The following is a 57,671-nucleotide window of genomic DNA, read 5'->3' on the forward strand; positions in this document are numbered from 1 at the left end:
CCGAAAGGTGTTGAGCTGAAAGAAAATACGCGAGCATCGCTCGCCTTCTACTGGCGCGAGACGGGTCAACAGGTCCGGATTCGCGGAACGGTTCGCGAGGGCGACGACGCACTTCGACGCCGAGACTTCGTCGAACGCTCCGTCACCGCGCGAGCGGTGGCGACGGCAAGTAAGCAGAGCGAGGTGCTCGAAGACTTAGGGGCGTACGACGCGTCGGTGGCCGCTGCGGAAGCAAGAATCAGCGACGACCCAGGGTTCGTGTCGAAGGACTGGCGTGCGTGGTGCCTCGAGCCGGAGTCTGTCGAGTTCTGGCAGGCAGACTCCGGGCGTCGGCATCAGCGGTGGTTGTACCGGCGCGGCTCGGACCGAGCATGGACACGAGCAGTGCTGTGGCCCTAAGCGACAGCTGGGTCGAGCTCAGCTGGCGCTGATTTCCGGTGAAACGAGGTTGACGACAATCGACTGTCCGCCCAGCTTGGCGTGGATTTCGGGATGTTCGAACCCCGAGGACAACAGGTAGCTGCCGAGCATCGTGAGCAACTCGTCCAGATCCGTCGTGGGGTCGGAGGAATGTGTGCTCGAGGGTGAGGCCTGATTTGCGATGAGTTCGGTGTGGGTGAGTCGACCGGCCACTCGAACGGCGGCTACGCCCATCGCGTCGCGACGTACGACGGTACGACTCCGAGTTTCGAGCGTCCTCGATGATTCGCGTGTTGAAGCTGGCACTGAAAGGTCCTCTCCGCTGCTGTGTGCGGCCGTGGTTCGGGCAGGAAGCGGAAACGTGAATGCATCGGATTGTTTGGGTGCGGTCGACAGAAAATCCGCTGTGGCGGTGGGACTGGTGGAACCGTTACCCGTGGAAAGGTTGCTCCCAGAACCATTGCTTGCAGAACCATTGCTTGCAGAACCATTGCTTGCAGAACCATTACTTGCAGAACCATTACTTGCGGAACTATTGGCTCTCGATCCGTTGCCGGAACCGTTGGGGCCCGCTATTCCGTGAGAATTCTTGTCTTCCATTGTTTCGCTCCTGATGCCCGTAAACAGACCGCCGGTTTGCTTAATCGACGCAAACATACCAGGAGTTGGTTTACGGTCACACCCCTTGTGGAGTTCGGCGTTGAATGCGCAGCCACATTGCGAAGCCCCACAGGACGAAGAATGCATAGACCAGATAGAGGATCGCCGAAGGGTAATAGCCGGCTCGGAAAAGAAGGGGAACACCAACGGCATCGACGCCGATCCAGATGAGCCAGAATTCGGTCCAGCCGCGCGCCATGCCGTATGTCGCGAGGATGGAGCCGGTGAAGATCCAGGCCTCCGCCCACGCTCCGTACGAGCCGAGGAGGTCGAAGATCCAGGCGAAAGCGATTGTGCCGCTGGTCATGACGGCGATCATGGCGACGCGCTCGCGAGTTGTCGCCCAATGGGGCAGGACTGCGCGACCGGAGTCGCGTGCCCCGCGTCGCCACTGAGTCCACCCGTAGACGCTGACGGTGATGAACAACAACTGACGGCCGGCCTGGCCGTAGAGATTGAGCTCTTGCGGCGTGTGGAAAAGTGCGCCCATGAACACCGTGAACAACAAGGCATTTCCGGCTATACCGACGGGCCACGCCCATACCGAGCGTCGCGCGCCCGCGATCGCGGAGCCGATTCCGAACGCGTTTCCGATGATCTCTCGCCAGAGAATCGTGGCGCTGCCGATGTGCAGTTCGGCGTCGAACAGCGCCTCGATCAGGCTCATCAGTCCGCAGCAGCGACGAGGGGTTCGAGCGTCAGATCCGGGAGTTCCTTCTGGATGTACTGCAGGCGCCACTTGTCACTGACCAGGGCGAGCAGAACACCGTCGGAACGGGTGAAGACCTCCACACCTCGTTGACGGTTCAGTTCGACCTCGGACGCGGCGTCGGTACGGCGAGCCAATGCGTAGCCGAGCGGTTCCATCTTGGCCTCGACGTTGAACTCGGCCTTCATGCGTGCTGCGACGACCTCGAACTGCATCGGGCCGACGGCCGCCATGACGGGGGAGGCGTCGCCGCGGATGTCGTTGCGGAGAATCTGGACGACGCCCTCGGAATCGAGTTGGTCGACAGCACGGCGGAACTGCTTGTACTTGCCGGCGCTTTCGGCGCGCAGGATCGAGAAGTGTTCCGGCGCGAACGACGGGATCGGCGGGAACTCCACCTTCTTCTCGGTGTACAGCGTGTGGCCGGGTGCGAGTGCGGTGGCGTTGACGAGGCCGACGACGTCGCCGGGGAACGCGGATTCGACGGTGGAACGTTCACGTCCGAATACCGTCTGGGCGTACTTGGTCGTGAAGGGCTTGCCGGTTTGGGCGTGTGTGACAACCATGCCGCGCTCGAACACGCCGGAGACGATGCGCATGAACGCCAGACGGTCGCGGTGCGCGGTGTCCATACCGGCCTGGACCTTGAAGACGACCGCACTGAACGGATCGGTGACCTCGCGCGGCTTGCCGCTGAGGTCTTCGCGCCCACGCGGCGGCGGCGCCAATTCGACGAGGGTGTCGAGGATCTGGCGGACGCCGAAGTTGAGCATCGCGGACGCGAAGATCACCGGGGAAGTCTGACCGGCGAGGAACATCTCCTGATCGTGGTCCTGGCCGGTAGCGGAGAGCAGTTCACTCTCCTCGGCCGCGGTCTCCCACTCGGAGCCTTCCTTGGCGAGCGCCGCGTCGGCGTCCATGACCTCTTCGGGGGCGATCTTCGCGCCGCCTGCGGTGCGGGTGAAGCGGACGTACTCGCGAGCCTCACCGTCTTCACCGCGCCGCAGCAGTCCGCGGAAGTCGCCGGCGATGCCGACCGGCCAGTACAGGGGGGTGGGCGTGAGGCCGATCCGTTCGCTGATCTCGTCGAGCAGTTCGAGAGGAGTCTGACCGGGACGGTCCCACTTGTTGATGACGGTGATGACCGGAATGCCGCGGTGACGACACACCTGAAACAGCTTGAGCGTCTGCGGTTCGAGGCCCTTGGCAGCGTCGATGAGCATGACCGCCGCGTCGACGGCGGTCAGGACGCGGTACGTGTCCTCGGAGAAGTCGGAGTGACCGGGGGTGTCGACGAGGTTGATGACGTTGATCTGCTCGTCCGGGGTCTCGGACGAGTGGTAGTTGAACTGCAGTGCGGTGGAACTGACGGAAATGCCGCGGGCCTTCTCCATCTCCATCCAGTCCGAGACCGTCGACTTGCGGCCTGCCTTGCCGTGGACGGCTCCTGCCTCCGAGATCTTCTTCGCGTGCAGTGCCAGCGCTTCGGTCAGCGTCGACTTTCCGGCGTCGGGATGCGAGATGACGGCGAAGGTGCGGCGACGCTCTGCCTCTGCGGACAGGCCCTTGGTCGTCGTCGTGACCGCGACCGACCCGCTCTCGGTTGAATCGGGGCCTTCGGTGTCGGACTGGACAGTCGAGTCGGAAGGGACGGTCGAGTCGGACGGGGTAGTCAACGAAGAACCTCTCGAAGTGGGCGTCGGTGCCGGCGACGTGCCGGTGCGCGGACAGGTGGAGAGTGCGGCAGCACAACAGAGAAAGGATACTCGCAGACCACGATGCAATAGCCACTGCGGCGTAACACTCGGCGAACGATCGCTGATTATCCATGTATGTGTGTGTTCGAACACACAGCCATTTGTGTCCTGCGAAGAGTTGCACTGATCGAAGAGTGACACTGACCGAGGAGTTGCGTTGAGCAAGTTCACCGAAGAGATGTATGCGACCGCCGCAGTCACCGACCGCGGCCTGGTGACGGGAGAGCCGGACAACGCTTTCCGTCAGACCTGGGGCGACATCCACCAGGAGGCTCGGCGCATGGCCGGCGGCCTGGCCGAGGTCGGTATCGATCGCGGCGTCGCGATCGGCATTCTCGCCGGACAGCCCGTCGACATCGCACCTGCCTGCCAGGCGACGTGGATGCGCGGTGCGTCGGTGACGATGCTGCATCAGCCGACCCCCCGAACGGATCTGGGCGTCTGGGCTCAGGACACCGAGACTGTGATCGACATGATCTCCGCGAAAGCCGTCATTCTGGGTGCGCCCTTCGACGCGGCCAAGCCGCTCCTCGAAGAGCGTGGCATCACCGTCGTGACGGTGGACGAGCTTCGCAGCGGAACGTCGATCGATCCCGTGGAGACGGCCGAATCGGATATCGCACTCCAGCAGTTGACGTCCGGTTCCACCGGTTCGCCCAAGGCCGTGCAGATCACGCACGAGAACTTCTACACAAATGCCTACGCCATGATCAACCGCATCAAGTTCTCCATCGAAGACGACGTGATGGTGAGCTGGCTTCCGCTCTTCCACGACATGGGCATGGTCGGTTTTCTCACGGTTCCGATGCAGGTGGGCGCAGAGGTCATCAGCATCACGCCGATGGATTTCCTGCGTACCCCGGTGCTGTGGGCCGAACTGATGGGCAAGTACGGCGGAACCGTCACCGCCGCACCGAACTTCGCGTACTCGCTCTTGGCTCGTCGACTCGCACAGGCGGAAGACGGGGCAGTCGACCTGTCCAGCGTCCGATACATGTGGAACGGCGCCGAGCCGGTGGATCCCGAAACGATGGATGCACTCGCCGAGGCAGGTGCGCGTTTCGGTTTGAACCCGACTGCGCTGGCGCCCGTGTACGGAATGGCGGAAACCACGCTCGCCGTGTCGATTCCGGATCCCGATCAAGGTCAGGTCCTCGACTACGTCGATCCAGACTTTCTCGAATCGATGTCTCGAGCGGTGCCGTCCAATCGCCCCAACGCTCGTGCCCTCGCCACACTCGGCAAGATGGTGCCTGACCTCGAGGGACGCATCGTCGACCGTGACGGTCAGGTGCTTCCGGCCCGCGGTGTCGGAATCATCGAGGTTCGCGGCAAGGCAGTCACTCCCGGGTACGTCACGGTCGACGGACACAAGCCGGCCCAGGACGCCGACGGTTGGCTCGACACCGGTGACGTCGGGTACTTCACCGAGGAAGGACTGGTCGTGGTGTGCGGGCGTGTCAAGGACGTCATCATCATGGGCGGCCGGAACGTGTACCCCACAGACATCGAACGGGCGGCCGGAACCGTTGCCGGTGTGCGTCCCGGAAACGCCGTCGCGATTCGTCTCGACGCCGGCCAGAAGCGTGAGAGCTTTGCAGTCGCCGTCGAGACCAACGCTTTCGAAGATCCGGAAGAGGTCAAGCGTATCGAACGCGAAGTGGTCCACGCCGTGGTTGCCGACGTCGGTGTCCGACCTCGCGCCGTTGCGGTCCTGGGTCCCGGCAGTATCCCGAAGACGTCGTCGGGGAAGCTCCGCCGCGCGAATTCGGCTGCACTGCTGGGTAACTGACCGTCAGTGCAGGCGGTTCTGTGCGGCTTCCAACCCGAGTTCGAGCAGTAGCTCCACTGCATCCGCAGCCTCTTCGCATACGAGATCGAGTTCTTTTCGCTCCGTGGACGAGAACGGCTTGAGAACGTAGTCCGCCGGGTCCATGCGGCCCGGCGGACGACCGATCCCGACGCGCGTGCGCAGGTAGTCCTTGGTGGTCAACGAACTCGAAATGGACCGCAGGCCGTTGTGGCCGCCTTCGCCGCCGCCGAGTTTGAGTCTGATCGTCCCGAAATCGAGATCCAGTTCGTCGTGGACGACGATGATGTTCGCGGCGTCGACCGAGAAGAACCGTGCGAGACCGGCGACAGCGCCACCCGAGAGATTCATGTACGAGCGTGGTTTTCCGAGAATCACGCGCCGGCCGGCGAGGCGACCTTCGACGATTTCGGCACCACTCTTCTTGTGTACGTTGAACTTTCCGCCCATGCGCCCGGCAAGGGTGCCGGCGACCATGAAGCCGACGTTGTGCCGGGTCTTCTCGTACTGGGGGCCGGGATTACCCAGGCCGATGACGAGGGCGGTATCTGTGCTCAACGGACGCTACTTTCTGGCTTGATTTTTCCTGCTACGCACGAACGGCGCGTCACTCCGAATCGGAATGACGCGCCGCGCGCAGTGAGTTCTGTTGGAACCGAGAGGATCAGGCCTCTTCTGCAGCCTCGTCGGCGGCGGGAGCTTCTGCGCCCTCTTCGAGGTCTGCCTCGGTGGGTGCAGCAACGACGTTGACGATCAGGGTGTCGGCGTCAGCCTGCAGGGTCGAGCCCTTGGGCAGTTCGAGCTGGCTGGCCAGGATCTGGGTTCCGATCTCGAGACCCTCGACCGAAACCTCGATCTGCTCGGGGATGTGAAGCGCGTCGGCCTCGATGGAGATCGTGGATGCGTCCTGCGCGACCATCGTGCCTGCAGCAGCATCGCCGACGACGATGACGTTCACGTCGATCGTGACCTTCTCGCCCTTCTTGATGACGAGGAGGTCGGCGTGCTCGATGTAGTTGCGGATGGGGTGCACGACGACCGACTTGGTCAGTGCAACCTGCTCCGTGCCCTCGATGTCGAGGGTGAGGATGGCGTTGGTGCCGTGTGCACGGAGGATGGCGGCGAAGTCGCGAGCCGGCACATTGAGGTGGCGGGGATCTTCACCGTGGCCGTACAGAACCGTGGGGACCTGGCCGTCACGACGTGCGCGGCGAGCTGCGCCCTTGCCGAATTCGGTGCGGACGACGGCGACGAGGTTGTTTTCTTCAGACATGATGAAACGGCTCCTACAACTCACGGGGTTCGTGCTCGGTCTACTGACGTGTGGTTTTGCCTGCGGCAAGGCGGACAGGCGCGCACACGGCCAGGAGCGAAACGCTCGAGCTGAGCCGTAGCCGCGTCGATCACGGTAAACCTGCAACGTGTGGAACTGCTGCGATTCACCCTCGCCGAGACAACTTTGGATACGTTACCGGAGTTTGCTCCCGGCCGCTAATCGCAGGTGGTGGGGACCTGGCCGTGTGGACGTGGTTCGCGTCACATCGAAAGCGGTAGCCTGACGGAGTGACCACCGTGGGGAACGCTCCCGAAGGCAGTCGGCTCGGTGCCGTCGTGCCGGGTACCGACCTGTCGCAGCATGCTCGCCTACTCAGTCGGGTGCACGACGCAGTTCTCTCCGGCCAGGAACCACCGGCGCAGCCGCGGACCGTCGTGGCGCGGTCGTGGTCGAGGGTGGCCGCCGGCGGGCTCACGCCGGATCACTGCGGTGCGTCTACTGTTGCCGATTTCTCCGAGTTGGAGGCGAGGCGTTCGCGTACCGCGCTGCGAAGCGTTCTGCCCGAACTGCGAACCACGCTCACCGAGGTCGCCGAGGACGCGGGCTTCATCGTGGTCGTTGCCGACGCCGACGGTGTCCTGCTCTGGCGCGAAGGGGCGAAGACCGTCAAACGTGCGGCGGACGCTCTCGGGTTCGCGGAAGGCGCACGCTGGTCGGAGCAGTCGGTGGGGACCAACGCGATAGGTACCGCGCTGATCGAAGACTCTGCGGTGCAACTCTTCTCGGCCGAGCACTATGCGCCCACGCATCACAATTGGTCGTGTACCGGCTCGCCCGTGCACGACCCACGGACGGGCGAGATCCTGGGCGTGGTGGACATCAGTGGATCCGCAGCTTCGGTTCATCCCACCACCGTCGCGCTGGTGCGCACCGCGGTTCGCCTCGCGGAGGCGACGCTGTGGCGCGAGCACGCAGCTTCGCTCGAGCGCCTGCGCTCGCGCGCGGCGCCGTTGTTCGCGGCAGGCACAGGTCCGGCATTGGTGGTCGACGAGTTCGGCTGGGTAGCCGGCGCCAGCGGGATTGCCGCGCCCGACCGTGTGGCAGCACCCAGTGCGGGAAAGCCCGTCATCGTGCCAGGTCTGGGGATGTGTCTGCCTGAGCCGCTGGGAGACGGCTGGCTGTTGCGCACCGGCGTCGGCGGGCCGTTGATCGAGCTGGAGCTGGCCCTCGGAGCATCGCCGCAGGTGACGGTGCGTGGTGACGCCAACTGGACGCGCGCGCTTTCGCCGCGTCACGCTCAGATCTTGCGGGCACTGGCAGCCGTCGGTTCGGCAGGTGTGGATGCCGCAGGCCTGAGCGAAGTGCTCTTCGGTGATCGCGAGCATGTCGTGGCAGTGCGCGCCGAGGTGTCCAGACTGAGGAAACACCTCGGCGCAGTCCTGCAGACTCAGCCGTACCGCTTTGCCGAGGGCGTGCGAGTTGTGGTGATCTAGCGCGCCGCGCTGATTCCGGCACGACGTCCGAAGAAGCTGCCGTCGCCGAGACTTGTCCCGCTGGCGTAACCGCCCGCACAGACACCGGACGTGCAGCGACCCGCTGCGAACAGTCCGGGGATCGGCGCACCCGAGACGTGCAGAACCTCGGAATCGACGGTGGTCTTCAATCCTCCCAGCGTGAATCCGCCTGTGCGGCCACGGAGATCGATTGCCGCGAACGGGCCGACGATCGGCTTCACCCACTCGGACTTCTTGCCGAGCACCGGATCCGAACCTTCAGCCGCGTGCCGGTTGTAGAGGTCGACGGTGGATTGCAGCGATCCGGCGGGCAATCCCATCTCGCCTTCGAGTTCCTCGACGGTCTCCGCCACCCAGCTCGGCTGCGCCCGCAACTGTGCACTGGACGATTCGGCATTCATGCCTTCCTCGTACGCAGCTTCGTCGATCACGAGGAATGCCTGGTTGTCCTGCTGGAACAGCGTTGCCTGGCCGATGCGGCCGGGGTAGGTGTCCTCGGGGATGTATCGCTGACCGCGGCCGTTGACAAGAATGCCGCGCACCATCAACTGCGGGTCGCAGAAGAACGCGACCTCGGTGGCGTCCATGTGTGCGGTGTCGGCGCCGAGTGCCTGACCGATCTGGATTGCGCGGCCGTCGTGCGCCTCGATGGAGGCCGCCGGGTGGCCGAAGATACGCGGTGCGTTCGAGCGCACCATCTCGTTGTTGTACGCGAAGCTGCCCATCGCCAGCACGACGCCCTTGCGTGCGCGAATCGCGACGTCTTTGCCGTAACGCTTGGCGACGACGCCGACAACCCGATCGCCGTCTACCACCAGAGTTTGGACGCGCAGATCGTATTCTGCTCGGACACCGAGCTTTTCGGCCGTCTCGACGAGTGGCTTCATCAGCATGTAGCCGCCGCCCTTCTCGCCGGTGTTCTTCTCGGACATCTGCGGAACGTGTCCGCGGGGCGCGGGATCGACGAGGGTGTTGAACGGCGCGGCGTTCTCGCCTCCCGAGTACATCAGGCCGTCGTCGTACGGCGGTTCCCAGCCGGGCTGACCCCAGAACGATTCCTTGAACGGGACCCCGGCGTCGACGAGCCAGTTGTAGTGATCGACGCTGCCCTCGCAGTACGCGTCGATCTTCGTATCGCCGGTTCCGGGGCCGAGCGCTGCCTTCATGAACGTCTTCATGTTCTCGACCGAGTCCTCGAACCCGCACGCCTTCTGCAACGGCGTTCCACCGCCCAGGTAGATGAATCCACCAGCCAGTGACGCGGCTCCGCCCCAACCGCCCGTCCGCTCCAGGACGAGCACCTCGGCGCCGGCACGAGCTGCTTCGATCGCAGCGGTGACGCCGGCGATGCCGTATCCCGCGACGACGACGTCGGCCTCGTAGTCCCAGGTGGTGATGTCGGCAGCGGAGATCGGTCTGACGGTGGGGTCGGCCATGCGAATAGTCCTCTCGGAAGGCGAAACTGCTGATCACCCCACAGTTGCAGTTTCGACTTCCGCAGATCAGGCATGGTCCCGGTCAACGGGAGGTTTGTAATCCCCTGACCGCGCCCAGAAATGTGTCCAGGTCGGCTTCGTCGACGAAGTAGTGCGGCGATGCGCGAACCACGGCATCGAGCCCGCGGGCATCCATGTCGAGGAGGGTGGACCCGCGACCACTGACGGTGACGGTGATGTTCTGTGCTGCAAGCTGATCCCGCACCAAGTGCTCGGGGATACCGTCGACGGTGAAGGAAACGATGCCGCTCAGATGGGTTCCTCGATCGCGGACTTCGACTCCGGAAATCGCTGCCAGACCTTCCCTCAGCGTGACTGCTCGGGATTCGATCTGCTCCCACGCCGTGTCGGTGCCGATCGAGAGCAGATAGTCGGCGGCGACGCCGAGACCCAGGCGCGCAGCGACACTCGTTTCCCAGAGCTCGAATCGTGTTGCGTCCGGTGCGGGTACGAAGCTGTTCTCGCCGGTCCATTCCGCTCCGTGCAGGTCCATCGCAGCGGGTTCGAGTGCATCGACGAGTCCGGGGCGAACGTACAGGAATCCGGTTCCGCGTGGCCCGCGGAGCCACTTGCGGCCGGTTGCGCTGAGGGCGTCGACGCCGAGTTCGGTGACGTCGATGGGCAATTGGCCGACGGACTGGCATGCGTCGAGCAGAACGAGCGAGCCGTGGGCCCTCGCGAGTTCGACGACCTCGCGGACGGGGTTGATCAGGCCGCCGTTGGTGGGGACGTGGACGACGGAGACGACGCGAACACGATCGTCGAGCATGTTCTCGAGTGCGTCGAGGTCGATGCGTCCGTACTGATCGCTCGGGATGATCTCGACGTGGGCACCGGTCGAACGCGCCCGCCCCAGTGCAGCGATGGCGTTGCTCGCGTATTCGACTCCGCTGATGAGAATTCGATCACCGGGTCCGAGCGGAACGGCAGCGAGGAAGTCGTTCCACGCGCGGGTCGCGCTGTCCGTCAAAGCGATATCGGTTGCCTGAGCACCGATGACCCGGGCCAGCGAATGGGGAACAGCAGCGAGGGCGCCGCTCTGACGAGCAGCTGCGACGTATCCGCCGACGTCGGCTTCACGTCGCAGGTGCTCGATCATCGTGGCCGGCACCGGCTCGGGCGGGAGCGAGGATCCCGCGCTGTCGAGGAACACCTTGTCAAGGCATCCGGGGGTGTCGCGGCGGATCGTGTCGAGATCGAACATGGCACCTTCCGTTCATGTCGGTGTGGTTCAAACTACCTGTGAACGAAGCTGTCCCGATGGAGCGAAGACTGGGCACGGCCGATGCCGTGGTGATCGGCCTCGGCGCGATGATCGGCGCCGGAGTCTTCGTGGTGTTCGCGCCCGCTGCCGCAGTAGCCGGTACCGGGTTGCTTGTGGGCCTGGCGATTGCAGCGTTCATCGCCTACTGCAACGCGACGTCGTCGGCGCAGCTTGCGGCCAGATACCCCACTTCAGGTGGGACCTACGTCTACGGACGTGAGCAGCTCGGACCCTGGTGGGGGTTTGCCGCCGGCTGGTCGTTCGTGATCGGGAAGACCGCGAGCTGCGCGGCAATGGCTCTGACTTTCGCGACGTATGTTGCGCCTACGGCCTGGCGTGTCCCCGTCGCGGTATTGGTGGTGGCAGCGCTGGTTGCAGTCAACTACCGCGGAGTCACGCGGACGGCGCACATGGCCAGGGTGATCGTCGCCGTGTCGACGACGGCGCTGTGTGTAGCGCTGGTGGTTGCCGTCGTCGGTCCTGGTGCGGTGCGCGAGTTCCCGGATCTCGCATTCGGGTCGTGGTACGGAATTCTGCAATCGGCGGGACTGCTGTTCTTTGCCTTCGCCGGGTACGCCAGGATCGCGACGCTGGGGGAGGAAGTGCGTGATCCGCGTCGAACGATTCCGCGGGCGATCCTGATCGCACTCACCGTCGCCGTCATCCTCTATGCGCTGGTGGCGGTGGTGCTGTTGGTGACGCTGGGACCTGATCGGCTGGCGAATTCGGCGCGACCACTGGCAGATGCGGTGGGCGCAGTCGGTTGGAGTTGGGCCGTTCCGGTAGTGGTGATCGGTGCCGCGGCGGCGTCGGCGGGGGCGCTGCTGGCTCTGGTCGCCGGCGTGAGTCGTACGGCGATGGCGATGGCCCGCGAGCGCGATCTGCCAGTGGCCCTCGCTGCAGTCCATCCACGGTTCGGGGTCCCTCACCATGCGGAACTTGTGGTCGGTGCCGTTGTGATCGCCTTGGTCTCGACAACCGATCTTCGTGGGGTGATCGGCTTTTCGTCGTTCGGAGTGCTGCTCTACTACTTCGTCGCGAACGTGAGTGCGTACAGCCAACGCGGTGTGGACCGGATGTATCCGAAGTGGCTGCAAGCGGTTGGCGCGGCTGGTTGTGTCGTTCTAGTGGTCACACTTCCGTGGATCGCGGTTGTTTCCGGCGCAGGTGTGGTTCTGGCCGGTTGTGGGTACCGGTGGATACGACTGAAGAAATTCAACGACACGTAACACCACAAAGGGTGCATCTCGGACGTTGGCGTTCTATCGTCGGTAGCGACCGCGAAGACCGCCCGAAGGGGAAGTCGAATGGTGACAGCAGCGTTGACAGCAGCACAGACCACGCAGGTGGATTCACGTCCTGCGGCCGAGGCCTACGTCGGTGGTGTGTGCTTCAAACAGGGGCCACCCCGTTTGGTCGGAGCTGAGCTCGAGTGGCTGACCAGCCAGGTTCCCGGTGGGGAGCGGCCGTCAGCGGCGACTCTGGCAAAGGCACTCGGGCGACACGCACCCACCAGTATCGACCCGGATTCACCAGCGGTTCCGCTTCCTCGTGGCAGCCTCGTCACCGTAGAACCTGGCGGACAGATCGAACTCTCGTCAGCGCCGCGGACGTCCGCCCGAGAACTGTGTGACTGTCTCGACGAAGACCGTCGTACTCTCGAAACACTCCTCGCGTCGTACTCCATCGAAATCAGTTCTGCCGCGGCCGACGTCGCCCGCCCACCTTCCCGGATTCTCCGGTTGCCACGTTATTGCGCAATGGAATCCCGCTTCGCCGGGATAGGACCGTATGGCACCTTGATGATGTGCAATACAGCAGCAGTGCAGGTCAGTGTCGATGCCGGCGGCAGCCCGGAGTCCATTGCCCAGCGTTGGCGGCTCCTCGGGGACATGGGGCCGGCGCTCATCGCTGCGTTTGCGTGTTCTCCACGCTTGCAAGGGGTTCCGAGAGGGGATTGGGCGTCCCAACGCATGCGGACGTGGCTCGAACTCGATTCCTGGCGAACGGTCGCAGTCCCGGAAGTGCAGGACTACGCCGGCTGGGCGCTCGATGTTCCGCTGATGTGTGTGCGAAACGAAGGCGACGATTGGACGGCTCCGCGGGGTGCCACTTTCGGGGACTGGATAGACGGCGCTTTGGATGCCGAGATCGGACGCCGACCCGTCTGGGCGGACTTGGACTATCACCTGTCCACGCTGTTCCCGCCGGTTCGCGCTGTCGGCCATCTGGAGGTTCGCTACATCGATGCGCAGCCGGGAGATCTGTGGCGAGTACCGGTAGCAGCGATCGACGCGTTGCTGTCCGGGCCTGCCGTGATGCGTGAGGCGAGTGATGCCGCAGCGTCGACGGCCGGGAGATGGCGGGATGCGGCAGAGTACGGTTTGGACGACGTCGAACTGCGTTCGGCGGCAACCTCTCTGATGTCGCTTGCCGCGTCGTACGCGCCGGAGCCGCAGTTTGTCCGTCTTCTCGATGCCGCAGCCGAACGGTGTTGTCGCGCAATTGTGCCCGGTGAGAGCGACACATGACGGGGGAGATCACCAAGGAAGCGGTCGAGGCCGTACTTCTGCGAGCGCGTGAACGGTCGACGCTGCTCACCGACTGCGTCGACGATACCGAATTGGTCGCTCAGCATTCTCCGTTGATGAGTCCACTCGTGTGGGACCTGGCGCATATCGGCAATCAAGAGGAACTCTGGCTGGTGCGAGATGTCGGTGGCCGCGATCCGGTGCGTAGCGACATAGACGAGCTGTACGACGCGTTCAAGCATTCGAGATCGTCGAGACCCACACTTCCCCTGCTCAACCCGGCCGAGGCGCGCGAATACGTACGTACGGTTCGCGGGAAGGTCTGGGATGTGCTCGAAGCCAGCACCTTCGGACGCACAGAACTCGACATGGACGGTTTTGCCTTCGGGATGATCGCGCAGCACGAGCAGCAACACGCCGAAACCATGCTCGCAACACACCAATTGCGTTCGGGACCCACGGCACTCGTTGCCACACCCGCTCCGCAAGCGGCCCGCATGCCGGAACTCGACGAGGTCACGATCCCCGCCGGCCCCTTCGTCATGGGGACCGACGACGAACCGTGGGCACTCGACAACGAGCGCACTGCGCATCAGGTCTATCTCACCGACTTCGCGATCGACAGATTCCCGGTCACCAATGGGCAGTTCGTCGAATTCATCGAGGACGGCGGCTATTCCCGACCGGAACTGTGGTCCCGTGACGGTTGGCGGCATCGCGTCGACGCGAAGCTCCGTGCACCACTGTTCTGGGAACGCGACAGTTCGGGTTGGTGGCACGAGACTTTCGGCATCGAGGCTCCGGTCCCACCGGACAAGCCCGTCGTGCATGTGAGCTTCTACGAAGCCGAGGCCTACGCGTGCTGGGCAGGCAAACGGCTTCCCACCGAGGCGGAATGGGAAAAGGCCGCGCGGTGGGATCCGGAATCCGGAAGATCGCGACGATTCCCGTGGGGGGACGTGTCCGCAGACGAGAAACTTGCCAATCTCGGTCAGCGCCATCTCGGTCCCGCCGGCGTCGGCTCGTACCCGGCGGGTGCATCGGCAGCAGGTGTCGAGCAGTTGATCGGTGACGTGTGGGAGTGGACGTCTTCGGGTTTCCATCCGTATCCGGGTTTCCGGGCCTTCCCCTACCGGGAGTACTCGGAGGTGTTCTTCGGCGGCGACTACAAAGTGTTGCGAGGGGGATCGTTCGGGACCGACAGCGTTGCCTGCCGGGGGACGTTCCGCAACTGGGACCACCCGATCAGGCGCCAGATCTTCTCGGGTTTTCGCTGCGCCAGAACGATTTCGGGTAGATCCTGACATGTGTCGGCACCTCGGGTATCTCGGGCCGCCGCGTTCGGTTCGTGAACTCCTCCACGACGGCGAGAACTCACTGATGCGACAGTCGTGGGCACCTCGCGAGATGCGTGGCGGCGGGACCGTCAATGCCGACGGATTCGGCGCGGTGTGGTGGAACGGTGGAAGGCAGGGACGGTACCGCAGTATCTCGCCGATCTGGTCGGACCCGACAGTCGACGAGACGTTGTCCCACATCGTTTCCGGATCCGTTCTCGCCGCCGTACGTTCCGCGACGGAGGGGATGGCCGTCGAGATCGGTGCCTGCGCACCGTTCGTCGACGGAACCTACGCTTTCAGCCACAACGGAGCGGTATCCGGTTGGCCTGGCTCACTCTCCGACTTGGCAGCAGAAGTTCCGGCCATCGAATTGCTGAAGATGCCCGCGCCGACGGATGCTGCCTTGTTGTGGACAGTGCTTCGGCATCGGTTGAAGTCGAAGCCCGCGGAAGCCGCCGTGACGAGCCTCGTTCACGATGTGGCTGCGGCGGCACCGGATTCACGATTGAACCTCCTGTTCGGCGACGGGCAGGAACTGTGGGCCACGGCGTGGGGCCACACGTTGTACACACGGGTCGACGAGTCGCGGGCACTGATCGTTTCCGAACCGTCCGATCGTTCACCGGACTGGGAGCAGGTGCCGGACCGGCACATCGTCTGCGCGCGTCCCGGCCATTTGATCATCACCCCGATACCGATGGGAGAACAATGAAAACCCCTACGCTCGAGGTTTATCTGACACCGGCCGAATCGGTCGACGCATTGCGAGCCGAGGCCAGGGAGGGCTTGACCGCTACGCCGAAGTGGCTCTCGCCCAAATGGTTCTACGACGCGCGTGGAAGTGAACTCTTCGAGGAGATCACGGCCTTACCCGAGTATTACCCCACCCGTACCGAACGCGGCCTGCTCGCTCGGTACGCCGACGAGATCGCGGCGTTGACCGAACCCGAGATCCTGATCGAACTGGGTTCAGGTTCCTCTGAGAAGACGCGGTTGCTCCTCGACGCGATGACGGCTCGCGGAACTCTGCGAACGTATGTACCGCAGGATGTTTCGGTGACGGCCCTCGAAGGTGCGGCGCAGCAAGTCGGTGCCGAGTTTCCCGTAATCGACGTGGTCGGGGTGGTCAGTGACTTCACCGGTTCGCTGCATCATCTACCCGGGGGTGGACGGCGCGCAGTCGCTTTTCTCGGTGGAACTCTCGGCAATCTCGTTCCGGCAGAACGCGCCGAGTTCCTCTCGGGCATTGCAGCGGTGCTCGATCCCGGTGAGAACCTGATCCTGGGCGTGGGATTGGTGATCGATCCCGCAGTCCTCGTGCCCGCCTACGACGACGCTGCCGGTGTGACTGCTCAGTTCAATCTCAATGTTCTCTCGGTCCTGAACAAGCAACTGGGAGCGAACTTTCCCTTGGAGGACTTCCGTCACGTCGCGCTCTGGGATGCCGAGAACGAGTGGATCGAGATGCGCCTGGAAGCACTTCGTGAAGTCTCGGTGCATATCGACGACCTGGATCTGGAGATCACCTTCGCAGCGGGCGAGCAGCTGCGCACCGAGATCTCGGCGAAGTTCACCGAGGAGGGGATTGCCGCGGAACTCGCGTCCGCGGGCTTCGGGGTACGGAAGGTGTGGACAGATCAGGATCAGCGCTTCGCGCTGTTGTGCGCGCAGCGGGCGTGAAGTGGGCGCTTGTCAGAGGATGCTGTCTCCTCCTAGAAGTGTCTCAAAAGTTCTGTAGGCGGCAATATTTGAGAAGTGTCGAGAGTAGAGATCTGCGGTGCCAGTATGGACAGCGTCCGACACCGGCGCAAGATCCACGAGATGCGCGAGTTTTACATAGGACTGGTCATCGCTCGCGCCGAGCGGATACTCCCGCTCGCCGGCCTTGCGCTCGAATTTTGACTGCGCCTCAGCGGGGTCGCCAGCCCAGGTGAGATAACAGTCCTCTCGGTAGAAGCACCCGACCCCGTCATTCTTCCCCAACTCGAATATCGCTATGCCGAAGTACGGTTGATCTCGTGTCGGATGCTGAGTCATGCGATTGAACGTAGTGACATCGGAGCGCAAAAGGTATCGGTGAATACCCCGGGATTTCGCAAAAACTTGTCGGTGGGCGCCCGTAGAATCGCTCATATGTTCGAATCGAAGACTTCCGCGGACGCGCTGTTTCGGCAGCATGCGGAAATCGCGCGCGCCCACTTCCTCGAGATCGACGCGGTCACTGCGCTGTACTTGGACCGTTGTGAGGAGGATGCCGCGGTTGGAGTCAATGAGGCTTTTCGGGGTCAATTCGCGCACGTGGAGATCGCGTCGATACTGAGCATTACGGAGTACGCCGCGCAGAAAATGATTGCACTGGGATGTGACCTGCGCTGGCGACTTCCGCGGGTGGCGGCCGCTTTTGCTTGCGGTGACATCGATCTGGCCAAAGCGATGGCACTGTCCGAAGCTCTCGCCAACGTCTCCGAGCACGCGCTCGATGACATCGAGCGACTCCTCGTGGACGGTGCCTGCCGTGTAACCGGTAACAAGTTGAAGGCGCGCGCACGAGGTCTCATTGCTCGGCACGACCCTGATGGGGTGCGTGCCAGGCGAGTTCGTGCGGAGGCGGATCGGGACGTTCGGACGTGCGCGTCGCACGACGGTATGTCGACTCTGGACGGAATGCTTCCAGCGGTCGGCGCTCAGACTTTGGCCACCAGGCTCCGTGCGATGTCGATGCAGGTCTGTGGTTCCGATCCGAGAACTTTCGGGCAACGGCGTGCCGATGCACTGATCGCATTGGCGGAAGGAAAGACGTCGTTGGATTGTCAGTGCGACGGCGATTGCACCCGTAGGGATGATACGAAGACCTCCGCGCTCCCGATTGCGACAATTCTTGTGGGTGTCAACGCTTCCACCCTGCTCGGATTCGACGACCTGCCAGGCTATTTGCAGGGGTACGGCCACATCGATGCCGACCTTGCGCGCGCGATCGCCGCGGACGCCACGTGGCAGAGAGTCCTCACCCTTGCACCGTCCGAGGTGCAACATTGTTCGACTGCGGGGGCAGTCGGACCGGTGCTCGGCGTGGGTCGGTCGATGCGCTCACCGGAGATATTGCCCGCTGCGGCAAGGGATAATCGCTCGAGAAGGAACAGTGGTTCGCGGCGCGGTGAATCCACGTACCAGCCGTCCGCGGCGTTGGCGACGATTGTTAGGACGCGAGACGGTACGTGCCGCTTTCCGAATTGTGTTGTGCGTTCTGATAGTTGCGATATCGATCACACGGTGCCGTTCGATCACGGCAACCCCGCTCAGGGAGGGCCCACTGCAGAACGGAACTTGGCCTGTCTGTGTCGAAAACATCACCGACTGAAGACGTTTGGCAGGTGGACAGTGAAGCAAATCGGAGGTGGTCTTCTGGAGTGGAAAGATCCGTCAGGACGACGAACGGTTACCGCGCCCGTAGGCCCATTCTGTGACCCCGAACTGAGGTTGCCCGACGCGGCGAGACTGCATTTGACGGACGACGATGCGCTGGAACGACGTTTCGGACTTCGGGACAGGGGAGTGGAAGCGGATCTCGAATACCTCCTGGACTGGAGTGTGCCCGGCTGGCGGAAGGCACGACCTGCATCAAGACGTAACGCATCCCCACTGGCGAACGCTTTGCCGGAGTTTGCCGACTTCTGAAGGGGTTTCGTTTCTCCTGTGGCCTGCGGGTATAGCGAGAGGGCCCGAAAAATGGTGTTTGTCTGTTTATAGTGAGGCGCAGAACGGTTTCCGACCCGAGGAGAACGCGTGCGTCATCCGAAGCTCGCCGCATTGACCGTGGCCCTGACTGCAGTACTGGTGATGCCGGTAACGCAGAGCGTGGCTCAACCATTCCCCTTCGACCCCGGCAGTTTCGGCAACGGAAGCACCGGATCGTTGGGGAGCGACGACCCGGACATACCCATCGAGGACACCCTCCCGCAGTTGTCGGTCACCACACTGGTCGACGGACTCGACCACCCCTGGGACGTAGTGGCGGCCCCGGACGGTGCAATCCTGACCGGACAACGATCCGGCGGATTCTTCGTTCGCCGAGGCGACAACACGACAGGTCCAGTCGCTGCTGACCTTTCGGATCTCTACGCGCAGTCCGAAACCGGGCTCATGGGCATCGCGCTTGCTCGCGACTTCGCTCAGTCGCGCACCCTGTACACCTGCCAAGGATTCAGTGCTGGGGGAGTCACGGACGTTCGAGTGATCGCGTGGACCGTCGACGCCGGATGGACCGCACTCACGCGAACCGGAACTGTATTGCCAGGAATCCCGGTCTCGTCCGGGCGTCACGGGGGTTGCCGAATTCTTGCGGCGCAGGACGGAACGCTGTTCGTCGGGACGGGTGACACCGCGACGCCGAGCGTCCCCCAGGATCCGAATTCGCTGGGCGGCAAGGTCTTGCACATCAACGCCGACGGAACTCCGGCGGCGGGGAATCCGAATGCTTCCAGCCCGGTCTACACGCTCGGGCACCGCAACGTCCAAGGCTTGGCCGTGCAACCCGGAACCGGCCGGGTGTACTCGGTTGAACAGGGCACAAGCGTCGACGACGAAGTCAACCTGCTTACCCCCGGCGGAAATTACGGCTACCGCCCGGATCGGCTTCCCGGAACGTACGACGAATCCGTGCCGATGACCGATCCCGTGCGAGTGCCGGGAGCAATTGCGGCGGTGTGGCGTTCGGGTAGCTCGACGTTGGCTACCGCCAGCGCTGCCTTCACCGGTGGAGCTGCATGGGGTGCCTGGGACGGTGCGCTCGTAATGGGTGGCCTCAAGAGCAAGGAACTGATCTTCCTCCGCCTGAGTGCCGATGGACGCTCGGTCGACGCGCAGACCTTCGGGTTGGAGAACCAGTTCGGTCGCTTGCGGTCGGTGACCCCGACGCCCGACGGCTCGCTCCTGGTGACCACCGACAACGGCGCCGGCGACAAGGTGCTGCGGGTGACGCCCACGCCCTGATCTTCAGTACCAGGCGATGACCCGGCACGGACCACCGGAACCACCCGCATGCGTCGGCGCTCCCACCATCACCGTGGCGCCGACGGCCGGAAGTGCGGACAGATTTGCGAGGGCTTCGACTGCGTACTTTCCTGAGCCCAAAGCGCTTCGGTGAGCCCCGTGGGTGGTGCTTCGGCCCGCGTCGATGCTGAGGGTGTCCGAGCCCACGGCGACGATGTTGCGCTCGCGGACGAGAAAGTCGATCGCCTCGGGGTTGAATCCCGGTGTGTGTTGCACGCCGAGTGCATCTCGATTCGTGAAGGCGCCACCGGCACCGGCCCGGGTATCCCAACCCGAGTTCATCGCAACCAGGCTGCGGGGAGCGATGGTCCCGTGGAGGGACTCCCAATCGAGGATGTCCTGGCGGGTGAGCAGTGTGTCGGGGTCGACGGAGGCTCGGGCACTGATGTCGACGACCGCAATCGGCACGACGAGGTCGGCGACGGGAATCTTCTCGACGGTGATTCCGTCCGCACTGGCGTGTGCGGGAGCGTCGATGTGAGTACCAGTGTGTTCTTCGAGGCGGAGTTCGTTGAGGTAGAAGTTTCCACCTGACCCGGCGGAGCCGAGCGAGCCCAGAGATCCGGCGGCGTCGGCGATCTTCGCCAGGTTCCTCATCTCGAACGAGCGCGCGCCCGGCCACACCGGGAACTCCGGCGTCAGTACGTGGGTCAGATCGACGATGGTCCGACCCGATGGCGTTGCCGACGCAGTGGGCTGTACAGCGCCGGCCATGACGGTCGCGCCGAGGGCACCGGTGCCCAGCGCCGCGAACATCGATCGACGGCTGATCTTCCTGCCCTCGCGTCCGATCGATTCGTAGACCTCCGACAAGACCTTCGGTGAGCACATCAGAAACTCCAGATCACTGGGATCAACACCGTTGCAACTATCAGGAACCACAACAACATCGGGAGTCCGAGCTTCCAGTAGTCGCCGAACTTGTAACCACCAGGGCCCATCACCATCATGTTCGCGGGAGTGGCTACAGGCGTCAGGAAGGAGGCCGCGGCAGCGACGGTGACCGTCATCAGAAGGGGCAGCACCGAGATGTCGAGTTCGATGGCGACCGAGATCGCGATCGGCGTGATGATCAACGCGGTTGCAGTGTTGCTGATCAGCTGGCCCAGAGTCGCCGTCACGACGAAGAGTCCAGCGACGACGACATACGGGCTTGCCCCACCGACGACGTCGACAAACGCATGCGCGAGCTTTTCGGCCGCGCCGGTCTGCTGGATTGCGGTCGACAGCGGGATCATTCCGCCGACGAGAATCAACGTGGTCCACGAGATGGACCGATGCGCCTGCTCGACGCTGATGACTCGTAGCAGCACCATCGCACATGCCGCGAGGAGTCCGGCTATCGCGGACGGCACCAATCCGAACGTCAGCATCACTACCATCGCCGCAACGACGACGAGAGCGATGACCGCGCGGGTTCCCAACGGGGCTGCCTGCTTACGGATCTGGGCAGGTGCGTCGACCACGAGGACGTTCGGATCGACGGAGGTGTGGGTGTCGAGATCGTCCCAGCTTCCTTGCAGGAGAAGCGTGTCACCGGCCGCCAACTTGACGCCCTTGGGGCCGCAGTCCTCACCGGCGCGCTGGACTGCGAGTATCACCAGATCTCCACTGTCGGTCACCATGCCCGGAAAAGCCCTGTCGCCGATCATTTCCGAGCGCGGCGGGATGATCACTTCGACCACGCCGTCGTGCTTGGTGATCAAGGGCTCTGCGGACGGCGAATCCTTTCCCATGAGCTGATACTGCTTCGCGAGGGTCTTGGCATGCCGGCTCAGGTCAGGCGACATCGACGTCCCCGCACGATGGGGGAGGACGTGAGGACCGAGAAGTACGGCGATCGCAATCGTTCCCAATACGAGCGGCGCACCGACCAAGGTGAAACTGAAGAACCCGAAAGCACCGGCCCCGGATTCCTCGGCGGCTTCGGAAACGATGATGTTGACCGGTGTTCCGGTCAAGGTGAGCATCGATCCGGCATGGGCGGCAAATGCCAACGGCAGAAGCAGTTGTGACGTCGATTTACCGAGACGTACCGCCAAGACGACCACCATCGGTACCAACGCGGCCACGGCCCCGTTGACGCTGATCAATGCGGTCAACGCGGCAACCAGCAACATGATCGCACTCACGAGACGGACTCGGGATTCGCCGACTTTCGCCAGCAGTTTTTCGCCCGCCCACGTGGTGACACCGGTGGCGTCGAGGGCTTCGCTGACGACAAAAAGCGCGGCGATGAACACCACCGTCGGATCGCCGAATCCGGCGAGCGCCTGCTCCATCGTGATCACACCGGTGGCGTACAGCGCCAGGGCAGTGCCGATCGCGATGATGCCGACCGGGATTCGGCCGATCACGAACAGCGCCACGACCAGTGCAAGCACGACGAAAGTGATGGTGATGTCATTCACGATTCGTAAAGGTACCTGCTCATACAGAACGGCCCCGTCTCGCAAGTGAGACGGGGCCGTGGGACGGACGCGAGGAGAATTAGTTGGAGGCGGCGATGCGGGCCTTCTCGAGAGCGGCCAGCGTGCGAAGAACCGTGGCCTTCTGCTTGTTCAGATCGCTCAGTCGTGCGCGAGCCGGCAACCCTTGTGCGAGTTCGGCGACCTTGATCTGCTCGTCGATCGAACCGAGCTGATCGAGAAGCCCTAGGACGCGCGTCTGGAGCGTGTCGATGTCCACGGTGTCGGTCTTGACCGGAGCGGCAACACGCGTCGCTGTGCCCGTGCTGGCGGGGCGGGAAGCGCGTGCGGGTGACGTGTCGGCGACAACCGTTGCGGCGCGGGGCCGAATTGCCTTGCGAACAGCGGCCGCATCGGGAAGGACGTCCATGCGGATCTCGTTCAGGACTCGGCGTGCCTCGCGTGCGTTGACGCGGTACTCGCGCTCTTCGTCGTCGTCGGACTGCAGCGTGCCGCCGAGCGGGCGCAGACCGTACATGCCGAGGAAGCGCTTGGCGTCGTCGATGATGCCTTCGTTTTCACGGCATTTTCCGCAGCGGGGTTCGTTGCGGAACATGTCCACGGAGTTGTCGTCTCCGCACCAGACACAAGATCCTGGGCGCCACCGCCGGATCGTCGGAACTGATGAATTCAGGGAATGAGATTCGGGCCGGGATTCCAGGGTTTGCGCGTCGATCACGACGAGCCACACTAGGCGAAGATTGCGGCGCGGTGAACACCGCCCCAACATCGACCTGGGTTTCTCGACGGTAGCGTGATCAAGATCATGTCAATCGTCGCATTCGGCGGTATTCGTGTGTCCCACAGGTGGTTTCATGATGACCGGGTGGTCTGTTTCTGAGACCTTCACGAAGACGACGACGGGCGCGTACCGGTGACCGTGAAGTCACAGGTACGCGCCCGTAGTGCGGCGCGAGACTAGGCGCTGCCGTTGAACAGCGAAGTCACAGAACCGTTCTCGAAAACTTCCTTGATGGTGCGAGCGAGCAGCGGTGCGATGGACAGCACCGTCAGCGTCGGGAACTTCTTCGACTCGTCGATCGGAAGTGTGTTGGTGACAACAACTTCCTTCGCGCCACACGTCGACAGACGCTCGGCCGCAGGGTCGGAGAGGACGCCGTGGGTTGCAGCGATGACGACGTCACCTGCACCGGCCTCCTTGAGCACCTTGACCGCGCCGGCGATGGTTCCGCCGGTGTCGATCATGTCGTCGATCAGGATGCAGGTGCGACCTTCGACCTCACCGACGACGCGGTTGGACTTGACCTGGTTGGGTACCAACGGGTCGCGCGTCTTGTGAATGAATGCCAGCGGTGCTCCGCCGAGCGAGTCGGCCCACTTCTCGGCGACACGAACGCGGCCCGAGTCGGGGGACACCACCGTGATGTTCTCGAGGTTGTAGCCCGCGCGAATGTGGTTGGCCAACTGGCTGTGTGCGTGCATGTGATCGACGGGGCCGTCGAAAAAGCCCTGGATCTGATCGGTATGCAGGTCGACCGTGATGATGCGATCGGCGCCGGCGGTCTTGAGCAGGTCGGCAATCAGGCGAGCGGAGATCGGCTCGCGTCCGCGATGCTTCTTGTCCTGGCGGGCGTACGGGTAGAACGGAAGAACGGCGGTGATGCGCTTTGCCGATCCACGCTTGAGAGCGTCGATCATGATGAGCTGCTCCATCACCCACGTGTTCAGCGGTGCCGGATGACTCTGCAGGACGAACGCATCGGAGCCGCGAACCGACTCTTCGAATCGAACGAAGATCTCACCGTTCGCGAAGTCGCGCGCGGTCTGCGGGGTGACGCGGATATCGAGTTCCTTCGCCACCTGCTCCGCCAACTCGGGATGTGCGCGACCCGAGAACAACATCAGGTTCTTCTGGTTGTCGATCCAATTCGCAGTCACTGGTTCATGCCATCCTTTTGTACTTGCCGGTCGATCTGGTGGTGATCTGTGCTGTCTGTTGTGCAGGGCTGTCAGGTTGTTGTAGGGCTGTCAGGTTGTTGCAGGGCCGTCAGGTTGTGCAGCTGCTGCAGCTGCTGCAGCGGCATCGGCCGCGGGTGTGCCGGGACGATTCTTCTGGACCCAGCCCTCGATGTTGCGCTGCACCCCACCCGAGACGGCGAGCGCCCCAGGCGGTACGTCGTTCTTCAAGACCGTGCCCGCACCCGTGTATGCGCCGTCTCCCACGACGAGAGGGGCGACGAACATGGTGTCGGAGCCTGTTCGGACATGCGACCCCACCACAGTACGGCTCTTGTTCACCCCGTCGTAATTGACGAAGACGCTCGAAGCTCCGATATTGCTGTGATGGCCGATGGTGGCGTCGCCGACGTAGGTAAGATGCGGAATCTTCGAATGCTCGCCGATATCCGCGTTCTTGGTTTCCACGTAGGCGCCGATCTTGCCGTGTGCCCCGAGGCGGGTACCAGGCCGGAGATAGGCGAAGGGGCCCACAGCCGCGTCCGCGCCGACAACGGAGTCGGTCCCGTGCGAGCGGACGACTACTGCGCGCTCACCGACGGTCACGTTGTCCAAGGTGGTATCCGGGCCGATCACGGCGTCTTCGCCCACCGAGGTTGTGCCGGTCAACTGAACTCCGGGCAGGAGCGTCACGTCCTGTGCGACGTGCACGTCGCAATCTATCCATGTGCTCGCAGGATCGACGACGGTGACGCCGGCACGCATCCACTTCTCGAGGATCCGACGGTTCATCTCGCGGGCGAGCGTCGAGAGCTGCACGCGATCGTTGGCGCCCGCGACGAGAACCGAATCCGCGATGTGCTGAGCACGAACACGCTTGCCCGCGCGACGGGCGATCATGATCACATCGGTGAGATAGAACTCGTGTTGTGCGTTGTTGGAGTCGAGGGACGCCAGCGCGTCGCGCAGAGTTTCGAAGTCGAAGGCGTAGACCCCTGAATTGACCTCGGTGATCGAGCGCTGCGAATCGGTGGCTTCCTTCTCCTCGACTATGGCGTTCACCTCGCCGTCCGTCGTACGAAGGATTCGCCCGTAGCCGGTGGGGTCGACGGCCGTCGACGTCAACACCGTCACCGCGGCCGCGGGAGCAGCCGTGTGCTGGGCGAGGAGGTCTGCGATGGTCTTTCCGTCGAGCAGAGGCACGTCGGCGGCTGTGACGAGTACGGTCCCGGAGAAGTCGGCCGGCAACCCCTCGAGCCCACAACTGACAGCGTGCCCGGTGCCCTTCTGCTCGTCCTGAACAGCGACGGTGACGGAACGGTCCAGTTCCCCGGCGACTGCGTTCACGGCTTCGGTGACACGCTCACGATCGTGACCGACGACGGTCACCAGGTGCGTGGGATTCAGTGAGGTTGCCGCGTGAAGCGAATGTGCCAGCATGCTGCGTCCGGCGAGAGTGTGGAGGACCTTGGGAGTCTTCGACTTCATTCGTGTACCGGCACCCGCTGCGAGAACGATCACGGCGGTCTGCACTGGTTTGAGCTCCCTCTGTCGATCAAACTGTCGATCAAGACATACATTCCGCTCGGGAAAGCATGTTGTTCACCAGCTCCGCCGCCAGGACTCGAACCTGAACTATCTGAACCAAAATCAGAGGTGCTGCCATTACACCACGGCGGATTGCCACGCATTGCCGAGCCTTGCGGCCGAACGCGCGAGAGAATAATCGCATGCCGACCCGCCGTAGGTCGAACCGCTCCTCCGATCGGGCCCCTGAAGTCCCGATAGGCTGAGCGTCCACAGCAGTGATTTGTGTGTCGGCGAGAGGAAGACAATGGCGACGGTGTCCGGTTCGGGTGGCGGGGATCCAGTTCCCGAACGAGTGACACGGATCCGGATGACCGGTACCCAACGTCGGCAACAGCTGATCGAGATCGGGCGGGCATTGTTCGCCGAACGGGGATACGAAGCGACCTCGATCGAGGAGATCGCCCAGCGCGCGAACGTGTCCAAGCCTGTCGTGTACGAGCACTTCGGCGGCAAGGAGGGGCTGTACGCCGTCGTAGTGGACCGGGAGATGTCGCGACTCCTCGAGATGATCACGTCTTCGCTCTCACAAAATCGCTCGAGAGTTCGAGTCGAGCGGGTTGCGTTGGCTTTGCTCACCTACGTGGAAGAGCACACCGACGGATTTCGGATACTCGTGCGCGATTCGTCCGTTGTCGCGCCCAGTGGGACATATTCGAGCCTCCTCAACGACGCGATCAGTCAGGTGGGCTACCTGTTGGCGGGGGACTTCTCCAGACGCGGTTTCGACCCCGGACTAGCAACGATGTACGCACAGGCGCTTGTCGGCATGGTGTCCACTACGGCTACTTGGTGGCTCGACGAACGGACTCCGTCGAAGGAAGTTGTCGCCGCTCACCTCGTGAATTTGTGTTGGAATGGGCTGACGAATCTGGAAGCCGATCCACAATTGGAGGGTTAACCAGGCGCGCCTGCCGCGCAGAGATGGATCGCGGTCTAAGCTGTGTTCGCTGTATCACGATCGTTTGATGGGCAAATGTCTCATTTGTTTGCAGGGTGGGTTGAATGCCGAACCGTGCCATCCATTTTGACGCTGTGAACGGGTAAGACCAAGAATTCGTTCGATGTGTGGTGATTGGAGGCCGGATCGATGGTGAGGCAAGAGCGGGCAGAAGCCACCCGTGATTCGGTGCTGCGCGGAGCAGCGGGTGTGTTCTTGCGCCTGGGCTATGCCAATGCCAGCTTGAGCGAGATCATCGCCGAGTCGCAGGTGACCAAAGGCGCCCTGTACTTCCATTTCGGGTCCAAGGAAGAACTCGCGCGGGCCGTGATCGACGAGGGTTCGGCACGTTTCGACGCAAAATGTGAGCTCTGGTTGGACCGTCGAACTCCCGCGCTCGAGTCACTGATCGGTATTTCGTCGGTCATCGTCGACATCGGTGCGCATGACGCCATGGTTAGAGCTACGTTCCGCTTGTTGGTCGAGATCGGGGACTATCGGGGCTCCGGGCCGGCGACTCTGGACGTGTGGCTCGACATTTACCGTGAACTTGCCAGCCGTGCGGCCGACGAAGGTGATCTGCGTTCGGACGCGGATTCTGCTGACATTGCTCGTTTCCTGTTGGAAGTTGCGTCGGGAGTTCGGCTGATGGCAGCCGCGACCGGGACCGTTCGTGAGCTTTCGGACTCTATGAAGGCATCGTGGAACCTGATACTTCCGATCGTGGTCCCGGAATCGAAAGTGGAGTACTTCAGGCAATTCGCGGCCCGTCGCCTTGCCAGTGATCACTGAAATCACTGGCTCTCCGCACTGCTCCTTTGGTCAATTTACTGCAAATGTCCTGGTAGGGACATTGTTCTCTTTGTTCTGCATTCGAAACAAACTAAGAGTATGTTTATAGTGTTGATGGGAATCTGAAAGTCCGATCTTGCCGTCAATCTTCGGATTGCGGTATGTTCTATCGGTAGCTGAAGAATTGCTGAGAATGAAGGTTTGTCAGGGCAGGGTGACGGCGTCGGCGCACCGGGCAGCATAGGGGGCTGCCCGGCGTGTACGACCCCAGATGGGGAGTCAACAGATGGGTGACACTGCGCCGACGCCGATGCTCGACATCGGCCCGCGGATCGGCTGTGACGTAGTGAACGTCGTGGATGTCACTCGAAGTATCGAACTCTTCGGGCGGAGGTATCTCGATCGGACCTTCACCCCGCACGAATTGCAGACGTGCGCCGGGCCGGCGCGGGATCAACGATTGGCTGCACGTTTCGCCGCCAAAGAGGCTGTGGTGAAGGTACTGCGGCCTGGTGACGTTCCCGTTCCGTGGAGTTCCATCGAAATCACTCGGGCCGAGTGGGGTGGCTGTGGGGTGACGCTGTCCGGTAATGCCGCGGAACTCGCGCGGACCCAGGATCTGCACGATTTTCAAGTATCTATCTCGCACGAAGCGGACGTGGCCATCGCAATGGTGATCGCAACACGCTCGGGCGCTCGCATCGAAAAGAAGGACGACATCGCTGATGATTGATCAGGCAATTCGGAAAGTGCTCGTCGAGCACGGTCGGCTGGCAGTCGACGTGAGCACGATCGACGGAGAGGCCGATCTTTACGAGTTGGGTTTGACGTCGCACGCGAGCGTGAATGTCATGTTGGCGCTGGAGGATTCGTTCGACATCGAGTTCCCTGACGAGTTGTTGCGGAAGAGTACTTTCGCAAGCGTCAAGGCGATCGAGGGTGCGTTGACGGAGTTGGGTGCTGCATGAACGCTCCGCAATCGCAGTGCTCCACCGGAACGGCCCTCGAGCGGGCCGCACGGTTGGCCGACGAAGTTGCAGCGGTGTGGGCCGACGAAGTCGATGCAGAAGCAAGGTTTCCGCGTGAAGCTGTCGACGCCATGCGAAGCGAACGGCTGCTGTCCGTAGCTGTGCCGAGGGAACTAGGCGGCGAAGGGCTCTCGCTGCAGGAAGTGTCGCAGATCGCCCGTGTGATCGGAACGCGCTGTGCAGCAAGCGGAATGATTTTCGCGATGCATCAGACGCAGATATACTCGTTGGTCAAGCACGGCAACACCGAAGCACTACGCGAGTTTGTCGAAGAAACGGTCGACAAGCAATTGCTGTTGGCATCGGCAACCACTGAGCTGGGAATCGGTGGTGACGTCAGCCGGAGTTACTGCGCGGTGGAAGACTTGGGCGGTCACCTGCTGTTGATCAAGAACGCGCCTGTCATTTCGTACGGTGAACACTCCGACGCGATAGTCGTGACGGCTCGGCGAACACCGGAGAGTCAGCCGAACGATCAGGTTCTCGTGGTGTGTCGTACCCCAGACCTGACGCTCGAACGCACCACCGAGTGGAACACGCTGGGGCTGAGGGGTACTTGCAGTCTCGGTTACATCCTTCGGGCCACCTCGACGCCGGAGATGGTCGCCGGCGTACCGTATTCCGATATCTCCACCCACACGATGCTTCCGGTCTCGCACGTCGTCTGGAGTTCGGTGTGGTTGGGAATTGCCGACGCTGCAGTCGAGAAGGCGCGCAAGTACGTGCGTGCCGCCGCCCGCAAGCAGCCCGGGGTCACTTCCCCCGGAGCGCTGCGGCTCGCCGAAGTTGCCGCTTCGGCACAACAATTCGCCGATCTCGTCGGTGCCTCTGCGCGCAGGTACGACCGCGCAGTCCACGCGGAGGAAGGCGTTGCCGATTTCGAGGCGACGGGAGCGGTGGGATTTTCGCTCGCGATGAACAACCTGAAAGTCACAGCGTCGACAGCGGTGGTGGAAATCGTGGGGCAGACAATGTTGATCTGTGGAATCTCGGGATATCGCGAGGACACCGAATTTTCGCTCGGTCGGCACCTTCGTGACGCGCACGGCGCAGCGGTGATGGTGAACAACGATCGAATCATGGCAGGTTCAGCGCACATGGCTATCGGATACCGGGGAACGCTATGACGAACGAGACTGTGACGAACGAGACTGTGACAGGCGAGACCGATCTGGATCGGGCCCGGGCTGCATTTCAACGTGAACTGCTCGTCGAAGGACTTCTCGTCGAGACGGAGGTGCCGGGACTCTACGGGCGTTCCGGCGTGTTCGAGGACATCGTCGACGGTATCGACCGAGTGGTGATTGCAGCGGGGCCAGGCGACGCCGCGACTCGGCTGCGGTTCCCGCCGGTGTTCCCGCGGAGCAGTTTCGAGCGCACCGACTACATCGCTTCGTTTCCCAACCTCACCGGCGCCATCAACACCTTCGCCGGTTCCAATCGCGATCACGCGCGACTGCTGGCCGATCGCGCCGAGGGACAATCGTGGGACCGCCACCTCGAGCCGACCGAGACCATGCTCGTGTCCGCAGCGTGCCATCCTGCCTATGCGCGGTATACCGGAGTTCTCCCCGAAGGCGGAGTGCTGCTGGACATCTACGGTTTTTGCTTCCGGCACGAACCGGCGATCGATCCGGCTCGCATGCAAGCGTTTCGGATGCACGAGTTCGTGACGATCGGTGACGCCGCGGCAGCGCGAGCGCATCGCGAGCATTGGATCGAGCGGGGGCTCGAGGTGCTCGGCCGGCTCGAACTCGACGCTACCCCGGTGATCGCCAATGATCCTTTCTTCGGGCGCGCCGGAAAGATGCTTGCAGCCAACCAGCGTGAAGAGAATCTCAAGACGGAACTGACGGTTCGGCTCTACGGAGATCTCGACGAGGGCACGGCGATCGTGTCCTCGAACAACCATCTCGACCATTTCGGTGTCAACTTCGACATCCGAACGGCGGAGGGGGAGGTGGCACACAGCTCGTGCGTCGGATTCGGGATGGAGCGAATCGCGTTGTCCTTGTTGCGGACTCATGGTCTTGACGTGGCTGCATGGCCAACCTCCGTTCGTGAACGAATGGGCATCTGATGTCACGGCTGATCGACATTTCACCTGATCGCTACCGGCCCCATTCGTTGCACCAGGACGACCGCGTGTGGGCGCAGACCAACTGCTACACGGATCTGTGGATCGAAGTGTTGCATTCGCTGGGGTTGGACCCCGTCCCGGCATTGGCATGTGCCTTCTCATCGCGGTTCGACGGGACTCAGTGGACGTTCCTCAAGCTCAAGGCCGAGGACATCTACGCGCTGTACGGAATCGAAGTCGCCGAGATGAACGTCTGGCGGGCACCGCTGATCCATGTCGAGGACAACCTCGCGGTTGGGATGCTGTCGACGGTTGAAGTGGACGGATACTGGCTTCCCGACACTCTTGGAACGAGTTATCACGAGGGGCACACCAAGACCACGATCGTGCCCAATCGGATCGATCGCGTTGCCGGCGAGCTCGAGTACTTTCACAACAGCGGGTACTACTTGCTGCGAGGCGACGATTTCTCCGGCGTCTTCGATCTCGATCGTTCCTCACTTCCTTCGTTCGTGCCCTATGTCGAACAGATCAGGTTGAATCCGGTTCACGCGACCAACGCCGGAAACATCGCCGAAGTGGCTCGGCGGAATGTAGCGGTTCGAGCGGTGGGTAATCCCGTGCGAGAGCTGGGACGCAAGGTGATCGAAGACCTCGAATGGGTGCAGGGGGCGGGTATGGATGCGTTTCACCTCTGGTCCTTCGGGCTACTTCGTCAGTGCGGGGCCAGCGCGGAGCTGGCTGCCGACGCCAGCGAGTTCTTGGACACTGCAGGTTTCTCCGGGACAGGCGAAGCTGCGCCAGATTTCCGCAAAGTGGCATCCGGTGCCAAGAGCGTGCAGTTTCAGATGGCGCGTGCATCCAGGGGCCGCGCGGTGGACCCGCGTGAGCAACTCGACGAGATGGCCGTGTCGTGGAAGAGGGCGATGGAAATCGTTGCCGACACAGTCGGCGTCGACTCGCATCGACACTTGAGGTTGGTCTGACAGTGCCTCGTTCGTCAGCAGACCTGCTGGCCGGCGCGATATGGCGATGCGCTGCAACCGAACCCGGATCCATATCCGACCCGGATGCCCTCGAAGGTGTGACCGAGTGGGTCGCAGCGTCCGTGCCTGGAACAGTCGTCGGTGCGTTACGTGCGGAGCAGACGGACGCCGGACGCACGAAGTCCGTTTCGTCGTCGTCTGTTTCAGAATCGTCCGTTTCATCGTCGGACTGGTGGTTCGTGACTACCGTGGCCACGACCGGTGAGGGGTCGTGGCTGCTCCAGTTCGACGGTATGACGGCGTTTGCGGATGTCTGGATCGGCGGTGTCCGTGTCGCGTCCACTGAATCCATGTTCACACCTGGGGAAGTGATCATTCCGGCCGGAGTCGGAGCTGGTAAACGTGTCCAGGTGGCTGTTCATTTTCATTCTCTCTCCGCGATTTTGAGATCGAGGCGTCCCCGAGGGCGTTGGCGCTCGTCGATGGTCCGTGAACAGGGTCTTCGGTGGATCCGAACCACGATGCTCGGTATGGCTCCCGTGTTCAGTGGTGTACCGGTACCGGTGGGTCCGTGGCGGGGTATCCGCTTGTTGGACAAGGGGATTGCCGCCGCAGTCTCTGCTGTCAAGCATGCGAGTATTGACGGCACAACCGGTCGCGTTGCCGTCAGTGCTCGGCTCACCGGATTGCCGGCCTCGCTGGAGTACGTGACCGTGCGCGTCGGCGAACACTCGCGGCAATTGGCTGTATCCGCCGGACCGGATGGATTTCTCGAGGTGTCCGGCGTCGTCGAAGTGCCGGACGCGCAGTTGTGGTGGCCGCACACTCATGGCACCCCGCGCACTTATCGGGTGACGATGGAAGCGCTCGGAGTCTCCGAGCATCTCGGTTCAGTTGGCTTCCGGACGGTGGAGGTCGACAGATCCGATGGTGGATTCCGTTTGTATGTCAACGGCATCCGGGTGTACTGCCGTGGTTCGGTGTGGGTGCCGACCGACCCGATCTCGCTTCAAGGCGACGCCGGCACCACTCGTGTCTTGGAACGCCTGGCAGAGGCGGGCCTGAACATGATTCGAATCCCGGGGACGATGGTCTACGAGAGCGACCACTTCTGGGAGGAATGCGCGCGTCTGGGCATTCTCGTGTGGCAGGACATGATGTTGGCGACGCTCGATCCGCCCGACACCGACGAATTCTTCGAACTCGTTGCCTCCGAGGTCACCGAGTTCTTGCACAGAGTGCGCGGAAATCCCGCTTTGGCAGTCTTCTGCGGCGGCAGCGAGACCGAACAGCAGCCGACCATGCTGGGCTTGGTCGATCAACACATCCCGCTCATTCATTCGAGACTGCCGGAGTTGATCTCGACGGTGGCACCCGAACTCGAGTACGTGACTTCGTCCCCCTCGGCGCCTCGCGGGGGCGAGCAATTGGCAACGCATGTCGGAAGCGGGGTCGCTCACTACTTCGGGGTGGGTGCCTATCGTCGTCCACTGGCCGACGTGCTCAGCGCGCGAGTACGTTTTGCGACCGAATCATTGGCATTTTCGATTCCACCGTCGAATGCGGTGATCGAGAACGAATTCGGTTCACTCGCCGTCGCGGGGCACCACCCGGCATGGAAAGCCGCGGTGCCTCGGGACAACGGATCGTCGTGGGATTTCGAGGATGTTCGGGACCACTACGTCCACGCGCTTTTCGGCGAAGACGCTCGTGAAGTCCGGTGGTCCGACCCGGAACGCTATCTCGACCTGGGGCGAGCAGCTGTATGTGAGGCGTTCGCATCGACGCTCGGATACTGGCGTCGCCCGGACTCTCGGTGCGACGGCGCCTTGACACTCGCACTGCGAGACCTGGAGCCCGGACCGGGATGGGGGGTCCTCGATTGGAGCGGCAGCCCCAAAGCTCCGTGGTTCGTGCTCCGTAGGAGCGCCAAACCGATCGCGCTCCTCGTCACGGACGACGGTATGGACGGATTGAGGCTCGACGCGATCAACGAGACCGCCGAACCTGTCGTCGGCGAGATCAGGTTTCGAGCGCACAGTCGGTCAGGTGTCGTCCCGGTCGACGTCGCGCTACCGGTCAAGGTGGAAGCGCATTCAAGTCTGACCTGGTCCGTGAACAGCCTTGTCGGCCGTTTCACCGACCTCACTCACGTCTTTCGGTTCGGGGCGCGGACATACGACGCCGTCACCGTCACACTCGAAGACGAAGACGGCGAGATGGTGGACGAAGTGGTCCACCTCCTGGGTGGCTCGGCGCGGCCTCGCGAGCGATCGGTCGGACTTGTTGCCACAGCGCGCAACGTCGGTGACGAAGAGTGGGTAGTCGACGTCTCGACGGATGCTTCCGCCCAATACGTTGCCCTCGAACTGCAGGGCTTCGAGCCCGAAGACTCCTGGTTCCACCTCGCGCCGAACGGTCGCAGGACTGTACGCCTACGGAGAACCGGTCAGGCGACGAAGGTGATCGGTCGCGTTCGGGCGCTCAACTCATACGTGAGTGCGGCCGTGGCGCCGCCGATCACTCCGGTCACACAATCCTCGCCGTCCAAGCGGACGTCGAAGAAGACGAGTGCTACGGGAAACTGAACGGATCGGACTGCGCTGCGAGATCGCACACCGATAGAATCGAACCGGCGCACAACTCTGCCTCGGTGGGGATATTGCGCTCGGGCTGTGCGTCCGCAACCCGTCATCACTGTTCAGGAGCGCGTTCGTTGACTTCCTTGTCCTCTGCCCAGACTGCGCTCGCTGGACTCGCCGAGGTCGCCCTCGCAGATGCCGCGTTCACTCCGGTGATCGAATCCATCGGCTCGGCCGCCTTGGACATCGTGGCTCCGAAGCCGGCTCGACCGTTCATCGCCGCTGCACTCGCCGCTCGCACGCCGGTGCTGCTGGTGACGGCCACCGGTCGTGAAGCCGACGATCTCACTTCGGAACTCACCGAGATGCTCGGTGGAGGCGTGGCGCAGTTCCCGTCGTGGGAAACATTGCCGCACGAGCGACTGTCGCCGAGCGCGGATACCGTTGGGCGACGGGTGGAGGTACTGCGCAGACTCGCCAGACCAGACGACGCCTCGTACGGATCGCCACTTCGGGTGATCGTCACCACGGTGCGCTCTCTCGTTCAGCCGATGGCGCCAGGCCTGGGCGAGATAGAACCGATCACGTTGCGCGTCGGCACCGAGATCGATTTCGATTCCGTTCTGGTTCGTCTGGTGGAGATGGCGTACAGCCGCGTCGACATGGTGGGAAAGCGTGGTGAGTTCGCGGTCCGTGGTGGCATTCTCGACCTGTTCTCGCCGACGGCGGATCATCCGGTCCGTATCGAATTCTGGGGTGACGAGGTATCGGAGCTTCGCTACTTCTCAGTTGCCGATCAGCGTTCGCTAGCGGACGTCGACGTCGATTCCGTGATCGCGCCGCCGTGTCGTGAACTGATTTTGACAGCTGATGTTCGTGATCGAGCTGCCGCACTCGCTGCTGAGAACCAGGCTGACGCGTCGTTGGTCGAGATGCTGGACAAGATCTCGGCAGGTATCCCCGTCGAGGGGATGGAAGCTCTGCTCCCGGTTCTCAAACCCGGTGAACTGCAGCTACTTTCCGATGTACTTCCTGAAGGGGCGCACATTCTTCTGTGTGATCCGGAAAAGGTGCGCACCCGCGCCACCGACCTGGTGCGCACCGGCCAGGAATTCTTGGAAGCATCGTGGACGGCGGCGTCGATCGGCGGCGCTGCACCGCTCGACACGTCGATCCTCAACGGCGGAGGAGTCGATCTCGGTGCCTCCGCGTACCGGTCGCTTCGTCATGTTCGCGAATCTGCCGAAGCTGCCGGCCGACCCTGGTGGACAGTCAGCCCGCTGGCGTCGGGAAACGGTGAAGAACTCGAACTCCCGGTGCATGCGGCACCGCAGGTGCGCGGTTCCGACGACCTGTTGGCCGAGCTGTTCGTCAGCCTTCGGGCGCACGTGAGCACGGGCGGTCGCGCGGCGATCGTGGTGGCAGGTGCCGGAACCGCAAGCCGCGTCGTGGAGCGACTCGGTGAAGCCGAAGTGCCCGCCAAGATGCTCGATGCCGGCGCCACCCCCGCCCGTGGACAGGTCGCGGTGCTCCGCGGATCACTGCATGACGGACTGGTACTCGCCGGCGACGACTCGACGCCTGGGATGGTGATCGTCACCGAGTCCGATCTGACCGGCAACCGCGTTGCTGCGGTCGGCGACGGAAAGCGCTTGCCGGCCAAGCGCCGCAATCAGGTTGATCCCCTCGCGCTGTCGGCAGGGGACATGGTCGTGCATGATCAGCACGGTATCGGCCGGTTCGTCGAAATGGTCGAACGCACTATCGGTGGGGCGCGTCGTGAATACCTGGTCATCGAATACGCGCCGAGCAAGCGCGGTCACCCGGGCGATCGTCTGTTCGTCCCGATGGAATCGCTCGATCAACTCTCCCGATACGTCGGTGGGGAGTTGCCGGCGCTGAGCAAGCTCGGTGGATCCGACTGGGCAAACACCAAGCGTAAGGCCCGCAAGGCAGTTCGTGAGATCGCGGGCGAGCTGGTTCAGCTCTACGCAGCGCGTCAGGCTGCTCCCGGGCATGCGTTCGGCCCGGACACACCGTGGCAGAAGGAACTCGAAGACGCATTCGCTTTCACCGAGACGATCGACCAGTTGACCGTCATCAGTGAGGTCAAGGCCGACATGGAGAAGCCGGTTCCGATGGACCGGGTGGTGATCGGTGACGTCGGGTACGGCAAGACGGAGATCGCCGTTCGCGCCGCGTTCAAGGCAGTGCAGGACGGCAAGCAGGTGGCGGTGCTGGTGCCGACGACTCTGCTTGCACAGCAACATCTTCAGACCTTCACTGAACGAATGGCGTCGTTCCCGGTAAAGGTGCGAGGGCTGTCCCGGTTCACCGACGCCAAGGACTCGAAGGAAATCATCGCAGGCATGGCGGAAGGTGAGATCGACATCGTCGTCGGTACTCACAGGTTGCTGCAGACCGGTATTCGCTGGAAGGACCTCGGGCTTGTGATCGTCGACGAGGAACAGCGATTCGGAGTCGAGCACAAGGAACACATCAAGGCGCTACGCACCCACGTCGACGTCCTGACGATGTCGGCTACCCCGATTCCTCGTACTCTCGAGATGAGCATGGCCGGGATCCGCGAAATGTCCACGATCCTCACACCGCCGGAAGAACGTCATCCGATCCTCACGTACGTCGGCGCGTATGCGGACAAGCAGGTTGCCGCGGCCATCCGGCGTGAACTTCTGCGCGACGGCCAGGTCTTCTACGTACACAACCGTGTCAGCTCGATCGACAAGGCAGCCAAGAAGATCCGTGAACTCGTCCCGGAGGCTCGCGTCGTCGTCGCGCACGGTCAGATGAACGAGGACACTCTCGAAAAGACCGTGCAAGGATTCTGGGAACGCGACTTCGACGTGTTGGTCTGTACCACGATCATCGAAACCGGTCTGGACATCTCGAACGCGAACACACTGATCGTCGAACGTGCGGATTCGCTGGGCCTCTCGCAGTTGCATCAGCTTCGCGGACGCGTCGGGCGTAGTCGTGAACGTGGATACGCCTATTTCCTGTACCCGGCCGAAAAGCCTTTGACGGAAACGGCATACGACCGACTGGCAACGATTTCGCAGAATTCGGACCTCGGCGCGGGTATGGCCGTCGCGATGAAGGACCTCGAAATCCGTGGAGCCGGAAACGTTCTGGGCGCAGAGCAGTCCGGCCACGTCGCGGGGGTCGGGTTCGATCTGTACGTCAGGCTGGTCGGTGAGGCGGTCGAAGCCTTCCGGGCTGCAGCCGACGGCAAACCGATCACAATGGACGAGGGCACGAAGGAAGTCCGGATCGACCTACCGGTGGACGCGCACATCCCGCCCGACTACGTCACCAGTGACAGGCTCAGGTTGGAGGGGTACCGCAAGCTCGCTGCGGCAACTGATTCCGACGGCATCGCTGCCGTAGTCGAAGAACTGGTCGATCGCTACGGCCCACTGCCCGAAGAGGTTCGACGGCTGATCTCGGTGGCCAAGCTTCGACTGCTCTGCCGCGAGTATCAACTGGAGGAAGTCGCCGTTACCGGAACTCAGCTCAAGATCTCGCCTATGTCACTGCCCGATTCCAAACAGATCAGGCTCAAGAGGATCTATCCGAGCGCGCAGTACCGGGCAACGACCGGGCTCGTGCAACTCCCGCTGCCTCGCACCGGCGGAGTCGGCTCGGATCGCCTGCGGGACGTCGAATTGCTCCAGTACATCGCGGACTTCATCCTGGCGATTGACGGGCGCGCCGCCGGTGCCGTCCTGGTCGAGGCGTGAGCACACGGTGAACGAATCGCCCGTCGTCGTACTGCTCGATCCTTTGCGGCCGCATGTCTTTCCGCTGGAGGCGCTCCCGTTCCTGTCCGGCGCGATCGATATCGACCCGGACGTCCCCGACTCGGTACGCGGCGCACTGCCGGCCACGACACCCGGCGCCGCGGTGACTGTGATGATGGACACCGCCGAGCCGAAGATCGCGGCGTTGTCTGCCGCTGGGGTAAAGATGATTCGCGCCGAACCCATTCACGGCGATCGACTGGTGGAAGCGGCGTCGATCATGGACCGGTTGTGGAATCGCGGCGGTTGGGAGTCGACCCAGACGCACGAGAGCCTCTCCGTTTACCTCGTCGAGGAGACCTACGAGGTACTCGACGCGATTCGAAGCGACGACGAGAGCGATCTTCGGGAGGAACTCGGAGACCTGTTGCTTCAGGTGTTGTTCCACTCGCGGATCGCTCAAGCACACGGTGTTTTCGAATTGGACGACGTGGCCGGTGCATTGATCGCGAAACTCGTGCACCGCAGCCCGCACCTGGTCAGTTCCGGGGCGGTCGACATCGCTGAGCAAGAGCGGGCGTGGGACGCTTTGAAGGCTGCCGAGAAGGCTCGCGCGTCATCCATGGACGGCATCGCTCGGTCGCAGCCGCCGTTGCTCCTCGCCGAAAAAGTACTGAGCAGGGCCGCCAAAGCCGGTGTGATCGAAAGCGCCGATGAAGCTGATCTGGAAGCTCTGATCGAGCAGTGCCGACGCGCCGACACTGCACTCCTGGGCGCCCTGGACATGCTGATCGCCGACATTCGGATTCGTGAGGGAAGACGTCTCGAAGACGTGGAGGATTAGCCCACTTTGACGTAATTGCCCGGTAATCACCTGGCAATCGGAAAATAGCTTGGGCTTGGTGAGTGCAGTTGAAACAAACCTAAGGTATGTTTACGTACGAAATGAGCAACACTGGGTCGTTTTCTTGCATGAATTGGCCTTTGATCGGCGGTTATGTAGGGGGGTCCGATGACGGTTCATTTCTGCACTGCGAGCAGCGAGGTACGGCAACCGGCGGGGTGTTGCCGTACCTGGACGCTCGCGGTGGCTACCGATCAGCGATCCCCCAAGCCGTTCGATCCGCTGACGCCGTTCGTATGACAAGAAAGACTGATGGCAAATGAGCGTTCATGCTGAGGTGGAGAGCCGGTCGGCGGTATCGCAGGATTCCGCTCATGTCGGAACAGACTGGCGCCGGGCATACCGGAAGCGGATCGCCGTGAGCGATTCGATCACGGTCCTGTTCGTGATCGCACTCGCTCAGATCGGCAGTATGTGGCCGCATCCCATCGAGTGGCTGACACCACTTAAAGTGATCGCGTCTGCAGCGTTGGGAGGACTGTGGATGATCGCCCTCGCACGGGGGCGTAGCCGTCATCAGGCGATGCTGGGCGAGGGCAGTGACGAGTACGAGAAGGTACTGCTCGCTACCGGCCAGGTCTTCGGAGTAGGCGCATTGGCCGGGATCATTCTGGGCGTGGGAATTGCGCGAAGCTACCTCATGATCGCACTGCCCGTCGGACTCGCTGCGCTGCTTCTCGGACGCTACCTCTGGCGACGCGACATTCGAAAGAAGCGTGCGATCGGGGATTGCCGTAACTCGGTGCTGTTGGTCGGTGGACATGCGTCCGTCGTTGCTACTACGCGTGCCTTCGTGCGGGAATCCTCGGCAGGCTACGACGTTGTGGGAGCGTGCATTCCGCGTCGGGCGACCGCGTTGGACGATCACATCGTTGTCGACGGAGCAGCAGTCCCGGTAATGGGCAACGAGTTCGAGGTAGTCGAGGCGATGCGCGCAAGTGGCGCAGACACCGTCATCGTAACCGGGACCGAAGACCTCGGACAGGTGGGCATTCGCAAACTGATGTGGGACCTCGAAGCCGAGGGCGTCGACATGGTGGTTTCACCGGTCGTGGCCGATGTGTCGAAGGCTCGCTTGATGTTTCGCCCTGCGGCGGGACTCCCGTTGATTCACGTTGCGCGGCCGCGCTACCAGGGCGCGAACCGGCTTGCGCCCGCTGTGTTCGACGCGGTGTTCTCGATGCTGATGATCCTCCTCGTGGCGCCGGTCATGCTCGCCGCTGCCGCTGCAGTCAAGTTCACGTCGAAAGGCCCGGTGTTCTACAAGGCGGAACGCATCGGCCTCAACGGGAAACCGTTCCCCATGTTCAAGTTTCGTACCATGGTGGAAGGCGCCGATCAGCAGGTTGTCGATCTGATGGGGGACAACGAAGGCGCCGGAGGTGTGTTGTTCAAGATGCGTGAGGATCCACGAATCACGTCCGTCGGCAAGATCCTTCGTCGATTGAGTATCGACGAGCTACCGCAGTTCTTCAACGTCATTCGCGGAGAGATGAGCGTTGTCGGCCCACGGCCGCCATTGCGTCGCGAGGTCGAGATGTACGACGACGAGGTTGCCCGGCGCCTGCTGGTCAAGCCTGGCATCACCGGCCTCTGGCAAGTAAGTGGTCGCAGTGATCTCTCGTGGGAAGAATCTGTTCGACTGGACTCTTCCTACGTGGAGAATTGGTCTATCCTGCAAAATCTTTCGATCATTACTCGTACCGTCTCAGCGGTCGCGAAAAGCGACGGAGCGTACTGACTACGCGGTTGGTGCCGGCGCGGATATCCGCGCCGGGCACCCTCCTGTCAGCTGTCGAGCTCAACAATGCGAGAACAGATTCTTGACGTAGCCGGCAGTTTGGTAAACGTAGTTGAATGCCCACGTCCCGATCGAGAGTTCCGGACGGCTTGCGACCATGACCAGTTCTCCTTGATAACACTGCGAAATGATGTGCCGCGCCCGCGAGATATGAGGAACGAACGTCACGACGATGACAGTCTTCCATCCGTTGGCATTAGCCATTCTCTCGATTTCGAACCCCTCGCCCTCGGTGGTGGACGGTGACGGGACGAAACAGTCGACAGGGAAGTCGAACGTACCCTCGCAGATCGACCGCATCTTCTTGTCGTTGTCGCCGTACGGATTCGAGAAGATCAGGCGTGGTGCGTAACCGTCTTTCATCAGTTGGATTCCGACCTCCTCGCGTCCGTCGTGTGCTCCGCCGAGGACAACGATAGCGTCAGCACTTCGTGGTGCATCGATCTTGGGTGAGACGAAGACGGGCCAACCCGCTGCCGCACCAAGGGCGAGGAGTGATAGAGGTATGCCCGCAATCTTCAAGGCCGATTTGATCTGTTTGATGGCCCCACAATACCTGGACCCAGGAGACGACGATGACCGGATCGCAACCACTTCGGACGGTGGCGGGGTTGACCGCCTTACGGGATGCCTATGGGCAGAACATGTCTGGACTCGTACCTGAGACCGGTGTGTATCTCGCCGACGACGGTTGGTGGATCGCTCTCACGGGTGCACCCGATCCCAGCTACAACCTTGCATTGGTCCATGGGGGTGATGTGCGGAAAAACACGGTCGCCGTTGTGGAACGAGTGCTCGCAGAGCGACTGCGCACCGTTGTCATGCTCGCCGGGGCGGGCCTGGATGCCGCGACCGTCCTCGCGGATGCAGGGTGGGTGTGCGTCGGTTCGAGTTCGCTGCGCGCGCTACCGAATTCTCCGTCAGCGCCGGATGCCGCGGTGCGGATCCTGGAAGATGGCGACCTGCGTTCAGCACGACAACTTGCGGAGGATGTTTTCGGTATCGATCGCGAATCTGCGACTCTGGTGTATCAGGAGGCGGCCCCCGACCGACCAAGTGAGCGTTCAGTCGTCGGCCTGTTCGAACTCGACACGCTGCAGACCGCAGCGATGCTGTCGTTCGGTAAGCCCATCAGCACTGTGTGGGCGGCCGGAACCAGGGCGCAAGGACAGCGGCGCGGACATGGGTTACGGGTCCTTCGGCAAGTGTCGGCAGCCGCATTCGAGGCTGTCGGCGACGGCGCCGTGTGTGGTCTCGCCAGCGCTGCCGGCAATGCTCTGTACGACGCGAGCGGAGCCGAAATCGTCGAGTACTGGCAAATGTGGTCGCGACCGCGATGGCTACTTGGTAGCTGACATCAGCCGTCAGGTATGTTTGTGTGCGTTCGGCAAACTTTTGGTTTCTTTCAGCTACGCTTCAACGCGCGATCCAATCGGGGGTACTCAAGATGGCAGATTCGAGTACCAGGGATGCGGCGATACGTCGCGAACTCGGCGTTCCGCCCACTTTCGACCTGGTGAGGCATGCACGAAACCTTGCAAGAGTGTTCTTCCCCGCTCTTGTCATCGCATTGCTCGTCGGTGGGATTGTCTACGCTGTGCGGGGAAGCGCGACACCGGTGTATCAATCCGACATCGTCGCGGAGGTTCAGTCTGCCTCTCAGATCGTCGTGACGGACGCGAACCTCGGCCAGTTGGTTGCCCCCTATGTCGCACTGGCCACCGATAGCGATGTGGTTGCCGCCATCCACGACCAGTTGAATAACGGGTGGACGACAGCGGATGTCTCAAGCCACATCTCGGTGACGCCCGGTACTTCTCCGGCATTGGTATTCGTCAAGGCGACTGCCTTCAGTCAGGCTGACGCGGACGCGCTGGCACGAATAGTCGTCGCCACCTTGAGCGACGCGCAGGCGCGACGCAATGCAGACACGCTGGATCGTCGTACCCGAGTTCTCACCGACGACATCGCTCGATTGAACGGGGACTTGGACGCAGCGCGGCGAGAAAGCTTGGACGAATACGAGACGCCCGCCGACGATCCGACTATCAAGGCGGATCTCGACGCGAGGCTGGAGCAGTTGCGCCAGTTGAGATCGACCGTATCCGGTTCCGACCGACTGCAGTTGCTTTCCGCCCCCGCGGGAACGGGTCTGCCGGTTGCGCCGAAGCCACTCGTCGAGTCGGCGGTTGCGTTCTTGGTGGTCCTCATTCTCGCTGCCGAAATCCTCTCTGCCTGCCGGGGTCGATTCAGTTCGCGAGTGACCGACGCGTGGGCACGTCGAACGGCCCGGAAATACGGAGCCTCACTACTCCTGCAGCACTCCGAAGCCGCTGAGTTTCCGCCGAACCTCGCGCTGACGATATGCCAGCGTGCAAGTCTCGGTGATCATGTCCTGGTGCTTTCGGGTGACGGCGTCCTCTCCACATCATGGGATGTTCCTGCGCACGTGCGATCCGGGGTCTCCCGATATTCGCTGAAGTCGGACTGGTGGCGCCGATTTGACTCCAATGGAACCGGGTTTGCCCTGGTTGTTGTCTCCGCACAGCACGCCAACCAACGGGAGATCGTCGAATGCCTCAGGGCTTTGGCCGAAGTCGATGTTGCGCGAACACTGGTACTCGTGGGTCCGTCTGCTCCCGAGCCTCTCCTCGACGTACTTACCCTCGCGGTGCTGCGTCGCAGACGCAGGCCCGCAAGTTCAGTGAAACTGGCGGCCGAGCCGACCAACTCGGCCACGAACTCACAGGCCCCGTCCGACAGCGCCTGGGTGAAGTCCGGTGCGCCGCGGCTGAACGAGCCTTCCGTTGCCGTGCCGTACGGAATGGATACTTCCGCCCTGGATTCGAGGAGGGATCGCGCCAGCCTGGTGGATGCGAAAACGGTCAGTATTGCGAAGAAGAACCTGCCGAAGGCTATGCCCAAGCCGAGCGCAGGGGTCGAGCTCGAAGAGCCGCAGATCGTGCAGGCTGTTGATGTCGAGGGCGCCGGAGTCGAGGCGTCCGCAGTGGAGATTTCCGGAGCGGAGTCGACCAGCAATGATGCAACTGGTGTCAAGGCGTCCGGGGAAGCCGACGGCATCGACTCCGAAGCCTCGACCGAACGAATTATGCTGACCTCCAAAGATATAGCGGAAATTCGAAAGAGGAGGCAAAGAACTCGCGTGAGCCTTATACGTTCGGATTCAGCAGACGGACAGTCGGAATCCTGAAGGACCGGGCTTTCACTAGATCTTGGGTGTGCTGCACCCTCCAACTGCCTGTTTCACCGCTGCGAGTGCGGGTTTCGGAGTGTAATTGATCGTGACCAGACCGAAGTTCTGTTCGATATCCGAAGTGTTGGTTCCGCGATCACGCATGCTGTAGATGAAAATGCGCTCGATGTAACCGAGCACCTTTGCTTGCGCGAATCCATCCGAGATGATGTTGGCCTGTAATTGCGGGCTGACGGCGGTCGGGCCTGTACCTGTCGGAGCTCCGAATTCGGTTGCCCAGACTTTCTTTCCGCTGTCCCCGTTCTGCACCATCGATTCTCGCATCAGTCGGATCCTGTAGAAAGTGTTCCAATTCTGGGTGGACGAATCCGAAGGTAGCGCAGGCCAACTGTACGGATGGATCGAAAAGACATCGAATGAAGACTTTGCTCCTGCCGCGTACATACCCTTGAGATATGTGACCGGTGAGATGTCGGATCCGTTGTCGACGGCCGGTGCCAAACCGCCGTTGAGAATCTTTGCACCCGGTTGTACCGCACGGATACTTTCAGATGCGGCTTTCAGGAGTGCAGTGTATGTGTTCACATTCGGCTTGGGGCGGAAGAATTGTGTCAGGTTCGGTTCGTTCCAAATCTCCCAAGTGCTGATTCTGTTCGAGTACCGTTGTGCTGCTTGTTGTGCAAACTTGGCAAACGCGGCCGGATCGGATGGATACCCGTGGGTATCGTTGACCCCGGCGACGCGAGCCCAAGCCGGCGTGTACGTAACGATTCCCAAGACGCTCAATCCTTGGAGACGTGCTCGATCGACGACGCGGTCCGTTGTGCTCCAATTCTGTTGGCCCTTGGTTGATTCGACGGCGGACCAATCGACGTCGAACCTGAGCCAGGTCGCGCCGGCATTCTTCATTGCGGTCAGTTCTGCATCGAGATCATTCTGAGAGAGACCGTTGAGTGGGGCGCCCGCGGCGATCCCTAAACCAACGGAACTGCACGTCGAGTTCGGGGTTGGGGTTGTTGTTGGAACGGGACTCGGTGCACACGCGCTCAATGACCCGACAGTCAACAGGGCGCAGGCGAGGGACAATCGAAGTCGACTCACGCCGACCACCTTCTTTCCACAGTGACTCGAAACCGGTGCGGGACAGACAAGTTGGAAGCCGAACTAGATGACCAATCCGACAAATCAAAGAATTGCATGAATTGGGTCACTTGGCACCAGTCTCGAAGTCGGTTCTGCAGTACTTCCGTCCGGTTGGGTGCTACTGCGAAATGCGCCGGTTGGTATTGTCCGATTTTCTCGGTGACTGTGGTCGAAAATGATCAATAGTTCAGAGGCATCCTCCAGTTTCGTTTGCATCTTGCAACACGGCCATTGCGGGCTTCGGTTCGAAGTCGAGATCCAGAAGGCCAAAGTTTTGTTCGCGATCACCGGGATCGGAGCCGCGGTCCTGGAGACTGTAAACGAAGACCTTCTGAACGAACCCGAGGCTACGCGCTTCGTTGAATCCGTCACGCAGTATCTCGGCTTGCATCGACTCGGTCACAGCGTCGAGACCAGTTCCTGTTGGTGCCCCGAATTCGGTCGCCCAAATAGATTTGGTCGAGTCGCCGTTTGCAACCATTGTGTCGTGCATCAGCCGCATTCGATAGAAAGAGTTCCAGTTTCGAGTCAACGGGTCCGAGGGCAGTGCCGGGTAGGTGTACGGATGCATTCCGACAACGTCGAAGTGTTGTCCAGCTCCATATTCGTAGATGTTCGCGAGGAACGTCGTGGGGCTTATGTCAGCGCCGTTGTCAGTTGCGGGGGACAAGCCACCGGAGACAATTGTTGCGCCCGGTTGCACTGCCTCGATTGCTACGCTCGATGCGGCGAGCAGCTTCGAGTAATACTCAGGATCCGGCGTCGGATTGAAGAATGTTTGGAGATTGGGCTCGTTCCAGATCTCCCATGACGAAATGGAATTCGAGTAGCGGGCAGCGGCAAGCGCCGCGAACCTACCGAACGCGTCCGGGTCGGCCGGACGGGTATGCGTGTCAGGACTCGTCGCTGCCGGATCTCTTGCCCAGGCAGGCGTGTAGGTGATGAGACCGAGAATCTCGAGCCCGGAAGATTTCGCGATGTCCACGAGGCGATCGGTTCCGGACCAGTCGAAGGTGCCGTCGGTACTTTCGATGGCGGACCAGTCGATGTCGAATCTGACCCAGTGCGAACCCGATGATCGAATAGCTTCCACCGTTCGATCCATTTCGGCGTCACTCATTGCGGTATAGCCGGAACCAAGTGCGATGCCAGTATTGTCTGACGAAGGTTGAACTGCGCAAGGTTCGCCGGTTGCGGTAATCGAAGAATGGACTACCAATCCGACAATCAACAAGACCACTGCGACTGCGGCGACTCGACGTGCCTTAGCCATCGATGAGCTCCTTCAGCAGAGCCGGAAGATTCTTCTGGATGTCATATCGGTCCTCTACCTTCCGCCGGCCGATGCGTGACAATTCGGATCGTGCACTCCCGTCCTCCAACAGTCTCGTTATCTCGGCTGCGAGTTCTACTGAATCAGATGGCTCGACGAGCGATCCGGCGCCGTCCCCCAGCAGCTCGCTGGTGCCGCCGAGATCGGTTCCGACGACTGGCACTCCGATGCTCATTGCTTCGAGTGCCACGAGTGGGCCGGCTTCGGGAGAGGTGCTCGCAGAAATCGCGATGTCCCATCCTTTGATAGTTGCCAGTGAATCGACATATCCGAGAAATGTGACGCGACCCGCCAGATCCGGCTGCTGTGCGCGTTCACGAAGTACTTGTGCGTACATTTCATCGCCCGGGAACGGAAGTCCGGCGATTTCGAGTTGGACGTCTACTGTGCGGGCGATGGCATCCATCAACACCAAGTGGCCTTTCCACGGCGTCAGTGACCCGATGATTCCGACAACTCGGCGTGCCGGTGATCGAACTTCCGTTACCTCAGGGGGAACTACAACACCAAGTCGTGACACCGAGGTGGGAATTCCCAGCGAAAGAACAGGAAGCGATGTCGGTCCGGAGACGGCGACTGCTCGTCGGATCCCGGGTTTTGCAATCCGTACGACGAATCGTTGTTTTGTGCTCGAGAGAGTGTCGTGGACAAGCCACGTTGCACGTTGCGGTACGCGGCCGAGCCTGATCACCGGCAATGCGAACAATGAGTTGACTATCACGGTCGAGCTGGCCGACTGAGCCCGAGACGCAATGATGCGCCCGGCAATTCGCCAATTCTTTGCAACTTCGAGAATCGCCAGGACGCGTGCCAGACCCCCTTCGCCTCTGAGCGACAGGGTTGGTAGCGTGACCGTTTCGAAGTCGACTGACGCGCATGCGCGATCCCTCAGCGGCCCTTCCGGACAAGCCAACATTACCGTGAAACCCTGCTCGTGTGCCAAACGCATCAGTTGGAGCATGACCAGTTCGGCGCCGGAGATCTCTCCAGTGTGGCTGACGAAAATGATCGTTCGTGTCATTTTACTTCCCTGTCGGGTTTTACCATTGCGAGTGGCGACTTCCCGCCCGCGAGCGATACAAGTGCATAGATTCCGACTGTCCCAAGTGGAGCGAGAACCGAAACGACTGGCCATGGCACGCCCAACCTTTCGACGCAGATCGTTCCTGCCACTGTGACCACCGCGCAGAGGGCGACGGCCGCTCCGAGCGGGAGCATCGGAAACATTCTGTGAACCGGCAGACTTTGCCGCACTACAACCCAAATTGCAACGAAAAGAAGCAGTTCGGTCGATACGGTCGCAACTGCCGCTCCGTTGAATGACATTCGAGGAATTAACACGATGTTGACCACGATATTGAAGAGTAAGCCGCCCAATGCAATCCACGGATATATTCGATGCCGGCCGCTCGCAACCAGGATCATCAACCCCAACTGGGTGAGCATCGAGAAGCATGCGCCAAGCACCAACAGTCGCGTCGAGGTCCCTGCAATTGCGAACCGCTCTCCGTACAGAAAGGTGAGCACTCCGGTGGCAGCAGGCCAGAACGCGGCGATCGATGCGCTCCCGAGAACTGTCAGGACGATGAATGTTTCGCGGCTTCGTTCGCGGAACACTGCCACGCTGTCGGGCCAATAGGACACGAGAAGTGTTGTTACCGGGGTGACTACGGTGATTGCGACGATTTGCAGAAGGTCCGCGAATTTGTACCCGATGGTGTACAAGCCGACCGAATCGAAAGTATCGAGCTTGCCCAAGAGCAGCACATCCACTTTGGACAGAAGCGTGACCAAAGCGAAGCCGATGCTCAAAGGGATTGCTTCGATCAGCATTTCCCGCCACCTACGAAACTGCGCTCGTGACGACGGCCTAGGCCCGGCGACGCCCTTTCGGACACCGCGCACTTTCACGACGGCCGCGACCACTTCGTTGATAACCGCAGGGATGACGAGAACGAGGAGGATCGGCTGCCACAAAACCGCGACGATGGTCGCGACAAGCTGGGCGAGTTGCCCGACGCCCTCGGCGATCGCGACATACGTCATGCGCAGGCGGCTCTGGTACATGACGGAAAGTGCATGGCTGGGAGTGGCAACGACAACGACCAAACCAGCGACCGCCGTTGCTTCGACCACTTCTGCGGGGTAGCGGAGAATCCAGACATAACCCACCGCGACGATGTATCCGAAAAGACCAAGGGCGACCCGTAGGGATATGAACGCGGTGGTGACCAGCGAAACTTCCCACGGATTGCACTCGACCAACTTCGCGAGCACCACTCGGCCGACGCCGAGATCGGTGACGACGGACAACAATCCGAGCAATCCGAAGATGAGGGAGAACTGACCGAATTCGTCAGGGCTGATCGAACGCGCGATCAGAACCGAGCCGGTCCACCCCATCGCTGCCACTGCGATCCGGCTTCCGAGCATGATCGCAGTGCTTCGGCGTGCATCGTTCGCAGTCAAATCCGGAGCGGCCGGCCCGTGGATTTTCGTCTCTCGCTCGCGACGTTCCTTCTCGAACTTGTCGATAGCGGCCTGGCGCAATTCGGCGAACTCTCGCGGCGATACGGGCTCGGTGCCCGTCGAATTGCGATTCGTCATGAGCAACTCACACGCTCAGCCCTGCAGTGCGGTACGCGTCAACCGTGTATTCGGCTGTTCGGGTCCACGTCGATCGGGCCGCGACACGTGGCGCAGATATACGGAGTGCGGTGTTGACATCGTCGTCCAGGACGACTGAGCGAAGAGCGGCCAACCAGGAAGCCTTGTCGTGCTTGCGGACAAGCACGGCGGCGTTGTCGGCGAATTCGGTCAGTGCTCCGACCGCACTCGCAACCACTGCCGCGCCGCACGCCATGGCTTCGAGTGGCGGCAGACCGAACCCCTCGTAGTGGGAGGAGTAAGCGACAGCAGTTGCGGCGGAATAGAGTGCCGGAAGGTCTTCTGTCGCGACGTAACCCAATCCTCGGGCGGAACGGGGCGCGTCGGGGCCAGTCGAGCCGGAGCCCGCCAGCAGAAAAGGAATCGACAGCTCCGTGCACGCTTCGGCGACCAGAGCGACATCTTTTCGAGGTTCGATCGTTCCGACCTGCAGCACGAATCGCTCCGGTAGTTTCAATCGCCGCCGAACTTCGGTCACTGCAGCTTCGGTGGGGATCGTGGCCCAGGATGCGGGTGCCAGCGGCGTGACAACGGCATGCCGACCGCTCAGTGCGAGTATTCGTTCGGCGGTGAAGTCCGATACTGCAATGACGACGTCGGCCTTGCGTAGCGCCGCGGACAGGAGTCGGCGTTCGCCAGCTGCTCGATATCGACTGAAGGCCCACGGAACGTCGAATACCGACATGTCGTGAAACGTCGAGATCTTCAGGCCGCCTTGCCCGATCGGGAGGTCGACGTCGAGGCTGTGGAACAAGTCGCTGCCCGCGACCGGCACCATCGCCCACGCGGCTCTGCGTGCTCCGGAGGCAACAGGGCGCGTCACGGCGCGCACTCCGGTTGGAATCTCATCGACAGCGTCGATTTGCACTGTTGCGCTGAGGTTCGTCGATTCGCTGATCAGTGGGGAGAGTTCTCGGAGTAGTTCGCGTGCATAGGTTTGGACGCCGCCCCCACCAGGTCGGAGTGCCATGGCTCCGAGGGTGATTCGTGATCGGATATCGCTTCTTTCTCCGAGTGGTGTTGAGTCAGTGCGCATCCCACGGTTCCAATCAGTAGCCAAAAGTAGAGGTCGAGGGGAAATATCTCGAAATATGTCGAGACGACAGAAGCGACCGCGGCCGCGACGATCGAGGCGCTGACACCGAGAGCCAAAGCGCCGTCCGAGCCGGGAAGCACACGCGATGCCCTCAGCGCGGACGCTCCGGAAGATATGAGGACCAGGACAAAAATCCACAAGCCGATCGGTCCGAGCTCGACTGCGACTTTCATGTAGTAGTTGTCGGGCTGATAGGGGATCAGCCCAAGTGTTGTCGCGGCCTTGATCGTCATCGTGTTGAGCATCGGTTGCGCTGCTTCCGCCGCCTTTGCTGCCGCGGATCCTGTTGCGCCCAGACCTTGCCCGAGTGGATGCACGAACAGCGAGCTGATTGTCGACGACCATCCGCTACCGCGTTCTTCGAGACTGTACGACGAGAACAGTGGTTTGACGATTGATGGTGGTGCCAACAGAAGTACAAAGGGAACGGCAGCGGCAGCCGCGCCGAACAACATCAAGATAGACCGATACTTGTATACGGCAATCCAGAGAAGCCCGACAGCCAACCCGATGTAGCTGGCCCGCACAATCGAGACTCCCATGCCTACGACCATGATCGGAGTTGCGGCCAGAAAGATAATGTTGCGCAGCCGTTTCGGATCCGCGAGAGCGACCGAAATACCGACGATCAAACTCAGCATCACGAAGAGACCGAACGCAAACGGACCGGTGAAAGTGCTGAAGCTTCGCAAGATCGAGCCGGTGATTCGAATCTGTTCGGTGTAGCTGTAGCCGAGATCCACCAGGTATGCAGGCCCTACTGCTTGCTGAAGGAGTCCGATGACTGCTGTCAGTATCCCCATACCCATCAGGACGGACACGAGATGATCTCGGTCGTCCCGCGAGAACGGTGCGCGCCAGAGAATGACGGGTATCAAGATGTAGAAGTAGGTGATCTTTATCGATGTCACCCCGGCGATACCGGACAGAAGCAGTGCTGACGCGGAACCGAAAGCTACCCAGGCCGCGGCAGCCGGCCACCAAGGCATCGAGGGGCGCACTACCCGAAGGCGATTGGGGCTGACGAAGGTGCATCCCAACGTGAGCAGGAGCAACCCCTCCTTCCAACCGGCCATCGATGTCCCGCCGGGAATGATCGCCAACAGACCGTGGAGCGGAGCGAACAGTGCAACAAGCAGCAAGCCGCGTTGTGGTCGCTGGTAGATCGCAACGACGATGGGTACTGCGAAGATTGCAGCAACAAACATGAATGATGTGTTCACGCGATGAACCGGTTCGCATTCGCCGTGTCGGCCCGAGGGACCGTCGTAATTCCGAATGCTTTCGCTATCGAAGAAATCGCCTTTGTTTGCACGATATTTCGGAGGTCACGATGGTAGGACGGGTGATCGCCGACCGGTGGCATGATCGCGTCGAACGTTTGTCCTCGGTGAGTCATCCGGGCAACGCCTTCGGGTCCGCGTTGCTGATTGAACCATGCGGCGTCCGCGGGGGAGAGGATGACGGTGGTATCCACCCCACGCTTGCAGAGTGCCTCCAGCATTACCTCAGGAACCTGCGTGATTCCCCTGATTCCCAGAAGCTTCCACGCTGGATAGGGGAGACGGGACTGCAGTACGCCTTTCACCCGTCCGCGGAGGGGAAGTTTCGTGGTTTCGGCACCTGGATCGATTCGAGGAGCCTCCGGCAAGACAGCATCCATCAGGGACTTCTTGCGCCTCACCGACCACAAGATCATGTTTACGAGTATTGTCGATCTCGCACCCATCTGGAGCGCCATGGACGCTGAGGTCCATGCCCCCGAACACAATCCGGTCATCACGAGGTTTCTCGGATCTGCGCCGAGTGCGGCAACGGCAGTGCGTGCGTCCTCGTCTGCCGCGTGTGAATAGACCGACGTCGGATTGTCGGCGTCGATCGGACCCGAGTCGCCGACCCCTCGTCGGTCGAATCGGAGACTCGTGACCGAGAGAGCCGCGGCCTCACGAGCGATGGTCACCCACGAGCGGCCAGGCCCGACTCGATGCTCGATTGCAGTAGTGAAGAACAGTAGTCCGCGCTCGGGAGGCGCATCGGTGGTCGATATGTTGCCTGCCTCGGATTCGGGAGAAGTTGCGGGATGCGTGCGGATCGCGAAGAGCTCCTGAGCGCCGAATCGTTCCAACGTCTCGAACACCTCCTCGCCGACTTCGGTGACCGCGACGCGAGCTGTGGTGGTGATCGCGGGAGTGAACGCGGAGGAACTCGTGGGCGCGTGGCGATCCAACCACTGCGCGATTTCGCTGATGTGTGTGTAGGGGATGTCGACGTAGAAACTGGGAGGCGACGTGAACGCGTCGTGGTTCTCCAAGATCATCATCTCGGGATCAAGAGTTGCTGCGAGCCCGGCGACAGCTCTGCTGTCCAGTACCGAAGACTTCACGGCCAGAAGGGTGCGTGGACGTCCGAGAAATGGTCCGGTGATGCGGAGACGTGACAGTTGGTCGGCGCATTCGGGAGCCAGCACGCCACCCATGATCGACACACGTGAGTCGGCGGGATCGTCCTCTCCGACGCTGATCGCGTAGAACGCACGTTGTTCCCTGAGGTAGTTGCGGCCGGTCAGAATTGGGTCCCACAGGACTATCGAGTTGACGTGTCCGCACTCCTGCAATGCCGACGCTGCCAGGAGGGCCCCAACTCTCAGTCCGACGATGCTGACGGATTCCGCGCCCGCTCGTCGGACATAGTCCACAGCGCTGACGATGCTCTTCAGCCAGAGGGTGAGAGCGTCAGGATCGTCTTCGGCACCGGCCGAGTCGCCGACTCCCGCGTACTCGAAACGAAAAGCGGCCATACCCTGTGCCGCGAGTTTTTCGCCGAGAAGTCGCATGCCGCGATAGGTGTCGATGTGCTCCTTGCCCAGCGGGGGACACATGACCACGGCTTCTCGGACAGTTCCTGAAGAGGGCACGTGAACGAATCCGAGCAACGGCCTGTCTGCCGACCCGAACCACGTGGCCAGTTGAGTCTCGATGGTGATCACTCCGGTCAAGATCGGTTGCCTGTATGTTGCTAGTAAACATACCAGTAGTCTGTTTGATGCCGATCCGGCAATCTCTAGGTTTGTGAAGCGCCAAAAAAGCGCATAGGAGTCCGAAAATGTCAGGTGTACTCGTCCATGAATGGATAGAGCGTTCGGGCGGCGCAGAGAAGGTGCTGGACGAGTTCGTCAACTGTTATCCGGACGCTGACCTCTATTGTCTGTGGAACGATGCTCCCGGGCGTTACTCGACAACCGATGTCAACGAAAGTGTGCTCGCTGCAACGCCATTGCGTCGTAGCAAAGCGCTCTCATTGCCTGTCATGCCGTTCACCTGGCGAGGGTTGGAGAACCGCGGCTATGACTTCGCGCTGATCAGCTCCCACGTGTTTGCCCATCACGCAACATTCAGGGAGCAGTCTGCGCGATTCCGGAAATTCGTCTACGTGCACACCCCCGCCAGGTACGTGTGGACTCCCGAACTGGACGAGCGTGGAAACTCGCCACTCGCGAGGCTGGGATCACCCATTCTGCGCAAGATCGACCGCAAAAGAGCGTCGGAGGGAGCCTCGTTCGCAGCGAACAGTGTGTTCGTCAGTCGACGGGTTGAGCGAGCCTGGGGCGTGCAATCACGGGTCATCCACCCTCCGGTGGACGTCGACCGGATCTCCGCCGTCGAGGATTGGCGGTCCCGATTGAGCGAAAACGAAATTCAGCTACTATCCAGTTTGCCCTCGCCATTCGTTCTCGGTGCCTCGAGGTTCATTCCGTACAAGCGTTTGGACTGGGTGATCCGGGCAGCCGAGCGGGCCGGAACGGCTGCTGTCATCGCAGGGTCGGGCCCGGAAGAGGATCGGCTCCGCGCGATGGCTGACTCTGCGTCGGTTCCCGTTCGAATTGTTCGGCGCCCCTCGGATGCGTTGCTTTTTGCGCTGTATCAGCAGGCACTCGCATACGTCTTTCCGGCGATCGAAGACTTCGGAATCATGCCGGTGGAGGCAATGGCTGCGGGTGCGCGCGTGATTACGAACAGCATCGGGGGAGCTTCGGAAACCGTGACACCTGGTGTCGACGGACTCCATTTCCACGACGACAGTTGGGAATCGGTGGCCGAGTGCATCCGAGATGTCGCCGCAGTGGACGTGAATGGTGCCCGCTCGTACGAGAAGTTCTCCGTGCGCAGATTTCGTTCCGAGATCGCAACCTGGACCGGTGTCCCGGTGTTCGGCTACGCGAACAGCGCGGAGCCCCAGTAGCTCCCGTCGGCGAGACCGCCGGGGCAAGCGAAGACCGCAGAACCGACGTGCTGGATGTATTCGTTCAGCGCATCGTGTCGTGAAAGGTTTTGCTGCATCGGAACAAACTGCTCGACCGGATTCCGGCAGTACGCAACGAAAAACAATCCCGCGTCCAGGTGGCCGAAGCCATCGGAGCCGTCCGTGAAGTTGTATCCGCGGCGCAAGATCTGAATCCCACCGAGTTCCTCGGCAGAGGCCAGGCGCACGTGTGAATCCTCCGGGATGACGAAGTCGTGTCCCATTTTTGAATCGAGATCGAGCTCGTCGAACTCGTCCTTGCCACCGAGCGGCGCTCCGCTCCGTTTGGAGCGGCCGATGACAGCTTCCTGTTCCTTGAGTACTGCGCGATCCCACTGCTCGATCAGCATGCGGATTCGTCTGGCGACGAGGAATGATCCGCCCGCCATCCAGGCCTGATCGTCAGTGGGATCAACCCAGACGTGCTGGGCGAGTGCGTTTGGATCTTCCGCCTTGATGTTGGCTGTTCCGTCCTTGAACCCGAACAGATTTCGTGGCGTCGCCTGCGTCGTCGAGGTCGAGGATGTTCGTCCGAACCCGAGTTGCGACCATTTGACCGACGCGGTCCCGAACGCGACTCGCGCGAGGTTGCGGATCGCATGGACGGCAACCTGGGGATCGTTGGCGCACGCTTGGATGGCGATGTCGCCCCCGCTCCGATTCGGGTCGAGGTTGTCCGCACGGAAGTGGGGGAGATCGAGCAGGGCAGCAGGTTTCTTGTCTGCGAGCCCGAAACGGTCGTCGAAAAGTGACGGTCCGAATCCGATGGTCAGGGTGAGTTGCGACGGCGCGAGATCGAGTGCCTCACCCGTATCGCTCGGTGGTGCATACGGACCGTCGCCGGTCGCTCCGTCTTCGGTTGCTTCCTGACCCGCCGTCATTCGTTCGGCCATCGCCGTCCACGTCTGCAGCAGCGTGATCAGTTCGTCGCGCGACTTCGTCGTCACATCGAAAGCGACGAAGTGCATACGATCCTGGGCCGGCGTCGTGATGCCTGCCTGGTGCTCGCCGCGAAAGGCGACCACGTCTGCGTGATCGGCGCCGGAACTCTCGTCGGCGGTCACCCGCCCGATGACGGCACCGGCACCGGCCAGGACGGCGCCGGCCCCCACGGCGCCGAACAGTCGGCGCCGTGAGACTGCGTGCGGTGCTGCGTTTTCCGCAGCGGGTGTGCCTTCTGGTGAATCAGTCATCTACTGTCCCGCGACTACTTCCTGGACCTGGCTGACCTCGGCGGACAGTGCATCGATTTTACGCGAGAGTTCCTGACGCTGCGCCTCGGTGACGGTGTCGTAGTACACGAATCCGTCGCCGACCCGGAACTGCGCCAGCGCAGCGTCGAGGTCGGCGAATCGGTCAGCGATGCGCTGGGCGAGCTCGGGATCACGTTCCTGCAGAATCGGGTTCAGTGCCGCGATCGCCGCTTGCGAGCCGTCGACGTTGGCCTGGAAATCCCACAGGTCGGTGTGCGAGAAGATGTCTTCCTCGCCGGTGATCTTGGAAGTCGAGATCTCGTCGAGCAGTCCTTGGGCGTCGCCGGCGATCTTGGTTGGATCGATCGTGTAATCCTCGGCATTCAGCTGGTCGGCAAGATACTGAATGTCTTCGAGCAGTTGATCGGCGACCGCGTTGGTATCCGGCTGAAGCCCGGTCACCCACAAATCCTTCTCGAGGCGGTGGAATCCCGTCCAGACCTGACCGGGCTCCAGATCCGCTTCGCGCAGGTCCAGCTTGGGATCGAGTTCGCCGAAGCTCTCGGCTTCGGGTTCGATGCGCTCGTAGTAGGTACGTGCGATCGGGAAGAGTGCCTTCGCCTGGTCGACGTTGCCGGACTGGACGGCGGCGACGAACTGAGCTGCGGTGTCCTGCAGCGCGACGATCTGGCTGCGGATGTACCTCCGGTAGCCGTCGGCAGCTTCGGCGAGTTGGCCGCTCCCGTCGGTGGCCGCCTGCGAATCGCCCGTGACGACGAAGTCCTGACGGATGCCGGTTCCGACCATGCCCGGCTTGCACGCGAGTTGATAGGTCGCAGCCTCGGGGAGGGAGACGATCAGCTGCCGGGTAAGGCCGGGGCCGATGTTCTCGACTTCGCCCATCGCTCGATCGCCCTCGGCGAAGACGTAGAACTCGGTGACCTTCGAGCCGTTGTTCGTCACCTGGAACGTCGAACTGCCAGTGGTTCCAGTGGTGGCACTGACGTCACACGAATCGTCGGTGGCCGTGACGACGATGTCGCCGTCGCTCGCGGTCGTCTTCTCGGTGCATGCGGCGAGGGAGAAGGGAAGTACCGCGGCCGTGGCCAGTACGAGGGTGGATTTACGCATGTCGGCAATGCCTCTCAGGATTTTTCGGGAACGTGTGTGTCGTGCGCAGGCGGGGTTGTCGGTTCCGATGGGCTCGACGGAAGGGGACGCAGGAAGAGCGCGAGGACGACTACGAGGTAGACGAGCCATGCGACGGCTTGCAGGAGGGTCGGGTCCGGGCGGAAGTTGAAGATTCCGGCGAGGACGGTGCCGTACCAGGTCGACGGGTCGTAGCCGGGTGTCAGGTTGAACGCGAGATTCGAACCGCCCGGCAGGACGTTTCCGGTCTGCAGAGCGCGAACACCGTACGAGAGGATTCCGGCGGCTACCACGATGAGGAAGATCGCCGTGTACCGGAAGAAGGTCGTCAGGTTGAGACGGAGGGCGCCGAAGTACATGGCGACGGTCAAGACGGCGGCCAGGAGAATTCCGAGGAGCAGTCCGACCAACGGCCAGGAGCTGCCTGCGGTGTTCTCGGCGTAACCGACCATGAGCAACGCAGTCTCGACGCCTTCACGACCGACCGCGAAGAACGACAGCGACAAGATGGCGACGGGTCCGGCGATCAACGCCTTCTCCATCCCCGCTTTCAGATCTCCGGAAATGTTTTTGGCGGCCGTGCGCATCCACAGGACCATGATCGTGACGATGACGACGGCGATCAGGGAGGCAACGCCCGCGATGATCTCTGCGGTCAGGCCGTCGACCGTCGACGTTCCGTAGTGGATCGCGAAGAAGATGATCGCCACCATCGCGACGGCGATCGCGACGCCGAGCCACACCCATTTCAGTGCGTCCTTGCGCTGGGCCTTCACGAGGTAGGCGGCGAGAATCATCACCACGATGCCCGCTTCGAGGCCTTCGCGCAGACCGATCAGGCCACTGCCGAATAGCTGGGTGGCAACTGATGGTGTGCTCGCGGCAGCGAGTACCGACACGGGCAC

General features: G+C 62.0%; 48 protein-coding genes and 1 tRNA gene (1 of these 49 cut by a window edge). 24 read left to right on the forward strand and 25 right to left on the reverse strand.

The genetic code is table 11. The features are described from left to right. On the forward strand, window positions 1–399 hold the 3' portion of the coding sequence (locus G9U53_RS26630) for a pyridoxal 5'-phosphate synthase (RefSeq protein ID WP_165639602.1). It extends 276 nt beyond the left edge of the window; the window shows 399 of its 675 coding nt (coding positions 277–675); its start codon lies off the left edge, out of view; its stop codon occupies window positions 397–399. 18 nt (window positions 400–417) lie between these two features. Here G9U53_RS26630 and G9U53_RS26635 read toward each other — a convergent pair whose 3' ends face one another. The 3 genes from G9U53_RS26635 to G9U53_RS26645 all read right to left on the reverse strand — a co-directional run bounded on the left by G9U53_RS26635 (window position 418) and on the right by G9U53_RS26645 (window position 3,465). After that, a complete protein-coding gene (locus tag G9U53_RS26635) occupies window positions 418–1,020 on the reverse strand; it encodes a hypothetical protein (protein ID WP_081558209.1) in 603 nt (200 codons plus the stop codon). A 76-nt stretch (window positions 1,021–1,096) separates the two neighbouring features. Then, complete coding sequence (gene pnuC / locus G9U53_RS26640) at window positions 1,097–1,747, reverse strand: nicotinamide riboside transporter PnuC (RefSeq protein WP_050654516.1); 651 nt, start codon at window positions 1,745–1,747, stop codon at window positions 1,097–1,099. Then, window positions 1,747–3,465 carry a peptide chain release factor 3 gene (locus tag G9U53_RS26645; RefSeq protein WP_007728924.1) on the reverse strand — a complete coding sequence of 573 codons (1,719 nt, stop codon included), beginning with the start codon at window positions 3,463–3,465 and terminating at the stop codon, window positions 1,747–1,749. The genes pnuC and G9U53_RS26645 overlap by 1 nt, the downstream gene beginning before the upstream one ends. Before the next feature lie 238 nt (window positions 3,466–3,703). Here G9U53_RS26645 and G9U53_RS26650 point away from each other — a divergent pair, with 238 nt between their 5' ends. Further along, a complete protein-coding gene (locus G9U53_RS26650) occupies window positions 3,704–5,338 on the forward strand; it encodes a fatty acyl-AMP ligase (RefSeq protein ID WP_050654518.1) in 1,635 nt (544 codons plus the stop codon). Window positions 5,339–5,341: 3 nt separating this feature from the next. Here the strand turns inward: G9U53_RS26650 and pth are convergent, their stop codons facing one another. Continuing rightward, window positions 5,342–5,914, reverse strand: coding sequence for an aminoacyl-tRNA hydrolase (gene pth, locus G9U53_RS26655; protein ID WP_003946229.1), 573 nt, complete (start codon window positions 5,912–5,914; stop codon window positions 5,342–5,344). A 106-nt stretch (window positions 5,915–6,020) separates the two neighbouring features. Then, window positions 6,021–6,629: a 50S ribosomal protein L25/general stress protein Ctc gene (locus G9U53_RS26660; RefSeq protein WP_003946242.1), complete on the reverse strand. Its 609-nt coding sequence runs from the start codon at window positions 6,627–6,629 to the stop codon at window positions 6,021–6,023. A 290-nt stretch (window positions 6,630–6,919) separates the two neighbouring features. On the opposite strand from G9U53_RS26660, the gene G9U53_RS26665 reads away from it, so the two are divergent. Next, the gene (locus G9U53_RS26665; RefSeq protein WP_042448934.1) at window positions 6,920–8,125 is read left to right on the forward strand and encodes a GAF domain-containing protein; all 1,206 of its coding nucleotides are present in this window, start codon (window positions 6,920–6,922) and stop codon (window positions 8,123–8,125) included. On the opposite strand, the gene G9U53_RS26670 is transcribed toward G9U53_RS26665, so the two are convergent. Together G9U53_RS26670 and G9U53_RS26675 are read right to left on the reverse strand one after the other, a co-directional pair. Then, entirely contained in the window at window positions 8,122–9,582 is a 1,461-nt protein-coding gene (locus G9U53_RS26670; RefSeq protein ID WP_081558208.1) for an FAD-dependent oxidoreductase, read from the reverse strand. The genes G9U53_RS26665 and G9U53_RS26670 overlap by 4 nt on opposite strands. Window positions 9,583–9,664: 82 nt before the next feature. Next, window positions 9,665–10,846, reverse strand: coding sequence for an aminotransferase class V-fold PLP-dependent enzyme (locus G9U53_RS26675; RefSeq protein WP_030536293.1), 1,182 nt, complete (start codon window positions 10,844–10,846; stop codon window positions 9,665–9,667). A gap of 14 nt (window positions 10,847–10,860) precedes the next feature. Between G9U53_RS26675 and G9U53_RS26680 the strand changes: the two genes are divergently transcribed. The 5 genes from G9U53_RS26680 to egtD all read left to right on the forward strand — a co-directional run bounded on the left by G9U53_RS26680 (window position 10,861) and on the right by egtD (window position 16,457). Further along, complete coding sequence (locus G9U53_RS26680) at window positions 10,861–12,135, forward strand: APC family permease (RefSeq protein ID WP_081558207.1); 1,275 nt, start codon at window positions 10,861–10,863, stop codon at window positions 12,133–12,135. A 78-nt stretch (window positions 12,136–12,213) separates the two neighbouring features. Then, window positions 12,214–13,437 (forward strand): ergothioneine biosynthesis glutamate--cysteine ligase EgtA, encoded by a 1,224-nt coding sequence (egtA, locus tag G9U53_RS26685; protein ID WP_003946302.1) that lies wholly within the window; start codon window positions 12,214–12,216, stop codon window positions 13,435–13,437. After that, window positions 13,434–14,741, forward strand: coding sequence for an ergothioneine biosynthesis protein EgtB (gene egtB / locus G9U53_RS26690; RefSeq protein WP_081558206.1), 1,308 nt, complete (start codon window positions 13,434–13,436; stop codon window positions 14,739–14,741). The genes egtA and egtB overlap by 4 nt, the downstream gene beginning before the upstream one ends. 1 nt (window position 14,742) lies before the next feature. Further along, window positions 14,743–15,489, forward strand: coding sequence for an ergothioneine biosynthesis protein EgtC (egtC, locus tag G9U53_RS26695; protein ID WP_165639603.1), 747 nt, complete (start codon window positions 14,743–14,745; stop codon window positions 15,487–15,489). Beyond that, complete coding sequence (gene egtD, locus G9U53_RS26700) at window positions 15,486–16,457, forward strand: L-histidine N(alpha)-methyltransferase (RefSeq protein ID WP_081558204.1); 972 nt, start codon at window positions 15,486–15,488, stop codon at window positions 16,455–16,457. The genes egtC and egtD overlap by 4 nt, the downstream gene beginning before the upstream one ends. Before the next feature lie 12 nt (window positions 16,458–16,469). Here the strand turns inward: egtD and G9U53_RS26705 are convergent, their stop codons facing one another. Then, complete coding sequence (locus G9U53_RS26705) at window positions 16,470–16,814, reverse strand: hypothetical protein (RefSeq protein WP_081558203.1); 345 nt, start codon at window positions 16,812–16,814, stop codon at window positions 16,470–16,472. Between the two features lie 96 nt (window positions 16,815–16,910). Between G9U53_RS26705 and G9U53_RS26710 the strand changes: the two genes are divergently transcribed. Continuing rightward, window positions 16,911–18,452 carry an HNH endonuclease signature motif containing protein gene (locus tag G9U53_RS26710; protein WP_165639604.1) on the forward strand — a complete coding sequence of 514 codons (1,542 nt, stop codon included), beginning with the start codon at window positions 16,911–16,913 and terminating at the stop codon, window positions 18,450–18,452. A 108-nt stretch (window positions 18,453–18,560) separates the two neighbouring features. Beyond that, window positions 18,561–19,766 (forward strand): PQQ-dependent sugar dehydrogenase, encoded by a 1,206-nt coding sequence (locus G9U53_RS26715; RefSeq protein ID WP_047270295.1) that lies wholly within the window; start codon window positions 18,561–18,563, stop codon window positions 19,764–19,766. Between the two features lie 3 nt (window positions 19,767–19,769). Here G9U53_RS26715 and G9U53_RS26720 read toward each other — a convergent pair whose 3' ends face one another. From G9U53_RS26720 to G9U53_RS26745, 6 genes are all read right to left on the reverse strand, one after another. After that, on the reverse strand, window positions 19,770–20,657 hold the full coding sequence (locus G9U53_RS26720) for a cyclase family protein (protein WP_081558201.1): 888 nt from the start codon (window positions 20,655–20,657) through the stop codon (window positions 19,770–19,772). Continuing rightward, complete coding sequence (locus G9U53_RS26725) at window positions 20,657–22,237, reverse strand: SLC13 family permease (RefSeq protein WP_081558200.1); 1,581 nt, start codon at window positions 22,235–22,237, stop codon at window positions 20,657–20,659. Before G9U53_RS26725 ends, G9U53_RS26720 begins: the two co-directional genes overlap by 1 nt. 79 nt (window positions 22,238–22,316) lie before the next feature. Then, complete coding sequence (locus G9U53_RS26730; protein ID WP_058226039.1) at window positions 22,317–22,850, reverse strand: hypothetical protein; 534 nt, start codon at window positions 22,848–22,850, stop codon at window positions 22,317–22,319. A gap of 362 nt (window positions 22,851–23,212) precedes the next feature. Continuing rightward, complete coding sequence (locus tag G9U53_RS26735) at window positions 23,213–24,193, reverse strand: ribose-phosphate diphosphokinase (RefSeq protein ID WP_003946284.1); 981 nt, start codon at window positions 24,191–24,193, stop codon at window positions 23,213–23,215. A gap of 90 nt (window positions 24,194–24,283) precedes the next feature. Beyond that, window positions 24,284–25,744, reverse strand: a complete 1,461-nt coding sequence (gene glmU, locus G9U53_RS26740) for a bifunctional UDP-N-acetylglucosamine diphosphorylase/glucosamine-1-phosphate N-acetyltransferase GlmU (RefSeq protein WP_081558199.1) — start codon at window positions 25,742–25,744, stop codon at window positions 24,284–24,286. A gap of 76 nt (window positions 25,745–25,820) precedes the next feature. Further along, window positions 25,821–25,891, reverse strand: a tRNA-Gln gene (locus G9U53_RS26745). A 154-nt stretch (window positions 25,892–26,045) separates the two neighbouring features. On the opposite strand from G9U53_RS26745, the gene G9U53_RS26750 reads away from it, so the two are divergent. The 11 genes from G9U53_RS26750 to G9U53_RS26800 all read left to right on the forward strand — a co-directional run bounded on the left by G9U53_RS26750 (window position 26,046) and on the right by G9U53_RS26800 (window position 40,612). Beyond that, window positions 26,046–26,699: a TetR/AcrR family transcriptional regulator gene (locus G9U53_RS26750; protein ID WP_003946303.1), complete on the forward strand. Its 654-nt coding sequence runs from the start codon at window positions 26,046–26,048 to the stop codon at window positions 26,697–26,699. A gap of 189 nt (window positions 26,700–26,888) precedes the next feature. Further along, the gene (locus G9U53_RS26755) at window positions 26,889–27,530 is read left to right on the forward strand and encodes a ScbR family autoregulator-binding transcription factor (RefSeq protein ID WP_003946317.1); all 642 of its coding nucleotides are present in this window, start codon (window positions 26,889–26,891) and stop codon (window positions 27,528–27,530) included. Between the two features lie 286 nt (window positions 27,531–27,816). Beyond that, window positions 27,817–28,263: a holo-ACP synthase gene (locus G9U53_RS26760; protein ID WP_047270297.1), complete on the forward strand. Its 447-nt coding sequence runs from the start codon at window positions 27,817–27,819 to the stop codon at window positions 28,261–28,263. Then, entirely contained in the window at window positions 28,256–28,498 is a 243-nt protein-coding gene (locus G9U53_RS26765) for an acyl carrier protein (RefSeq protein WP_003946296.1), read from the forward strand. Before G9U53_RS26760 ends, G9U53_RS26765 begins: the two co-directional genes overlap by 8 nt. Then, window positions 28,495–29,685: an acyl-CoA dehydrogenase family protein gene (locus G9U53_RS26770; RefSeq protein ID WP_003946288.1), complete on the forward strand. Its 1,191-nt coding sequence runs from the start codon at window positions 28,495–28,497 to the stop codon at window positions 29,683–29,685. The genes G9U53_RS26765 and G9U53_RS26770 overlap by 4 nt, the downstream gene beginning before the upstream one ends. Then, window positions 29,682–30,638: an amino acid--[acyl-carrier-protein] ligase gene (locus tag G9U53_RS26775; RefSeq protein WP_165639605.1), complete on the forward strand. Its 957-nt coding sequence runs from the start codon at window positions 29,682–29,684 to the stop codon at window positions 30,636–30,638. The genes G9U53_RS26770 and G9U53_RS26775 overlap by 4 nt, the downstream gene beginning before the upstream one ends. Continuing rightward, window positions 30,638–31,624 (forward strand): DUF1839 family protein, encoded by a 987-nt coding sequence (locus G9U53_RS26780; RefSeq protein WP_081558197.1) that lies wholly within the window; start codon window positions 30,638–30,640, stop codon window positions 31,622–31,624. Before G9U53_RS26775 ends, G9U53_RS26780 begins: the two co-directional genes overlap by 1 nt. 2 nt (window positions 31,625–31,626) lie before the next feature. Continuing rightward, a complete protein-coding gene (locus G9U53_RS26785) occupies window positions 31,627–34,212 on the forward strand; it encodes a glycosyl hydrolase (protein ID WP_165639606.1) in 2,586 nt (861 codons plus the stop codon). A 128-nt stretch (window positions 34,213–34,340) separates the two neighbouring features. After that, window positions 34,341–37,967, forward strand: coding sequence for a transcription-repair coupling factor (gene mfd, locus G9U53_RS26790; protein ID WP_003946285.1), 3,627 nt, complete (start codon window positions 34,341–34,343; stop codon window positions 37,965–37,967). A 7-nt stretch (window positions 37,968–37,974) separates the two neighbouring features. Beyond that, window positions 37,975–38,811: a MazG family protein gene (locus G9U53_RS26795; protein WP_030536281.1), complete on the forward strand. Its 837-nt coding sequence runs from the start codon at window positions 37,975–37,977 to the stop codon at window positions 38,809–38,811. Between the two features lie 319 nt (window positions 38,812–39,130). Next, window positions 39,131–40,612 carry a sugar transferase gene (locus G9U53_RS26800; RefSeq protein WP_054826093.1) on the forward strand — a complete coding sequence of 494 codons (1,482 nt, stop codon included), beginning with the start codon at window positions 39,131–39,133 and terminating at the stop codon, window positions 40,610–40,612. A 60-nt stretch (window positions 40,613–40,672) separates the two neighbouring features. Here G9U53_RS26800 and G9U53_RS26805 read toward each other — a convergent pair whose 3' ends face one another. Next, window positions 40,673–41,194 (reverse strand): YdcF family protein, encoded by a 522-nt coding sequence (locus tag G9U53_RS26805; RefSeq protein ID WP_020970286.1) that lies wholly within the window; start codon window positions 41,192–41,194, stop codon window positions 40,673–40,675. Between the two features lie 53 nt (window positions 41,195–41,247). On the opposite strand from G9U53_RS26805, the gene G9U53_RS26810 reads away from it, so the two are divergent. Next, window positions 41,248–42,027 carry a hypothetical protein gene (locus G9U53_RS26810; protein ID WP_075833977.1) on the forward strand — a complete coding sequence of 260 codons (780 nt, stop codon included), beginning with the start codon at window positions 41,248–41,250 and terminating at the stop codon, window positions 42,025–42,027. Between the two features lie 92 nt (window positions 42,028–42,119). Next, on the forward strand, window positions 42,120–43,883 hold the full coding sequence (locus G9U53_RS26815; RefSeq protein ID WP_139799832.1) for a hypothetical protein: 1,764 nt from the start codon (window positions 42,120–42,122) through the stop codon (window positions 43,881–43,883). Between the two features lie 15 nt (window positions 43,884–43,898). Here the strand turns inward: G9U53_RS26815 and G9U53_RS26820 are convergent, their stop codons facing one another. From G9U53_RS26820 to G9U53_RS26845, 7 genes are all read right to left on the reverse strand, one after another. Then, window positions 43,899–44,996: a cellulase family glycosylhydrolase gene (locus G9U53_RS26820; protein WP_197487750.1), complete on the reverse strand. Its 1,098-nt coding sequence runs from the start codon at window positions 44,994–44,996 to the stop codon at window positions 43,899–43,901. 220 nt (window positions 44,997–45,216) lie between these two features. Further along, window positions 45,217–46,302: a beta-xylosidase gene (locus G9U53_RS26825; RefSeq protein WP_165639607.1), complete on the reverse strand. Its 1,086-nt coding sequence runs from the start codon at window positions 46,300–46,302 to the stop codon at window positions 45,217–45,219. Continuing rightward, window positions 46,295–47,383 (reverse strand): glycosyltransferase family 4 protein, encoded by a 1,089-nt coding sequence (locus tag G9U53_RS26830; protein WP_083058234.1) that lies wholly within the window; start codon window positions 47,381–47,383, stop codon window positions 46,295–46,297. The genes G9U53_RS26825 and G9U53_RS26830 overlap by 8 nt, the downstream gene beginning before the upstream one ends. Further along, entirely contained in the window at window positions 47,380–48,969 is a 1,590-nt protein-coding gene (locus tag G9U53_RS26835; RefSeq protein ID WP_063316863.1) for a flippase, read from the reverse strand. The genes G9U53_RS26830 and G9U53_RS26835 overlap by 4 nt, the downstream gene beginning before the upstream one ends. 7 nt (window positions 48,970–48,976) lie before the next feature. Continuing rightward, window positions 48,977–49,999, reverse strand: coding sequence for a glycosyltransferase family 1 protein (locus G9U53_RS26840; RefSeq protein ID WP_223304406.1), 1,023 nt, complete (start codon window positions 49,997–49,999; stop codon window positions 48,977–48,979). Continuing rightward, window positions 49,927–51,333, reverse strand: a complete 1,407-nt coding sequence (locus G9U53_RS33710; protein ID WP_223304407.1) for an O-antigen ligase family protein — start codon at window positions 51,331–51,333, stop codon at window positions 49,927–49,929. Before G9U53_RS33710 ends, G9U53_RS26840 begins: the two co-directional genes overlap by 73 nt. A gap of 11 nt (window positions 51,334–51,344) precedes the next feature. Next, complete coding sequence (locus G9U53_RS26845; RefSeq protein WP_063316801.1) at window positions 51,345–53,111, reverse strand: alpha/beta fold hydrolase; 1,767 nt, start codon at window positions 53,109–53,111, stop codon at window positions 51,345–51,347. Window positions 53,112–53,227: 116 nt separating this feature from the next. On the opposite strand from G9U53_RS26845, the gene G9U53_RS26850 reads away from it, so the two are divergent. Continuing rightward, window positions 53,228–54,364 carry a glycosyltransferase gene (locus tag G9U53_RS26850; RefSeq protein ID WP_165639608.1) on the forward strand — a complete coding sequence of 379 codons (1,137 nt, stop codon included), beginning with the start codon at window positions 53,228–53,230 and terminating at the stop codon, window positions 54,362–54,364. On the opposite strand, the gene efeB is transcribed toward G9U53_RS26850, so the two are convergent. The 3 genes from efeB to efeU are packed head-to-tail and all read right to left on the reverse strand — an operon-like array spanning window position 54,337 to window position 57,665. Further along, complete coding sequence (gene efeB / locus G9U53_RS26855) at window positions 54,337–55,617, reverse strand: iron uptake transporter deferrochelatase/peroxidase subunit (protein ID WP_063316802.1); 1,281 nt, start codon at window positions 55,615–55,617, stop codon at window positions 54,337–54,339. The genes G9U53_RS26850 and efeB overlap by 28 nt on opposite strands. After that, on the reverse strand, window positions 55,618–56,748 hold the full coding sequence (efeO, locus tag G9U53_RS26860; protein ID WP_047270308.1) for an iron uptake system protein EfeO: 1,131 nt from the start codon (window positions 56,746–56,748) through the stop codon (window positions 55,618–55,620). A 14-nt stretch (window positions 56,749–56,762) separates the two neighbouring features. After that, window positions 56,763–57,665: an iron uptake transporter permease EfeU gene (gene efeU, locus G9U53_RS26865; RefSeq protein ID WP_165639652.1), complete on the reverse strand. Its 903-nt coding sequence runs from the start codon at window positions 57,663–57,665 to the stop codon at window positions 56,763–56,765. Window positions 57,666–57,671: the final 6 nt, after the last annotated feature.

The organism is Rhodococcus sp. D-46 (genome assembly GCF_011290655.1).
In the GTDB taxonomy this organism is placed as follows: Bacteria; Actinomycetota; Actinomycetes; order Mycobacteriales; family Mycobacteriaceae; genus Rhodococcus_F; species Rhodococcus_F qingshengii.

Bases quoted from the DNA above. Each gene is read 5' to 3' on its own strand.
- G9U53_RS26635 (WP_081558209.1), bottom strand. From the start codon at position 1,020: ATGGAAGACAAGAATTCTCACGGAATAGCGGGCCCCAACGGTTCCGGC.
- pnuC (WP_050654516.1), bottom strand. From the start codon at position 1,747: ATGAGCCTGATCGAGGCGCTGTTCGACGCCGAACTGCACATCGGCAGC.
- G9U53_RS26660 (WP_003946242.1), bottom strand. From the start codon at position 6,629: ATGTCTGAAGAAAACAACCTCGTCGCCGTCGTCCGCACCGAATTCGGC.
- G9U53_RS26670 (WP_081558208.1), bottom strand. From the start codon at position 9,582: ATGGCCGACCCCACCGTCAGACCGATCTCCGCTGCCGACATCACCACC.
- G9U53_RS26675 (WP_030536293.1), bottom strand. From the start codon at position 10,846: ATGTTCGATCTCGACACGATCCGCCGCGACACCCCCGGATGCCTTGAC.
- G9U53_RS26680 (WP_081558207.1), top strand. From the start codon at position 10,861: ATGTCGGTGTGGTTCAAACTACCTGTGAACGAAGCTGTCCCGATGGAG.
- egtA (WP_003946302.1), top strand. From the start codon at position 12,214: ATGGTGACAGCAGCGTTGACAGCAGCACAGACCACGCAGGTGGATTCA.
- egtB (WP_081558206.1), top strand. From the start codon at position 13,434: ATGACGGGGGAGATCACCAAGGAAGCGGTCGAGGCCGTACTTCTGCGA.
- egtC (WP_165639603.1), top strand. From the start codon at position 14,743: ATGTGTCGGCACCTCGGGTATCTCGGGCCGCCGCGTTCGGTTCGTGAA.
- egtD (WP_081558204.1), top strand. From the start codon at position 15,486: ATGAAAACCCCTACGCTCGAGGTTTATCTGACACCGGCCGAATCGGTC.
- G9U53_RS26705 (WP_081558203.1), bottom strand. From the start codon at position 16,814: ATGACTCAGCATCCGACACGAGATCAACCGTACTTCGGCATAGCGATA.
- G9U53_RS26710 (WP_165639604.1), top strand. From the start codon at position 16,911: ATGTTCGAATCGAAGACTTCCGCGGACGCGCTGTTTCGGCAGCATGCG.
- G9U53_RS26720 (WP_081558201.1), bottom strand. From the start codon at position 20,657: ATGTGCTCACCGAAGGTCTTGTCGGAGGTCTACGAATCGATCGGACGC.
- G9U53_RS26730 (WP_058226039.1), bottom strand. From the start codon at position 22,850: ATGTTCCGCAACGAACCCCGCTGCGGAAAATGCCGTGAAAACGAAGGC.
- G9U53_RS26750 (WP_003946303.1), top strand. From the start codon at position 26,046: ATGGCGACGGTGTCCGGTTCGGGTGGCGGGGATCCAGTTCCCGAACGA.
- G9U53_RS26755 (WP_003946317.1), top strand. From the start codon at position 26,889: ATGGTGAGGCAAGAGCGGGCAGAAGCCACCCGTGATTCGGTGCTGCGC.
- G9U53_RS26760 (WP_047270297.1), top strand. From the start codon at position 27,817: ATGGGTGACACTGCGCCGACGCCGATGCTCGACATCGGCCCGCGGATC.
- G9U53_RS26765 (WP_003946296.1), top strand. From the start codon at position 28,256: ATGATTGATCAGGCAATTCGGAAAGTGCTCGTCGAGCACGGTCGGCTG.
- G9U53_RS26770 (WP_003946288.1), top strand. From the start codon at position 28,495: ATGAACGCTCCGCAATCGCAGTGCTCCACCGGAACGGCCCTCGAGCGG.
- G9U53_RS26775 (WP_165639605.1), top strand. From the start codon at position 29,682: ATGACGAACGAGACTGTGACGAACGAGACTGTGACAGGCGAGACCGAT.
- G9U53_RS26780 (WP_081558197.1), top strand. From the start codon at position 30,638: ATGTCACGGCTGATCGACATTTCACCTGATCGCTACCGGCCCCATTCG.
- G9U53_RS26800 (WP_054826093.1), top strand. From the start codon at position 39,131: ATGAGCGTTCATGCTGAGGTGGAGAGCCGGTCGGCGGTATCGCAGGAT.
- G9U53_RS26810 (WP_075833977.1), top strand. From the start codon at position 41,248: ATGACCGGATCGCAACCACTTCGGACGGTGGCGGGGTTGACCGCCTTA.
- G9U53_RS26815 (WP_139799832.1), top strand. From the start codon at position 42,120: ATGGCAGATTCGAGTACCAGGGATGCGGCGATACGTCGCGAACTCGGC.
- G9U53_RS26825 (WP_165639607.1), bottom strand. From the start codon at position 46,302: ATGGCTAAGGCACGTCGAGTCGCCGCAGTCGCAGTGGTCTTGTTGATT.
- G9U53_RS26830 (WP_083058234.1), bottom strand. From the start codon at position 47,383: ATGACACGAACGATCATTTTCGTCAGCCACACTGGAGAGATCTCCGGC.
- G9U53_RS26835 (WP_063316863.1), bottom strand. From the start codon at position 48,969: ATGACGAATCGCAATTCGACGGGCACCGAGCCCGTATCGCCGCGAGAG.
- G9U53_RS26840 (WP_223304406.1), bottom strand. From the start codon at position 49,999: ATGGCACTCCGACCTGGTGGGGGCGGCGTCCAAACCTATGCACGCGAA.
- G9U53_RS33710 (WP_223304407.1), bottom strand. From the start codon at position 51,333: ATGTTTGTTGCTGCAATCTTCGCAGTACCCATCGTCGTTGCGATCTAC.
- G9U53_RS26850 (WP_165639608.1), top strand. From the start codon at position 53,228: ATGTCAGGTGTACTCGTCCATGAATGGATAGAGCGTTCGGGCGGCGCA.
- efeB (WP_063316802.1), bottom strand. From the start codon at position 55,617: ATGACTGATTCACCAGAAGGCACACCCGCTGCGGAAAACGCAGCACCG.
- efeO (WP_047270308.1), bottom strand. From the start codon at position 56,748: ATGCGTAAATCCACCCTCGTACTGGCCACGGCCGCGGTACTTCCCTTC.